This is a genomic window from Sphingobium sp. 22B, from assembly GCF_001580035.1.
GTDB classification, from domain to species: domain Bacteria; phylum Pseudomonadota; class Alphaproteobacteria; order Sphingomonadales; family Sphingomonadaceae; genus Sphingobium; species Sphingobium fuliginis.
Genome location: NZ_LTAB01000019.1, coordinates 56,387 through 106,002, shown reverse-complemented (window position 1 = coordinate 106,002; position 49,616 = coordinate 56,387). Strand labels below are relative to the sequence as shown.

Annotated in this window: 42 protein-coding genes and 2 pseudogenes (1 of these 44 cut by a window edge); 17 read left to right on the top strand and 27 right to left on the bottom strand. The window is 65.3% G+C overall.

The features are described 5' to 3' along the window. On the top strand, positions 1-347 hold a 347-nt coding region (locus tag A0J57_RS26950; RefSeq protein ID WP_235600894.1), incomplete at its 5' end, for a hypothetical protein. A 10-nt stretch (positions 348-357) separates the two neighbouring features. Here A0J57_RS26950 and A0J57_RS17235 read toward each other — a convergent pair. The 6 genes from A0J57_RS17235 to A0J57_RS17210 form a co-directional block, all read right to left on the bottom strand. Beyond that, positions 358-2,757 carry a hypothetical protein gene (locus A0J57_RS17235; RefSeq protein WP_061940854.1) on the bottom strand — a complete coding sequence of 800 codons (2,400 nt, stop codon included), beginning with the start codon at positions 2,755-2,757 and terminating at the stop codon, positions 358-360. A gap of 125 nt (positions 2,758-2,882) precedes the next feature. After that, entirely contained in the window at positions 2,883-3,593 is a 711-nt protein-coding gene (locus tag A0J57_RS17230) for an HAD family phosphatase (RefSeq protein WP_268873892.1), read from the bottom strand. A gap of 108 nt (positions 3,594-3,701) precedes the next feature. Then, entirely contained in the window at positions 3,702-4,523 is an 822-nt protein-coding gene (locus A0J57_RS17225) for a DUF3618 domain-containing protein (protein WP_061940847.1), read from the bottom strand. Further along, the gene (locus A0J57_RS17220; RefSeq protein ID WP_061940844.1) at positions 4,520-4,966 is read right to left on the bottom strand and encodes a phage holin family protein; all 447 of its coding nucleotides are present in this window, start codon (positions 4,964-4,966) and stop codon (positions 4,520-4,522) included. Before A0J57_RS17220 ends, A0J57_RS17225 begins: the two co-directional genes overlap by 4 nt. Further along, positions 4,963-5,454 carry a hypothetical protein gene (locus A0J57_RS17215; RefSeq protein ID WP_061940840.1) on the bottom strand — a complete coding sequence of 164 codons (492 nt, stop codon included), beginning with the start codon at positions 5,452-5,454 and terminating at the stop codon, positions 4,963-4,965. The genes A0J57_RS17220 and A0J57_RS17215 overlap by 4 nt, the downstream gene beginning before the upstream one ends. Before the next feature lie 142 nt (positions 5,455-5,596). After that, a complete protein-coding gene (locus A0J57_RS17210; protein ID WP_061940838.1) occupies positions 5,597-6,580 on the bottom strand; it encodes a YihY/virulence factor BrkB family protein in 984 nt (327 codons plus the stop codon). Between the two features lie 68 nt (positions 6,581-6,648). On the opposite strand from A0J57_RS17210, the gene A0J57_RS26045 reads away from it, so the two are divergent. Then, positions 6,649-6,918, top strand: coding sequence for a hypothetical protein (locus A0J57_RS26045; RefSeq protein ID WP_153023171.1), 270 nt, complete (start codon positions 6,649-6,651; stop codon positions 6,916-6,918). A gap of 33 nt (positions 6,919-6,951) precedes the next feature. Here A0J57_RS26045 and A0J57_RS17200 read toward each other — a convergent pair whose 3' ends face one another. After that, a complete protein-coding gene (locus tag A0J57_RS17200) occupies positions 6,952-7,842 on the bottom strand; it encodes an EamA family transporter (RefSeq protein WP_061940831.1) in 891 nt (296 codons plus the stop codon). 113 nt (positions 7,843-7,955) lie between these two features. Here A0J57_RS17200 and A0J57_RS17195 point away from each other — a divergent pair, with 113 nt between their 5' ends. Then, positions 7,956-8,432, top strand: coding sequence for an Lrp/AsnC family transcriptional regulator (locus A0J57_RS17195; RefSeq protein WP_025546835.1), 477 nt, complete (start codon positions 7,956-7,958; stop codon positions 8,430-8,432). Here the strand turns inward: A0J57_RS17195 and mtnA are convergent. From mtnA to A0J57_RS17170, 5 genes are read right to left on the bottom strand one after another with little or no spacing between them, the layout of a single operon-like run. Beyond that, positions 8,419-9,483 carry an S-methyl-5-thioribose-1-phosphate isomerase gene (gene mtnA, locus A0J57_RS17190; RefSeq protein ID WP_061940828.1) on the bottom strand — a complete coding sequence of 355 codons (1,065 nt, stop codon included), beginning with the start codon at positions 9,481-9,483 and terminating at the stop codon, positions 8,419-8,421. The two genes, A0J57_RS17195 and mtnA, sit on opposite strands and share 14 nt — an antisense overlap. Next, on the bottom strand, positions 9,480-10,721 hold the full coding sequence (mtnK, locus tag A0J57_RS17185) for an S-methyl-5-thioribose kinase (protein ID WP_101756479.1): 1,242 nt from the start codon (positions 10,719-10,721) through the stop codon (positions 9,480-9,482). The genes mtnA and mtnK overlap by 4 nt, the downstream gene beginning before the upstream one ends. Beyond that, positions 10,718-11,401, bottom strand: coding sequence for an acireductone synthase (mtnC, locus tag A0J57_RS17180; RefSeq protein ID WP_061940822.1), 684 nt, complete (start codon positions 11,399-11,401; stop codon positions 10,718-10,720). Before mtnC ends, mtnK begins: the two co-directional genes overlap by 4 nt. Beyond that, positions 11,398-11,949: an acireductone dioxygenase gene (locus A0J57_RS17175; protein ID WP_061940819.1), complete on the bottom strand. Its 552-nt coding sequence runs from the start codon at positions 11,947-11,949 to the stop codon at positions 11,398-11,400. The genes mtnC and A0J57_RS17175 overlap by 4 nt, the downstream gene beginning before the upstream one ends. Next, positions 11,946-12,572, bottom strand: a complete 627-nt coding sequence (locus A0J57_RS17170) for a methylthioribulose 1-phosphate dehydratase (protein ID WP_328587042.1) — start codon at positions 12,570-12,572, stop codon at positions 11,946-11,948. The genes A0J57_RS17175 and A0J57_RS17170 overlap by 4 nt, the downstream gene beginning before the upstream one ends. 1,496 nt (positions 12,573-14,068) lie before the next feature. Here A0J57_RS17170 and A0J57_RS17165 point away from each other — a divergent pair. Further along, positions 14,069-16,888: a TonB-dependent receptor gene (locus A0J57_RS17165; RefSeq protein WP_061937631.1), complete on the top strand. Its 2,820-nt coding sequence runs from the start codon at positions 14,069-14,071 to the stop codon at positions 16,886-16,888. 4 nt (positions 16,889-16,892) lie between these two features. On the opposite strand, the pseudogene A0J57_RS17160 reads toward A0J57_RS17165, so the two are convergent. The 5 genes and pseudogenes from A0J57_RS17160 to A0J57_RS17140 all read right to left on the bottom strand — a co-directional run. After that, positions 16,893-17,389: pseudogene (locus A0J57_RS17160) on the bottom strand (integrase core domain-containing protein); the annotation flags it as partial. A gap of 384 nt (positions 17,390-17,773) precedes the next feature. Then, positions 17,774-18,490, bottom strand: coding sequence for a GntR family transcriptional regulator (locus tag A0J57_RS17155; protein ID WP_061937625.1), 717 nt, complete (start codon positions 18,488-18,490; stop codon positions 17,774-17,776). Between the two features lie 101 nt (positions 18,491-18,591). After that, positions 18,592-19,563, bottom strand: coding sequence for an ornithine cyclodeaminase family protein (locus tag A0J57_RS17150; RefSeq protein WP_061937622.1), 972 nt, complete (start codon positions 19,561-19,563; stop codon positions 18,592-18,594). Between the two features lie 2 nt (positions 19,564-19,565). After that, positions 19,566-20,822 carry an FAD-binding oxidoreductase gene (locus A0J57_RS17145; RefSeq protein WP_061937620.1) on the bottom strand — a complete coding sequence of 419 codons (1,257 nt, stop codon included), beginning with the start codon at positions 20,820-20,822 and terminating at the stop codon, positions 19,566-19,568. Continuing rightward, positions 20,819-23,074, bottom strand: a complete 2,256-nt coding sequence (locus A0J57_RS17140) for a molybdopterin-dependent oxidoreductase (protein WP_061937617.1) — start codon at positions 23,072-23,074, stop codon at positions 20,819-20,821. Before A0J57_RS17140 ends, A0J57_RS17145 begins: the two co-directional genes overlap by 4 nt. A 306-nt stretch (positions 23,075-23,380) precedes the next feature. Between A0J57_RS17140 and A0J57_RS17135 the strand changes: the two genes are divergently transcribed. The 11 genes from A0J57_RS17135 to A0J57_RS17085 all read left to right on the top strand — a co-directional run bounded on the left by A0J57_RS17135 (position 23,381) and on the right by A0J57_RS17085 (position 38,987). Continuing rightward, positions 23,381-26,950, top strand: coding sequence for an ABC transporter ATP-binding protein (locus A0J57_RS17135; RefSeq protein ID WP_061937613.1), 3,570 nt, complete (start codon positions 23,381-23,383; stop codon positions 26,948-26,950). 96 nt (positions 26,951-27,046) lie between these two features. Further along, positions 27,047-28,741, top strand: coding sequence for a thiamine pyrophosphate-binding protein (locus A0J57_RS17130; RefSeq protein ID WP_061937610.1), 1,695 nt, complete (start codon positions 27,047-27,049; stop codon positions 28,739-28,741). Between the two features lie 180 nt (positions 28,742-28,921). Next, complete coding sequence (locus tag A0J57_RS17125; protein ID WP_061937607.1) at positions 28,922-31,342, top strand: TonB-dependent siderophore receptor; 2,421 nt, start codon at positions 28,922-28,924, stop codon at positions 31,340-31,342. Positions 31,343-31,360: 18 nt separating this feature from the next. Next, positions 31,361-32,728: an LLM class flavin-dependent oxidoreductase gene (locus A0J57_RS17120; protein ID WP_061937604.1), complete on the top strand. Its 1,368-nt coding sequence runs from the start codon at positions 31,361-31,363 to the stop codon at positions 32,726-32,728. Between the two features lie 5 nt (positions 32,729-32,733). Continuing rightward, entirely contained in the window at positions 32,734-33,462 is a 729-nt protein-coding gene (locus tag A0J57_RS17115; RefSeq protein WP_061937601.1) for a DUF4198 domain-containing protein, read from the top strand. A gap of 31 nt (positions 33,463-33,493) precedes the next feature. Beyond that, a complete protein-coding gene (locus tag A0J57_RS17110; protein WP_061937598.1) occupies positions 33,494-34,228 on the top strand; it encodes a DUF4198 domain-containing protein in 735 nt (244 codons plus the stop codon). A gap of 2 nt (positions 34,229-34,230) precedes the next feature. Further along, the gene (locus A0J57_RS17105; protein WP_061937595.1) at positions 34,231-35,343 is read left to right on the top strand and encodes an extracellular solute-binding protein; all 1,113 of its coding nucleotides are present in this window, start codon (positions 34,231-34,233) and stop codon (positions 35,341-35,343) included. After that, positions 35,340-36,431: an ABC transporter ATP-binding protein gene (locus A0J57_RS17100; RefSeq protein ID WP_061937591.1), complete on the top strand. Its 1,092-nt coding sequence runs from the start codon at positions 35,340-35,342 to the stop codon at positions 36,429-36,431. The genes A0J57_RS17105 and A0J57_RS17100 overlap by 4 nt, the downstream gene beginning before the upstream one ends. Further along, positions 36,428-37,345 carry an ABC transporter permease gene (locus A0J57_RS17095; protein ID WP_061937588.1) on the top strand — a complete coding sequence of 306 codons (918 nt, stop codon included), beginning with the start codon at positions 36,428-36,430 and terminating at the stop codon, positions 37,343-37,345. The genes A0J57_RS17100 and A0J57_RS17095 overlap by 4 nt, the downstream gene beginning before the upstream one ends. Next, positions 37,342-38,142 (top strand): ABC transporter permease, encoded by an 801-nt coding sequence (locus A0J57_RS17090; RefSeq protein ID WP_061937585.1) that lies wholly within the window; start codon positions 37,342-37,344, stop codon positions 38,140-38,142. The genes A0J57_RS17095 and A0J57_RS17090 overlap by 4 nt, the downstream gene beginning before the upstream one ends. After that, positions 38,139-38,987 carry a sulfurtransferase gene (locus tag A0J57_RS17085; RefSeq protein ID WP_061937582.1) on the top strand — a complete coding sequence of 283 codons (849 nt, stop codon included), beginning with the start codon at positions 38,139-38,141 and terminating at the stop codon, positions 38,985-38,987. Before A0J57_RS17090 ends, A0J57_RS17085 begins: the two co-directional genes overlap by 4 nt. Before the next feature lie 84 nt (positions 38,988-39,071). Here A0J57_RS17085 and A0J57_RS17080 read toward each other — a convergent pair whose 3' ends face one another. The 5 genes from A0J57_RS17080 to A0J57_RS26655 all read right to left on the bottom strand — a co-directional run bounded on the left by A0J57_RS17080 (position 39,072) and on the right by A0J57_RS26655 (position 44,039). After that, the gene (locus tag A0J57_RS17080) at positions 39,072-39,854 is read right to left on the bottom strand and encodes a sulfite exporter TauE/SafE family protein (protein WP_061937580.1); all 783 of its coding nucleotides are present in this window, start codon (positions 39,852-39,854) and stop codon (positions 39,072-39,074) included. Positions 39,855-39,856: 2 nt separating this feature from the next. Further along, complete coding sequence (locus A0J57_RS17075) at positions 39,857-40,774, bottom strand: MBL fold metallo-hydrolase (protein ID WP_061937578.1); 918 nt, start codon at positions 40,772-40,774, stop codon at positions 39,857-39,859. A 171-nt stretch (positions 40,775-40,945) separates the two neighbouring features. Further along, positions 40,946-41,686, bottom strand: coding sequence for an amino acid ABC transporter ATP-binding protein (locus A0J57_RS17070; RefSeq protein WP_237764079.1), 741 nt, complete (start codon positions 41,684-41,686; stop codon positions 40,946-40,948). Then, entirely contained in the window at positions 41,683-42,432 is a 750-nt protein-coding gene (locus A0J57_RS17065; RefSeq protein ID WP_061937570.1) for an amino acid ABC transporter permease, read from the bottom strand. The genes A0J57_RS17070 and A0J57_RS17065 overlap by 4 nt, the downstream gene beginning before the upstream one ends. After that, positions 42,429-44,039 carry an ABC transporter substrate-binding protein/permease gene (locus A0J57_RS26655; protein WP_082718706.1) on the bottom strand — a complete coding sequence of 537 codons (1,611 nt, stop codon included), beginning with the start codon at positions 44,037-44,039 and terminating at the stop codon, positions 42,429-42,431. The genes A0J57_RS17065 and A0J57_RS26655 overlap by 4 nt, the downstream gene beginning before the upstream one ends. 62 nt (positions 44,040-44,101) lie before the next feature. On the opposite strand from A0J57_RS26655, the gene A0J57_RS17055 reads away from it, so the two are divergent. Continuing rightward, positions 44,102-45,421, top strand: coding sequence for an LLM class flavin-dependent oxidoreductase (locus tag A0J57_RS17055; protein ID WP_061937566.1), 1,320 nt, complete (start codon positions 44,102-44,104; stop codon positions 45,419-45,421). Between the two features lie 4 nt (positions 45,422-45,425). On the opposite strand, the gene A0J57_RS17050 is transcribed toward A0J57_RS17055, so the two are convergent. The 4 genes and pseudogenes from A0J57_RS17050 to A0J57_RS17035 all read right to left on the bottom strand — a co-directional run bounded on the left by A0J57_RS17050 (position 45,426) and on the right by A0J57_RS17035 (position 48,103). Then, entirely contained in the window at positions 45,426-46,589 is a 1,164-nt protein-coding gene (locus A0J57_RS17050) for a M20 aminoacylase family protein (protein ID WP_061937643.1), read from the bottom strand. Positions 46,590-46,618: 29 nt separating this feature from the next. Next, positions 46,619-46,912, bottom strand: a complete 294-nt coding sequence (locus tag A0J57_RS17045) for an antibiotic biosynthesis monooxygenase (protein ID WP_061937563.1) — start codon at positions 46,910-46,912, stop codon at positions 46,619-46,621. A gap of 311 nt (positions 46,913-47,223) precedes the next feature. Further along, positions 47,224-47,400: pseudogene (locus A0J57_RS25410) on the bottom strand (transposase); the annotation flags it as partial. A gap of 337 nt (positions 47,401-47,737) precedes the next feature. Further along, complete coding sequence (locus A0J57_RS17035) at positions 47,738-48,103, bottom strand: DUF5335 domain-containing protein (RefSeq protein ID WP_061937553.1); 366 nt, start codon at positions 48,101-48,103, stop codon at positions 47,738-47,740. A gap of 198 nt (positions 48,104-48,301) precedes the next feature. Between A0J57_RS17035 and A0J57_RS17030 the strand changes: the two genes are divergently transcribed. Then, complete coding sequence (locus A0J57_RS17030; protein WP_061937550.1) at positions 48,302-48,988, top strand: helix-turn-helix domain-containing protein; 687 nt, start codon at positions 48,302-48,304, stop codon at positions 48,986-48,988. 9 nt (positions 48,989-48,997) lie between these two features. Here A0J57_RS17030 and A0J57_RS17025 read toward each other — a convergent pair whose 3' ends face one another. Beyond that, positions 48,998-49,616, bottom strand: the 3' end of a protein-coding gene (locus A0J57_RS17025) for a LuxR C-terminal-related transcriptional regulator (RefSeq protein ID WP_061937546.1). The gene runs 737 nt beyond the window's last position; 619 of the gene's 1,356 nt are visible here — the last part of the coding sequence; the start codon falls outside the window, past its right edge; it ends in the stop codon at positions 48,998-49,000.

Sequence of the window (49,616 nt, the reverse complement as noted above, 5' to 3'; positions counted from 1 at the left end):
TTGTGAGGATGGCTATTTTAACCGAGCACCCTGCGCCTAGAAGCCGCAGGAACCCGGAGCCGCCGCCCACATGTCCCTTCATCAATCAACAATGTCAAAGAGCTTCACCGAACATCAGAAGCGGACAACCAGCGATCCTCGAACTTTCATTCGAGGATTTGGCCATCCTTGATATTGGCGACCGTTCGCAGCGAAAACCGGAGGTCATCACCGCGTCGGTGGAGTGGCATCTAGGCGCGTCGAATGAGTCGGTCAACAGGAAAAATAGGATTTTGGAAAATTTCCTGCAAAACCAGGGGAGACGCGGGTTTGGACTTGCCCGGGCCTCTCACGGACGCAAGCGCTGAACGCGGCTGATCAACTGAGATCGAGTATGACTGCCTGGTCCCTTGCGTCGCGCAGGCGGATGTAGAGTTTGCCGTCCCTTGGCGCCGGGACGGACAGGCTGGAGCCGGTGAAGCCCTGCGTGACCATCGTCGGCTTTTCAAAGCCGGGCGCGCCATCCACGGCCTCGATCAGGAACAGATCGCGGCCCTTGATCGTGCAATCCTGCGCCTCGCAACTGACGCCATCGATATGCGGCAGGCGGGCGAGCGTCACGAGCGGCTGCCAGTCGCTGGAGCCATCGCCGCGCAACAGGCGGAAGCGCAGCGGACCCGACGCGGGCGCCAGCGCCGCCGGGTCCAGGGTCGCCACCATCACATCCGGGCCGGACAGCCGAAGTCCGCTGGCGCTTCCCAGCCTGACGGATTTCGCTCCATCCGCCGAAGCGACCTCCAGCGCATCGTCCGGTCGGAAAGACGCCCCCTGTTCCGCCCGGACCGAGAAGACCAGCCGCCCGTCGTCGGGCAGCAGATCCTCCCCGGAAAGCTGGAGGCTGCGGCCTGCGCTCGTACCTTGCGAAACGCTCCTGCTGAGCAGGGCCAGCCGGGGGCGCGCTTCCTCGACAGTGGCGGCCAGATCGACGGAGCGGCCGTCCTTCAACCGTACCCGCGCCGTCGCCCGGTCGCCAGCCTTCAGAGCAGCGCCCTCGCCCTTCGCCAAAAGACGCAACCGGTCCACGGACCCGTCGCGCACCAGTTCACCGGGCGCCAGCACCATCCCGGACAGCTCAACCGCGGCGACCTGATCCAGCCGCTGGCCGGAAAGGACCGCGCTGTTGTCCCCCGCATGCAGGCTGAGCGCGTCCAGCCTGCTGGCCTGGGCATAGGCCTTGAGCGACAGGACGGAAGGCGTGGCGACGCCCTGATATTTGACCTCTATCCTGATGTCTCCGGGCTTGCGGTCGGCCAGTGGAAGGGTCAGGAGCAGGGCGTCCGTCCCCTGCACCTTCCACGGCAGGGACTGGGGCGCGCCGTCCCCCTGCCGCAAGGTCACGCCTTCGACACAGGCAGGCGCTTCGCCGGTCAGGGTCAGGCCATTGTCGCGACCGACCACCAGCGTCGGTTCCTCGCCTGCCACTTTCCACCGCGCGTCGCCGGGCAGTTGCAGCGAGAAGTCCGGTCCCTCGAACCGCTCGAAACCCCAATAGCCGGAAAGATGCCCCTTCACCGTACCCTTGAAGACGGCAGGAAGCGGGTCATTGCCCTTGACCACATAGCCGCCCCGGTCCGCCCGCGCTTCCACGGGCAGGTCTATCGTCTCGCCGCTGGCGGCCGTCAGCTTCACCGTCATGTTGCGCGCATAGGCGGTCGAGTAGATGAGCGGCGCGCCCTCGACAGGAAGCACCACGCCGGGACGCGCCGCGCAGATCGGGCCGCTGGCCGCGCTGCGCAGGCGGGGCGGGCTGTCGGCCTCGATCGCGGGCATGCCGACGACCAGCACCGACTTGGGCTTCTGGAACGAGGGCGCCTTGTTGAGCAGCAGCGCGGCGGCATCGTCCCGCCGGACGCTGAGCGTCGGCAGATAGTCTAACTCCGGATTGCTGAACGCGCCGAAAATCTTCGCCAGATCGCGCACCACGCCGATATAGGGGCTGTAAAAGCCATAGCCCGCCTCCCGCGTGGAACTGAGTTGCAGCGCCAGATCGGTGGGCGCGCCGGTCAGGGTCTCTGCAATGGAACTGCTGTGCACGTCAGCCAGCACCAGTTGTTCGCGATTTTCCAGCAGGCAATTGGCCTGAAGCTCGACCACCTTGGACAGGCATTCGTCATTCAGCTTCATCGACAGGCTGCGCGCCAAGGCAGGGGCGACCGAACGCAGATATTCGGGATGGGTGTTTTCCTGCGCCCGGATCGCCGCCATGAAGGCATCCAGCCGCGACCGATCGAGCGAGGCCTGATTGAGTTCCTGCGTCGCGCGGATGAACTCCCCCGGCTTGCCGCGCACCGCATCTTCGATCGTGCCTTCCGCGCCGCCCGTATCCGGCACCAGGAACAGCGTCATCTGCCGCGCGCCCTTCGGCACGGTCAGGCTGAGGCTGTTGTCCTTCGCCTTCTTCTTCCAGGTTTCGGCGGACTTGATCCAATCCTTGGGCGGCGGATTGGTGGCGCCCCGCAGGAAGGTGGAGAGCAGCAGGAATCTTGCGCCCTGGTCCTCCGGCAGGTCGGCCCCGATCGACAGCCTGTCGCCTTCGGCCAGGCTGGGCACCTGCGCAATGGGCAGCACGTCCTTGCCCCGCATGACCGTGATGCGCAGACCCGGCCCGCCAAGCTCGAACGGTGCGGGATCGGCCGCCCGCACCGATGCGGCCGAAAGCGCGATGCCGGCGGCACCGCAAGCCCAGGGCAGGATCTTCCATCGGCTAGGCAGCGGCATAAGGTCCCGGTATCTTCCTGTCAGCGATCCAGATTCCGCTGTCCCACATCGGCTCCCCAATTCCAAGAGCGCGGGCGAAGCAACCGGCTTTGCGACGAAGGGTCAGGATCGCGGGACGAGCAGGGTCAGCCCTTCGCCGAGGGCAGGATCATGGCGGCAAGGTCGTGCAGGCTGGGGAGCACCGCCGCGACCAATGCCCGTTCCGCGTCGGTGGGCGGGAGCAGGTCAGGCACCATCACGGTCGCGATGCCGGCCGCCGCCGCCGAACGCACCCCGGCATAGCTGTCCTCCACCGCCACCGCATCGGCAACCGCCACGCCCAGGCGCTTCGCCGCCAGCAGATAGGGTTCGGGATGCGGCTTGGGCCGTTCCACATCGTTGCGCGTCACAATCACGTCGAAATAGTCGAGCAAGCCCGCCTTTTCGAGGCGATGGCAGGCATGGGGCGCCTCCGTCGAGGTCGCGACGGCCATGGGAATGCCTGCCGCGGCAAGCCTGGCCAAAGTTGGTTCGACGCCCGGCCGCTTGGGAATGGCGGCCTCCAACGCCGCCTCGAACAGCAGGTCGCTGTCGGCGTAGAACTGCTCCAGCGGAAAGTCCGCGCCGAAATGCTCCGCCAGCATCACTCGGTTCGCATCGCGGTGAATGCCAACCATGGCAAGCTGCAACGCCTCGGAAAAAGGCCAGCCCAGCGCGGCAGCCGCCTCCGCCATGGTGCGCCGATGCTCCGCCTCGGTATCGAGCAGCGTGCCGTCCATGTCGAAAATCACCGCCCGCACCGGATCGGGCAGGCGGCGGTTGAGGATGGCGGGTTCAGCGCTGGCGAAGGTCGACACTTTCATCGCGCCAATGTGGAGATCAAGCGGCTGTTTTGCGAGTGCATAAACCGCGCGGCCAGATGCAGATCATGCGCATGTGGCGGCGCGGCCTCACCCCCGTCCCGGTCAGGAGGGTTGCGGGGGCGCCGAATGTCCACCCTGCTGGAGCGTTGAATCCGCCTTCTCGACAAGCTCGTCCTTCTTTTCGCGCAGCGTTTCGGCCAAAGCGTCCTTCTGTTCGGCCGCCATGCCGCGCGCCTTCTCGCCCAGCGCGCCCAGCCTTTCCTGTTCCGTCCGGCTGAGCGGCAGCACCGATCCCAGCGCCGCGCCCACCGCAGCGGCGATCAGGCCGCCGACGAAGGGATTGTCGTCATAAAGGCTGCGGGCCCTTTCGGTGGCCTGCGCGGCCGCATGTCCGGCGGCGTCGCGCGCCTGCCCCGAACCCTGCGCCCAGGCATGGCGTTTTTCCCGGAATTTGTCGGTCAGGTCGTCGAGCCGCTGGCGGAAGCTGCTCTCATCCTCATCGTGCCGGCGTTCGAGCATCAGATAGTTGGCGCGTGCCGCGTCGCGGCGGCGCTGATAGGCGACCGCATCTTCCCCATCGCGAATCTCGATGCCGGACATATGGGCCACATAATCGCGATGGTGCGGATCGACATGGCGGTTGCCCGTGCCGGAGCCGAAGCTGGGGAATGGGGAGTCCTTGTCGCTGATCAGCCAGATCGTGCCGGCGGCGATCAGCCCAAGCGCAATGGGGTTGCGCCGCGCGCCGTCCAGCAGCGTCCGGGCGTCGACATGATGTTCATCCGCCTTGTCCAGCAGGGCGTTGAACAGGTTGCGCGGCGTCAACCGGTCTCCGATCCTGTCGATCGTGCGGCTCATATCCTCCTGCGTGCGGCGGATGTCGCGCTCGATGGCGTCGGGATCTCGGTCAAGCGTGTCGGTCATGGTCTGTGCTCCGGATTGAGGTCGCCGCGCAGGGCGGAGGGTGTGCGTTCCAGCACGTGCTGCGTGCGTTCGGGCGCGAGTTCGGCGGCGCGAACCTTGGCCAGCGCCCCGCGATAGAGGATGAAGGCGACGATCAGGGCGACGATGCCGACGATCAGCGTAGCAAAGCCCAGATGGTCGATGGCGTCGGCCAGCAGATAGGCAAGGCCCATCAGCAATACGCCAAGCCCGGCGATGCCGACCACGGCCGCGACCGCGACCGAGCCGACGGCCAGTTTCACGCTGGTGGCGGATTCCCGCACTTCGGCCTTCAACAACGCGATCTGCTGTTCGGCCAGATGCGTCCCCTGCCCCATGAGCGCGCGGAGGAGCGAGGCTATGTCCTCGTCCCTGCCGCCGCCGGCTCCGGCGACGCTGGCGCGGTCCGGTTGCGGGTCGCTCATATCACCCCTCCCGTTCCGGAAGGCGACACGGGCGTCGTGACGGTCGTATAGGGCTGCGGCTGGGGCGCCGGCGGTGCCATGGCGGCACCTGCGGCGCTGCCGTCCGCCTCCGCCCGGAAGATGCGGCTGGCGGCAAATCCCGCCGCCGCGCAGGCGGTCAGGAAGGTCACGGGATTGTCGCGGGCGAGGTGGCGGATGCTGCCGGCCAGTTCCCGGGAGTCCTTCTGCTCGATGGTTTCGGCAAGGCGCCGCATCTGCTGCGCGCCCTGTTCCAGCGTCGATCTGATCCAGGACGGCATCGCGCCCTCGCCCATTTCGCCCGCTGCCCGGTCGAGCGCGGCGGAGACCGATTTGGCCTGATCGACCAGCGGGCTCTTGCGCGCGTCCACCTCTTCATGGAGGCGGTCGGTCGCGGCACTGGTCAGGTTTTCGGCATCGTTGCGCAGTTCGCTGCGCAAGTCGTTCCGATCATCGGATGGCGTCTGCATAAATTCATCTCCTGGGCTGTACGGGATGAACATTATGAAACTGGCGCGGTTCCGTGCCTTTTCCCTGATTTGCGGTGAATTGATATTTGGACGGACCTTCGAAAGATCATGAATATCGATGATCCTGCAACGAAGATTTGGACTAACCCAATTTGGTAACTTGGGTTGGTCCATCTTCGCCCGCCCGCGTTCCCTGCGCGACATGATCCGCCACCCAGGCGTTCCTCTGCCCCAGCGGGCGTTCGTCGCCTTCGGTCGTGTCGCGCGCCGTCTGGTGCTCTAGTTCCGAATTGAGTTCCGCGCCGAAGATCAGGATGTAGCTGGACAGATAGAGCCAGGTCAGCAAAATGATGACGGTCGCCAGCGATCCATAGGTGGCCCCGTAATTGCCGAAATTCGCCACATATATTCCAAAGCCGAGCGTCAGCAGCACCCATGCCGCCGCGAAGAACAGGGAACCGGGGGTCAGCCACATCCAGCGAGCGCGGTCGCGCGATGGACCGAAGCGGTAGAGCGTCGCCGCCGCCGCCGCCGCCGCCAGCGCGAGGAGGAGGTGGGACATGAGCCTGGACAGCATGGCAAGGACCGGCGAGGACGGCAGCCAGGCCTCGACATAGGCAAGGACGGTCATGGACAGCAGGGCGAATACGGCCATCGCGACCGCCCCGGCCGTGATGAGAAGCGCCAGCAGGTTCACCTTTACCAGGCCTCGCTTCTCCTCCTCTTCATAGGCGATGTTGAGCGCCGTCACGATCGCCGCCGCGCCATTGCGCGCGCTGAACAGCGCCAGCGCCAGCGCCACCAGCACGCCCAGCCCCTTCTTCCCGCCGGAGGTCTGGACGACATACATCAATTGTTCGCCGATGAAGCGGGCGATGTCCGTGGGCATGACCCGCGTCATCGCCGCCATGTTTTGCGTCACCGTCTGCGGATCGGCAACCAGCCCATAGGTCAGCACGATGGCGCCGAGCAGGGGCAGCAACGCCAGGAAGGCATAGAATGACACGCCCGCAGCGACCAGCCCGACATTGTCCGCCGCGCTTTCCTTCCATGTGCGCATGAGCACGTCCTTCCACGCGCCTGCGGGCATCCGCCAGGGCGAGGTCGCGTCCCGTCCCCTGCTCATGATCCGGTTCCTGCCGATCCGGTCGCGGGCATGGCGGCGGCTTTGCTGATGATGTGCATGGATGTGGAATGGACCGCACCCGGCATTGGTTCCCTGTTCGGCCCGCCATCCCGCCGGGCCGGCAGACTGCGGATCGCAACGGGATGCGGCAGCGGCCTCCATCCGCGCGCTGCGATCGCCATCGCCTGCAAATCTTCGCCATCGTCGACGCTGCCCACGATCTCCGCATGCGTCTGGCCGGGCAGACGCTCACTGTGCCCGATGGCGGTGCGCCGCCGCTACAGGATCGGCTTGCCGCCGGTGACGGCAATCGTCGCCCCGGCCCTTGCGTCACATAGGTCAGCCGCCCTTCCGGTTGCGCCGCCGGGCGATCAGGGCTGCTCCATCGCCTCCCCCGCCCGGGCGGTGACCGCCGTGCCGATGGACGCGCAGATGATGAGGCCGATCGCGAACCATTGGGACAGCGTCAGCACCTCGCCCAGCAGGATCAGCGCCATGACCGCGCCGACGGCCGGCTCCGCGCTCATCAGGATGCCGAATGTGTTGGACGGCAATCTGGGCAGGGCGACCATCTCCAGGGAATAGGGGATGGCGCTGGACACGATGCCCACCGCCACGCCAAGCAGCAGCGCCTGCGGCGTCAGCAGCGCGGCACCGGCATGGACCAATCCCACCGGCGCAATGAGCAGGGTGGCGACGATCATGCCGCCGGCGGACGCGGCCGCTCCGTGCATGCGGCCTGCACGCCGGCCGATCAGGATATAGCCCGCCCAGCACGCGCCGGCGAGGAGCGCCAGCGCAATGCCGCGCCAGTCGAGCTGGGACGCCGCGCCCCAGAGCGGCAGCAGGCTGGCCAGGCCCAGCACAGCAAGGCCGATCCAGAGAAAATCGAGCTTCCGCCGGGAGGTGAGCAGGGCGACCGTCAGGGGGCCGGTGAACTCTATCGCAATCGCCAGCCCCAGCGGAATATAGGCCAGCGCATTGTAGAAGGAGAGGTTCATGACGCCCAGCACCACGCCATAGGCCAGCAGCGGCCGCCAGCCCGCCCGCCAGTCCAGCCGCCACGGCCGGAACACCAGCGACAGGATCACGGCGCCGACGATGAGGCGCAGCGTCGTCGCTCCCTCCGGCCCGACGAGCGGGAACAGCCGCTTGGCCAGCGACGCGCCGGAAGTGACCGACAAAAGGGAGAGGGAGAGCGCTCCGAAGGCGACAGGATCCACGCGCGTGGAAAGGGGGCGGGGCGCGGCAACGCTGGACATGCAACACTCGAATATGGATGGACGGACGCGGCATAGCTAGCGCAACGCATGCGATAAGTGCGTTCGATTTTGTCGCTTTTCCGATAAAATTTATCGCCTATCCTTTGAGGGCGATGAAAAACGATCTCCTCGATTCCTTCGACCGGAAACTGGTCGAACTGTTGCAGGCCGATGCGCAGCGACCGGTCTCCGCCCTCGCCGAAACCGTCGGCCTGTCGCCGCCCGCCTGCTACCGCCGCATTCGGCGCCTGCGCGCGATCGGGGTGATCGAGCGCGAGATCGCCATCGTCAGGCCGAGGAATCTGGGCTGGCCCCTCTCCATGATCGTCCTCGTCTCGCTGGAACGCGAAAGCGCGCACACGATGAACGAGATGATGGAGATATTCCGTGACGAGCCCGAGATATTGGAGGCCTGGAACGTCACCGGGGATCATGACTTCGCGCTGCGCATCGTGGCGCGTGACATGGGGGGCTATGACGATCTGGCGCAGCGCCTGTTCGCCGCCAATGACCGCATCCGCACGTTCAAGACGCTGGTCGTCATTCGCGAGGTCAAGCCGCTCAGCCCGGTACCGGTCAACGGAGCGTGAGAAGGCCCGCCGCGTCCCTGATCAAGCCCTTTTCCGTGACATAGCCTGTGACCAGGCCGGCTGGCGTAATGTCGAAAGCCGGGTTGAAGGCGGGCGATGCGGTGATGCCGACGCGGGTCTGCGCGCCATGATCATCGGGGCCGGGGATGAAGCGTATCTCGTCGGAGGCACGCTGCTCGATCGGCACGGCCGCGCCGTCCGGCGTCGCGGGGTCGAAACTGCTGGAGGGAAGCGCGACGTGGAAGGCTATGCCATGCGCCTGCGCCGCCAGCGCCTTCAAATAGGTGCCGATCTTGTTGCAGACATCGCCATTGGCGGTCACCCGGTCGGTGCCGACGATGACCATGTCCACCCTGCCCTGCTGCATCAGCAAGCCGCCGGCATTGTCGACCACGACGCTGTGCGGGACGCCGTGGCCCGCCAGTTCGAAAGCGGTCAGCGCGCCCTGGTTCCGGGGTCGCGTCTCATCCACCCAGACATGGACGGGCAGGCCCTCGTCATGCGCGAGATAGATGGGCGCGGTCGCCGTGCCCCAGTCCACCGTCGCCAGCCAGCCGGCATTGCAATGGGTGAGGATATTGACCGGTTCCCCGCCCTTGCGCGCGGCGATTTCCCGGATGAGGGGCAGGCCGGCTTCGCCTATCGCCCGGTTCGCCGCGACATCCTCGTCGCAGAGGCGGGCGGCCTGTGCATAGGCCAGCGCCGCCCGTTCGTCGGCCGGGCGTTCCGCGACGGCGGCCCGCACCCTCTCCAGCGCCCAGCGCAGGTTGACCGCCGTCGGGCGCGCCGAGGCGAGATGGGCGAAGCTGCGCTCCAGCGACGCGGTGCTCGGGTCTTCGCGCAAGGCCAGCGCCAGCCCATAGGCGGCGACGGCGCCGATCAGCGGCGCGCCCCGCGTGGCCATGTCGGCTATGGCGTCGAACGCCTGTCCGGGCGTTTTCAGGACCAGCCGCTCCAACGCCCAGGGCAGGCGCCGCTGGTCGAAGATGCCGACGCTCCATCCATCCGGCTCCAGCCATATGGAGCGCGTGGCCCTGCCCTCCAGCCTCATGCGGGCGCCCTGTCCAGCCGGATTGCATGCGACACGGCGGCGATGCCGGGAAAGGCGGCGCGATCGACCAGCAGCCTGCGCGCGATCTGGAGCGCCCGGCGCTCGCAATCGGCGCGCAGGGCTTCATCCGCGATGCTTTCGAAATCAGCGACATGGGCAAGGCCGAGGATGCGCCGGATCATCTCGCAACCGGCAAAGCCCAGCGCGTCGGTCCAGATGCCGGCGAGCACATCCTCCATCGCCGCCGCGCGCAGATCGGCATCGCCCTTGGCAAGCGCATGCAGCGCGCCATGTTCCGCCTGGGGGTCGAGGGCGTTCCCATGCCCGGTGAAGCGCTTTGCAAAGCCCTTCCACAATGTTTCGGACTGGTCCAGCAGCCAGGGGTCGGGCCGCTCCGCCGGACGTTGGCCGGGCTGGGCCAGATAGGCCATCCAGAGATTGGCGAGCACCATGCCGACATCGAAGCCGATCGGCCCGTAAAAGGCGAATTCGGGATCGATCACCTGCGTATCGTCCGCCGTCACCATCACCGATCCGGTGTGGAGATCGCCATGCAGCAACGCCTCCGGCGCGGCGAGGAAGCGCGCCTTCATCCGCTGCGCGGCAAGGCGGAGGGGCACGTCCGTCCGGAAGGCGGCGACGATGTCCTCCAGCCCCCGGGTATGACGGTTCATAGGCGCGTCGAAATAGGGTTCGTCGAAGATCAGGTCCTCTGTGATCCGGCACATGGCCGTATTGCCCAGATAGGCGGCGATGCGCGCCTTCTTGTCCACCACCGGCACGGCGAGGTCGGAGGTGAAGAACAGCGTATCGGCCAGGAATTCGGCCAGATGGCTGGCAAGCAGCGGGTAGCGTTCCCCTTCGACAAGCGCGCCGCGCAGGGTGCGGTGGGGTTTGAGCAACGCCATCACCGTGAGCGCCATGGCATCGTCATGATGCAGCAGCGCGGGGACGCGCGCAGGCGCATGGGCGGCCTGATCGGCCAGGGCGAGACGCTCATAATAGGCGCGCGACAGCGGCAGCGGCCAGCTTTCGCCCACCATGCGCACATAGGGCAGCGCCTGCTTGGCGGCGACGCCCCCCGACGGCCCGGTCACCAGGAAGACGAGATTGAGATTGCCGTCCCCGACCTCCGCCACCGTCCAATCGCCCGGCCTGCCGCCCAGACGCTCGGCAATGGGGGCTATATCGGCCAGAAAGGGGCCGACGCTGCGTTCGTCCAGGGCGGTGTAGCTCATCGGCGATCCTCCTGCCATCCGATGGCGTCGAAGCTGTCGGCTATGGGAAAGCGGCTGTCTGCCGGTGCCCCGTCGCGCGCCAGCAGGGTCACGGCAAGGCCCGCCTCCGTCGCCGCCGCCAGTTCCTCCGGCGTGTCGGAGAGGAACAATATCTCGGCGGGCGGGCGGTCCAGCGCATCGGCAATGGCGCGATAGGAGCGCGCTTCCCGCTTGCCGCCGACCGCCGTATCGAAATAGCCCGCGAACAGCGGCGTCAGGTCGCCATGATCGCTATGCCCGAAGAGCAGCTTCTGCGCCGCCACGGACCCCGACGAATAGACATGCAGGGCAATGCCCGCGTCATGCCAGCGGCGCAGCCCTTCGGCCGCGTCGGGATAGACATGGCCGGTGAAATGCCCCTGCGCATAGCCGTCCGCCCAGATCATGCCCTGCAATTGCTTGAGCAGCCCGATCTTGCGGTCGGCATCATGCCATTGGCGCAGAAGGGCGACGCAGGCCTGCCGGTCCAGGTCCGTGCCCGCTTCCGCGCGCACGGCATCGAATATCGCCGCCGCCGCGTCCGGATGATCGGTGAGGAAGCGCTCAAGCCGCGCCCGGGAATAGGGGAAAAGCACGTCATGGACGAAGGCGATGCTGGACGTGGTGCCCTCTATGTCGGTGACGATTGCGCCCGGCGTCATGCCGCCCCCTGATAGAGGGGGAGGGCGCGGGCGATCTCATCGCCCGTGAACCGCGCGACCCAGCCTTCCGGCGTCGTGAACAGGCGGATGGCCGTGAAACGCGGCCGCTCCCCGGTGTCGAACCAGTGCGGCGTCCCTGCGGGCAGGACGATCAGGTCCCCCGCCGTGCATTCCAGCGCATGGACCGTGCCGCCGAAGCGAATGTAGAACAGGCCCGCTCCTTCGACGAAGAAGCGGACTTCATCATCGTCATGCACATGTTCCGCCAGGAATTTGGCACGCATGGCTTCGCGGTCGGGATGGTCCGGGGTCATCTTGACGATGTCGCAGGACCGGTAGCCGCCCCGCGCCTTCAGCCGCTCTATGTCCTCCGCATAGGCGGCCATGATCTCGGCATCCGCCGCGTCGGGCGAGAGCGGAGCGCCCGCCTCCCACCGCTCAAGCCGCACGCCCGTCGGCTCCAGGATGGCGGCGATCGCGCCGTGATCGTCCAACCGGCCCCGCGCTCCATGCGGCGGGCTGTCGTCATATTGGATCAGCCTGGTCATCGGCCCCCTCCCCTCAGCTTCATCTCTTCCCAGGCGCAGGCCAGCAGGAATTCGCACCCCTCCACCATCGCCTCGGCCGCGTCCAGCGTCAGCCCCCAGGCGTAAAGCCCGTGGCCGCGAATGTAGAAAGCCGGCACCAGCCGCTCCTGCGCCAGCAATATCGGCCGCAGCAGGGCGGCGAGCGCGGGCATGTCCTGGCTGTTGTCCACCAGTGGCAGGGTGACGCTCGCCTCATGGGTAGCGACGCCCGGAAAAATCTTGAGCAACTCATATCCGGCCAGCTCGATCCCGTCCCGGCCGGCCAGCGCGCGGCTGAGGACCGTGCCGGCGACGGAGTGGGTGTGGAGCACCGCCCCGGCAGCGGGATCGACGGCATATATCAGGCAGTGCAGCAACGTCTCGGCAGAGGATCGGCCCGCGTCGATGGCCGTGCCGTCCGCCGCCACGCGCATGAACTGCGCGGCATCGAGGCGCCCCTTATGCGCGCCCGACCGGGTGATGAGGATCGTCCCGTCGGCCAGCCGGGCGGAATAATTGCCGGCGGTCGCGGGCGCCAGGCCGCGGGCATCCAGGCGGCGACCGACCTTGGCAAGCGCATCCGCTGGATCAGGTAAATCAGGCACGGTGGCGGGCATATCCAGCTCTGGAGAAAAGCGCGGTTCGGCGCGGCGCCGGTCATCCCTGTCGGACGTCCCGGCTGGACAAGGGCGGTGATCCTTCGATATCCAGCTCTGGAGAAAAGCGCGGTTCGGCGCGGCGCCGGTCATCCCTGTCGGACGTCCCGGCTGGACAAGGGCGGTGATCCTTCGATGACAAAGAACCATGGCGACCTTAGCGGGCGGAACGGAGGGCCGCAATCGGTCCTTTCGCGGCCCGGAGCGCACGCAGCACGAAACGATCGGCGGCCGCGCGGCCATTTTCCCGTTCCGCCGGGCTCCGGCGACCGTGAAAACAGGCTTGCTCAACGCTTTATGAAATTATCTTGAGTGTCCTGCCGCCTCCAGCGTCTAAGGAGAATGGGCCGGCGACCGTGAAAACAGGCTTGCTCAACGCTTTATGAAATTATCTTGAGTGTCCTGCCGCCTCCAGCGTCTAAGGAGAATGGGCGGAGGCCAGCTTCTATAGGGATACGGAATGGAATATCGCACATTGGGACGCACCGGGATCGAGGTCAGCCTGATCTGCCTCGGCACCATGACCAACAAGGCAGTGACAAAGACCCACACGTGACGCATCACCTCGGGTTACGAACCTCAATGCGCCACAGGCGCAGCCACCTGAACGTTCCATGATTGCCGTTGTCATACGCGAACAACACGCAGCCACGGGGAAAGACCCAGGCCGATCGGGTTGAAAGACGACCTTGCGTCCATCGAGGGCGAAGAAGAGCGAAGCTGCCCGTCCGCCGTCGGGCAGATAAAATCATGCGCCGTATGTCGTATCAGGGTCGCTTGACCGCTTCCAGCGCGCTAACCATTTTCCAGTTGAACAATCCTGAGCAAGTGGTGCCTGTTGCAACACCCAAAATCCACGAAAACTGCGGATATCTGCTATTGGGGCGCAGCGTTTAGCTGCGGTCTGACCGATTTAGGTGAGAATCGGGATAATGGCTCTATGCACAGCGTGAAGAAAGCAGCCATCAGTCGCCGCTAAACCTCGATCAAATAACTCGCCTCATCGAAATCCACCATTAGGAGCTGCGACAGAAGCTGTCCACAAATAACAAAGCCATCAAAATAGTCTTTGAGATAAAGATATTCGGATTGATGGTGTGCCTAACCTGAAGGCAATATGCCGGATCAGTCTCTATACTCCAAGCCACTACGGCCACCGTATCCTTGACGCCGATGCTTCAGCGAGCGCATACGAAAGCGGGACTCTTTTACGCTCCAGAAGGGTTGTTACAATCTGTAGCTTTTCGATCAGATCTTCATGACGATCATGAGCAAACTGGCGGCCTGTTCAATCGTAGAAAAGACGCGACGAACAGTTTGTTGCCAAGTAGCAACATATTACAAAAAACCGACATAGGTTGTGCGCCGCAACAGAAGTGCGATTGCCAGCCGGCAGCAGAGCAGCAACACTCCACTCCAGGGAACGACGATCAAGGGGTAAAATCATGCGATTGAAAAATACCTTGTATTGCGGCGTCATGCTTTCGGTTCTTGGAGCGACTGCGCCGGCATTAGCGCAGTCCGCTGTTCCGCAGGCCGATGACGGCAACGCCATTATCGTCACCGGATCGCGCATTCGCCGGGATCCCACCGAACAAGACAAACCCATCGTCACGGTGGATCAGGAATCCATCGCGCGGACCGGCCTGACCTCGATCGCCGACGTGCTGCAACGCATCCCGAGCGCCGCAGGCGGCCTCAATACCAAGACCAACAATGCGGGGAATATCGGTGGGCCGCCCGACGGCACCGGCGTGAGTTCGGGTTCAGCCGAAATTGACCTGCGCTATCTGGGTGCCAAGCGGACACTCGTGCTGGTCGACGGTATGCGCTACGTCAACGGATCGGCGGCTGGTGGCATTCCGGCCTCCGTTGATCTCAACACCATTCCGCAGAGCATGATTGAGCGGGTGGAAGTGCTGCAGTCGGGTGCTTCCCCGCTCTATGGCTCGGACGCGGTCGCGGGCGTGGTGAACATCATCACCCGCCAGTCGCAAAAGGGCCTCGACATGTCGGCCCAGTTCGGCACCTATCGTCAGGGCGACGGGCACACCTACGACATCAACGCCAGCTACGGCATCCAGTCCGATCGCGTCTCGATCGTCTTTGGCGGCAATTATGTGAAGCAGGAAGGCGTCAGCACCGCCGACCGCTCGATCTCGCAATGGCCCGCCGCCGGCGGTAGCAGTTGCGCGGATGGCGGTTGTTCGAGCGCCACGCCCAACGGCCGCTACGACGTGCTGGGACAAAGCCTGACGTTGAGCAATCCGATCATAGGCCGCACGCCGGTGCTGAGCGACTATCGCCCCTATGTGTCCGCAACGGACTCTTTCAACTTCGCGCCTTATAATTATCTGCTGACGCCCTCAAAGCGTTATGGCGCCTTTCTGAACGGCAAGTTTGAATTTTCCGACGCTGTCAGCCTGCGGACAAGGCTGGTCTATCAGCACCGCGAGTCGACCACGCAAGCAGCGTTTCTTCCGCTGTTCATCGGGCCCGATGCGGGTAACGGCAACCTGCTGGACACGATCTCGGTCGATGCCAGCAACCCCTATAATCCATTTGGTGTCACGCTCTCGGCCGATCCGGGATCGGCTAACTATTCGACGATCCGCCGCCGCTTCGTAGAGGGCGGACCGCGCATCTTCAGCCAGGAAGTCGATACGCTCACAATGGCGGCCACGCTGGAAGGCACGTTCGATGTCGGCGATCATAAATGGTATTGGGACGTCAATGGCAGCTATGGCACCAATAATGCGCACCAAGTCTTCACCGGCAACCTCAACGCCGCCAGGCTCGCCCAGGCGCTGGGGCCAGTCGGCGCCTGTACCGGTGCCTGCGTACCGTTCAATATCTTCGGCGGCGCCGGGTCGATAACTCAGGCAATGCTCGATTATGTGACCTTCGACGAGCGCGACCGCAGCGAACAGGAATTGTGGGACGTCACTGCCAACCTGTCGGGCGACCTGTTCGACCTGCCTGGTGGCGCAGTGGGCTTCGCTGTCGGCTATGAGCATCGCGATCAGCAGGCATCCTATACTCCCGACCCGATCATCACAGCGGGCCTGGGGGCGGACGTGCCGACCAGCCCTGCACGCGGCGGCTTCAATGTCGATGAATTCTATGGCGAACTGCGCATCCCCATCCTGTCCGACACGCCCTTTTTCCAGAAGTTGGAACTGGACGGCGCGGTGCGCCATTCCAACTATTCCAGCTTCGGCAGCAACACCACCTACACGGTTTCGGGCCTGTGGAAGCCGACCCGTGATCTGCTGCTGCGCGGCGGTTATGCCGAAAGCCTTCGCGCGCCCAGCATTGGTGAACTCTATGCCGGCCGTTCGCGCACTGACGCGACGATCAACGATCCCTGCACGAATGTGCCGGGCAGCCCATGGCAGACCAACGCGACCGTCCGGGCGAATTGCATTGCCAATGGCGTCCCTGCCAGCGGCAGCTATGCCGAACCGCAGGGCGGTCAGTTGGGCGTTTTCTCGCAGGGCTTTACGGGTCTGAAGCCGGAAACATCCAAGACTTGGACCGCAGGCGGCGTCTATAGCCCGGCCTGGGCACGCGACAGCTTCGCCAGCACGTTCAGCATCGAGGTCAATTACTACACGATCAAGCTGAAGAATGCGATCGACTCGGTGCCCGCCACGCTCACGCTCCAGCGTTGCGCGTTCGAGGCCGATCCGATCAGCTGTGCCGCGATCACCCGTACCGGCAGCGGTGCGGTCGCGGGCATCGACGGCGTGCTCCAGAACCTCAACGCGATCGAAACCGATGGGATCGACGGCACTCTGAACTACCGCTCGAAGATGATCGGCAACGGCTCCATCGGTCTCAACATCAACGCCGCTTATTTGCTGAAGTACAACATCAAGCCCCCAGCGGATCTGGGCGCGCCGACGATCAAGTGCGCCGGTACGGAGCGGTGCGGGGCGAGCGATCAGGCCTATCCGCATTTCAAGGCGAACGCCACGCTGGACTACTCGACCGAAAGCTATGGATTGTCCTTCACCGGCCGCTATCTCAGCAAGGTCACTGAAAGCGACGGCCATGTCATGAAGGCGACCTTCTACGGGGACATCCAGGCCTATTTCTCGCCCGACTGGCTGGATCATCGCACCCGCCTGACAATCGGCGTCAACAATGTGTTCGATAAGGATCCGCCGCTTTGCGGAACATGCGACGGCGCGAATTTCGACACGACCAGCTACGACGTGCCGGGGCAGTTCGGCTATCTGCGCTTGTCCTACAAGATGTAACAATTCAAACGCTTGAAAACGAACGGGCGCGTCCGCCGGGCGCGCCCTCAGGCGCGATCAACCTACCATAGGTGTTCAATCCCGGCATCTGGTGGATCGGGTTGATTATGATTCGATCGGGCTGTGAAGTCGAGATTTTGGCGATGTATTCGTAGGGTGTGAGGTCGCTGAGGGTCTTGAGCCTGCGACCGAAATGTAGGCATCGATGAAATCGGCAAGGTGTGCGCGTAGCTGCTCGTGGCTGCCATAGTGGAAGCGTTTGACGGTCGCGTCCTTGATGGTGCGGTTCATCCGCTCGACCTGGGTTAGTCCATGGATGGTTCGGCTTGGTGAGGCGATGCTCGATACCGTTCGCCTGTCGGCCTTATCAACGAGTTGGGTGACGGCAGACTTGCTGGTGCGGTCGATGGCGACGAACAAATAGAGTTTGCCTCCGGCGGTCCGCACCTCGGCGATGTCCATGTGGAAGTAGCCGATAGGGTAGCGCTTGAAGCGTTGTCGCAGGGCCTTGACGCGACCGCGTCCTTGCCGTCTGCGCGTGCTGAGCTGGTCGAGCAGATCAAGGCCATGGACCGCCGCCTCGCGGTCATCATCCATGCCATGCTGCGTGATGGCACTTTGTTCCAAGCGTGAGATAGGACAAAATCCGTTTGCCAGCGGTGCAGCGTCAAAGCTGACCGAGGGCGGTGTTCCGAGAGGGAACGCAGGGACGAACGATCTGCGAAGGTGGTCAGATGGGCCAAAAAAGCCCGCGTCGAGTCAATGCGACGTTCGCCTCTGTTAGACCCGATACAGCACTACCAGGCTCCGACTCGGCCAGTGCGGACAGATCCATGAAACCCTCAAAGGCTCACACCGCCTAGCTCTGCAATTACGATCCTGACCCTAGGCGACCCGTTCCTGCATCGGCGGCCCCGCATAGATGCGGCCGTAGACTTCGCGGATCGCGCTGTCAATCTGGTCGAAGCGGCGGCTGATATGCGCTTCCAGGATGCCGGAACAGGCCGCGAGATCGCGGTTGCGCAGCGCCGACAGGATCGCGCCATGTTCGTCCTGCGTCGCGGCCCGGCCGCCGCGGGTCAGGTCGATCCAGCGCACCGAGCGGATCTTGCGGTTCACCCCGCGCAGGATATTCACCATCTCCTGATTGCCCGACAGGCCAAGCAACCGCTCGTGGAACGTCTCGTCCAGCGCAAGCTGGGTGGAAGCGCTCGCGTCGGCTGCCTTGCGCGATTCCGCCATGAATGCCTCAAACGCGTCGATTTCCGCGTCGGTCACGCGCTCGATCGCGAGCTTGATGCCGGCGAATTCCAGTACGGAGCGAACCTGATAGAGCTGGAAAATCTCCTCCGCCGTTATCGGGCGGCGAAAGAAGCCCTTGGCCGGACGGCTGGTCAAAATCCCCTCGGTGACAAGGCGGTTGAGCGCCTCGCGCAGGGGCGTGCGGCTGACGCCCAGTTGGCGCGACAATTCGCTTTCGTTGATCCGTTCGCCCGGCTTGATCTCGAAGCTCAATACAAGGTCGAGCAACTGCGCATAGGTGCGCGTGACCGCGCTTTCCCCCATGCCGTCCACAACCGCCTCATCCGATGACCTAGTCATTGCATTTGTCTCCGATGATCCGGTCACCACCTGCACGATCCTCTTTCACGATTTCCACCAACAGTAGGCATGTCGCCGCGATGCTGCAAATAGTACTCCGGTCAAAGCGGTAATATCCGGCCGACACCCTGATCCATCGCCGCGCGATAGACCAGCATCGCGATAGCGAAATCGGCGATCGGCGTGCCGGCGAAGAGAAAAGCGGTGGTCGCGCCGGGGTCGAGGACTGGCGGCGCGTTGCCGCCAAGGTCGGCGATCTCGCCGGCATAGGCGACCGCGCCCATCTGTTCGACGGTGGCGCCGCGCGCCGTACTCGATACGATATCGTCGGTATAGATGGCCGCGAACGCCTCCAACCCCTGCATGATCCAAGGCTTGCCCAGATCGGGCATGCTGGCAAAGGCCCCTGCCTTCATTCGGCGAGCATCGAGGAAGGGAGTGAGCGACGGGTCGGCGGCGACCGCCGAGATGATGATGTCGCCTTCCGCTAGCACGGCGTCGGCCGTGGCAGGCTCGATGGTCAGGCCAGGCTCGCTCCAGCTTTCGGCAAAGGCTTGCGCCGTGTCGCCGATGCTCGACACCATTATGCGTTCGATCGGGAAGATTTCCCGCATCGCCCGCATATGTGCTGCGGCCTGCATGCCCGCGCCGACCAGCCCCAGTGTACGCGATGTCGGCGCTGCCAGCCGCCGGGCCGCCAGCAGGCTGAGCGCGGCGGTGCGGATCACGGTGGTCGCCGCCGCGCCGATGATCGCCACCGGCGCGCCGGTCTGCGCGTCGTTCAGCGTCGTAGTGCCGAGGAAAGCGGGGATGCCCTGCCTAGGATTATAAGGCGCGCCGCCCAGCCATTTGATGCCCGACACACCCTGCTGCATCAGCACCGGCATGACGAAGAAGGTCGCCATATCCTGCCCGCCGATCACCGCCTTGGGGTGAATATACAGGTCGCCCGCCGCCCGCGCCGCCGTCAGCGCCACGATCTGGTCGGCGACCGCCGCCGCTGGCGGCATGACCGACAGCACATCGGCCTCCGACAGGTAGAGCAATTCCTTGCCAATGACGGGAGCGACCATGGTCAGAACCGATCCACACGATAGGGGGTCATATCGATGGCCGGCGTCGCGCCACACATCATCTCCGCCGCGATCCGCCCGCTCGTCGCCCCCGCCGTCAGCCCGATATGCCCGTGCCCGAACGCATGGAAGGCATTGCCCATCCGGCTTGCTCGCCCGAGCACAGGCAGGGAATCCGGCATGGACGGCCGGAACCCCATCCAGCGCGACAGCCGCTCCTCAGGATAGCTTTCCGCCAACGCCGGAAACAGCGCCTTCGCCCGTCCGAGCAGCATGTCGGCCCGACGCCAGTCCGGCGGCGCGTCCAGCCCCGCCAGTTCCACCGTCCCGGCCAGCCGCAAGCCCCCCGCCATGGGCGTCGCCACGAACTTGCCAGCCGTGTCGAGGATGGAAATGCGCGGCATCGCCTCGGGATCGCGGATCATCAGATGATAGCCCCTCTCCGTATCGAGCGGCACCCGGTCCCCCAGCATCGCCGCCAGTTTGCGCGAATGCGCGCCTGCCGCCAGCAACACCGCCGACGCCGGCAGCACGCCCGCATCGGTCCGCACCGCCGTCACCATCCCGCCCGCGCGCTCAAAGCCCAGCGCCGCCGCCCGCGTAATCACGCCGCCCTCGCGCACGAACTGCTCCGCCATCCGCGCCACCAGGGCGGCGGGATCGGGCGTATGGCCATTCTCCGCAATGAAGATGCCCTTGGCATAGGTATCGGCGATAGCGGGATCGAAGTCCCGCAAGGTCGCCCCGTCCCATTCCTCCACCACCGTCCCGGTGATGTCGCGCAGGTGCCAGCCCAGCGCGTCGGCGCGAAACGCCTCCTCGCTGCGATAGACGACCAGATGCCCTTCCGCCTTCACCAGATAGCCCGCCCCCGCCGACCGGGCGAGCGCTGTCACATCCTCCAGCGCCGGCAGTATCAGCGCGCGTAGCGCCCGCGCTTGATATTCCACCTTGTCCCGCGTGCCGGCGCGCAGGAACCGCACCAGCCAGGGCGCCAGCCGGGGCAGATAGCGCCAGCGAATCTTGAGCGGCCCCTGCGGATCAAGCAGCCAGCGCGGCACATTCTTTGCCACGCCCGGCATCGACACGGGCACAGTGGACGACAGGTTGAAACAGCCCGCATTGCCCGAGGAAGCCCCAGATCCCGGCGCATGGGGATCGACCAGCGTCACGCCACGCCCCGCGCGGCGCAGATAGAGCGCCGCACTGACCCCGACGATGCCGGCGCCGACCACGATAACGGGCGGCTCTTCCTTCATTTATCCTCCATAGGCCAGAGCATGGCCTGTACCAGACAGCTTCCGGGCGCTGGCCCCTGCGACAGGCGCGAACTGCCGATATCGGCGGTCAGCACATTGGGATTGCCCGCTTGGTCGATCGGCCCGCCCTCGTCATCGACAGGATTCCAGGTCGCCCCCGTCGCCAGCACGCACACGCCTGGCATCACCGCATCGGACAGCACGGCGCCAGCCAGCACCCGCCCACGATCATTATACAGCATCACCAGATCGCCGTCGTTTATCCCGCGCGCCGCCGCATCTTCCCGGTTCAGCGTCACCGGCTCGCGCCCCGCCACCCGCGCATTGCGGCTCGGCCCGGCAGCCTCCAGCTGGTTGTGCAGCCGGTGCGCCGGCTGGGGTGAGAGCAGGTGCAACGGAAAGCGCTCCGCCAGCGGCGAACCAAGCCATTCCTCCGGCGCGCGCCAGACGGGATGGCCGGGGCACTCGTCATAGCCGAAGCTCGCGATCACATCGCTCTGCACCTCGATGCGCCCCGAAGGCGTTGAGAGCGGGGACGCGACGGGATCGGCGACGAAGTCGCCCAACAGCGCCCAGCTTGCGGGCGCATCCTGCCCTTCATCAAGCGCGGCGAAGCCCCGGTCCCAGAAGGCATCGAACGGCGGCAGATCGGGATAGCGGTCCCTATAGCCATCATAGAGGCGTGCGATCCACCCCGGTTCGTCCAGCCCTTCGGTAAAGGCGTCCGCCACGCCGAAGCGCGCGGCAAGATCGGTGAAGATCGCATGATCATCGCGCACGAGGGGCGGCGGTGGCGACACCTGCCGGCTGGCGATGATCCAATTGTCGCGCGAACAGACGGCGACATCGTTGCGCTCGAACGGGAAAGTGGCAGGCAGCACAATATCGGCCAGTCGCGCCGTCGCGGTCCACACCGGCTCATGCACGATCACCGTCTCCGGCCGTTCCCACGCGCGGCGCAGGCGGTTCAGATCCTGATGATGATGGTAAGGATTGCCCCCCGCCCACCAGATCAGGCGGATATCAGGCAGGTCAAGCGTGCGGCCGTTATAGGCAAGCATACCGCCGGGCCGCTCCAGCAATTCAGTAATCCGCCCAACCGGGATATAATGCGACACCGGGTTGCGCCCCTGCGACACCGCAGGGCCCTTCAGATAGCGCACCGGCTGCCCCACCGATCCCACTGCCGTCAGCCCGAACGCAAAGCCGCAACCCGGCTTCCCCACATGGCCCGCGAAGCAGGCGAGGCCCAGCGCGGCCTGATAGGGCAGCTCGCCAAAACGCGCCCGCTGGAGCGACCAGGCGACGTTGATGAGGCTGGGCTGCGCGGCAAGATCATAAGCGAGTTCGCGGATCAGCGCCGCCGGCACGCCCGACAGTCTCTCGGCCCATTCCGGCGTCTTGACGACCCCGTCTTCGCGCCCCGTCAGATGATCGGCGAAGCGGTCATAGCCGCTGGTGCAGCGATCCATGAAGGCGAGGTCCGCCCGCCCGTCCTTTAGCAGCACATAGGCCATGGCCAGCATCACCGCCGTGTCGCTGTTAGGCCGGATCGGCACATATTCCACGTCCGGCGCGGGCGCGTCGTCGCGCGAGCCGCTGAACACCACCATCCGCATGCCATTGGCCAGCGCCCGGTCGCACCACTCGCGCGATCGGTGCGCGCCGCTGCCCCCGGCTTGCACTTGCGCGTTGGACATGCGCAACCCGCCAAAGGCGAGCATCAGCCGGCAATGCCCCGCGATCCCGTCCCAGGACGGCGCACACTCGCCCGCATCATCATATTCCGGGCCGATCAGATGCGGGATCAGCGGCCCCGCCGTCCCGTAACTATAACTATGCACCGACCCGGTGAACCCGCCGATCAGATTGAGAAAGCGCTTCAACTGGCTCTGAGCATGGTGGAACCGCCCGGCGCTGGCCCAGCCATAGGAGCCGGCATAGATGGATGCATTGCCATGCACCGCCCGGACCTGCTCCAGCCGCCCGGCAACAAGATCCAGCGCCGTCCCCCAATCCACCGGCACGAATGGCTCGCGCCCGCGCAAATGGCCCGACGGCTGATCGGGCTGCGCCAGAAAAGAAACGCGCACCATCGGTTGCAGGATGCGCGCTTCGCTGTCCGCCATGTCGAGATAGGCCGCGCCCGTGGGTGAGGGATCGGGGTCGTGGCGAAAGGCGCGCAGGCGCGGCGCCACGCCTTCCTGGCGCTCGACCTCGTAAGTCCCGAAATGCGTCGCAAAAAGGTCCATGGCCTGCTGTCGAAACGATCCCTCTGCCCCATGATTCGCGGTGCGAACCGGACGATCCTATGCGCGTCCTAACGGTATTCCGATCTGTATTCAATTATGTTAATGCTTATTGGTTCGGGATTGAAATGCGGTCCACCAACTTCATCACCCTGGGTTTGACCCGGGTCCCGCTTCTTAGCAGCGTCGCAAAGGGAAAAGGGACCCTTGGGGCAACAATAGGGTGATGTGTTTCGATCCAACAGATCCGGGCACATCGACATTCACTCCGGGGTGACGATGGTGGGATGAGCCTGACGGGGGTGCGCGATGTATTTTGAGTCACGACTATGGGCCTTCACCCGCGGCATACGCGGCCGGATCGTCTGGACCACCGGGATCGGCCTCCTTTCCGTGGCCTGCGGCATCGGCCGGCTCGCCATGCTCGGCTGGCTGCTCGCCGGACTTCTGGGGGGCAAGCCGATCGAAACGCTCGTCCGCCTGATCCTCGGCATCGTCGCCGTCATGGCCGCCCGTGCAGCGCTGGAGCAAGTCCGCGCCATGGCCGCGCACCGCACCGCCGCGATGGTGCAGGCAAAGTTGCGCCGCACCATCTTCGACAAGGTCGCCGCGCTCGGCCCCGGCTATGCCGGCATGCAACGCTCCGCCACGCTGACCCTCGCGCTCACCGAAAGCATCGACCAGCTGGAAACCTGGTTCGGCAAGTTCCTGCCGCAATTCGGCCTCGCCATCCTCACCCCGCCGCTTATCTTCCTCACCATCGCCTTCATCGATCTGCCGGTCGCCTGCACCCTGCTCGCCTTCGCCCTGCTGGCGCTGTTCGGCCCGGCGCTGTGGCACGCGCTCGACCAGAGGAACGCGCAGGGGCTGCGACAGGCCTATGGCGCCTTTGCCGCCGATTTCCTCGATTCGGTGCAGGGCCTAGCCACGCTGAAAGCGTTCGGCCAGAGCAAGGCGCGCGGCGATCGCTTGGCGATCCGCGCGCAGGAACTGTGCACCCGCACGATGCGCGTCCTCGCCACCAATGTCATGGTGCGCGGCATTACTGACAGCATGATCGCGCTGGGCGCCGCTGCCGCGCTGGCGGTGGGCTGCTGGCGCATCGCCAACGGTCAGATGGGCCTGCCCGAACTGGTCGTCATCGTGCTGCTGGGCACCGAAACCTTCCGTCCGATCCGCGAGCTGCGCAGCGCCCTGCATCAGGGCATGGTCGGCCTGTCGGCGGCACAGGGTCTCTACGTCCTGCTGGACGCCGACCCTATCGTCGCCGATGCCCCGGCCCAAGCGCTGCCCACCCTCGCCCCGACGATCGATTTCGATGCCGTGCGTTTCGCCTATCCCGGCACGAGCCGCACCATCCATGACGGGCTCGACTTCCATGTGCAGGCGGGCGAGCGGATCGGCATCGTCGGCACGTCGGGCGTGGGCAAGAGCTCGATCGTGCGCCTGCTGATGCGCTTCTACGATCCTGTCGCGGGCACGATCCGCATCGGCGGCCATGACCTCAGATCCCTCAGCTTCGCCCAGATCCGCGCACGCATCGCCGTGGTCAGTCAGGAGGCGACACCCTTCCACGGCACCATCGCGGAAAATATCCGCTTCGGCCGCGCCGACGCGAGCGATGCCGATGTGGAGGCGGCCGCCCGTGCCGCCAATATCCACGACCATATCCTCTCGCTCCCCATGGGCTATGCCACGACGGTGGGCGAGCGCGGCATCAAACTGTCGGGCGGCCAGCGCCAGCGGCTCGCCATCGCCCGCGCGCTGCTGCGCGATGCGCCGATCCTTGTGCTGGACGAAGCCCTCTCCGCCGTGGACGCGGAAAATGAGCTGGTCATCCAGCGCGCGCTCGACCGGCTGATGGTCGGCCGCACCACTTTGGTGCTGGCGCATCGCCTCTCCAGCGTCATCGGCTGCGACCGCATCCTCGTCATCCATGAAGGCCGGGTCGCCGAACAGGGCAGCCACGCCGCGCTGCTGGCGCAGGACGGCCTCTATGCCCGGTTGATGCGCGAACAGGCGGAGGAGGCCGCCCTCGCCGCTCCGGTCCACGAAGCGCCCGCAGCCGGCACCGCCGCGCCGGTGGTGCAGGGCACCGCCCTCACCCGGGCCCCGACCGAAGGCGTCATCGCCGCCAAAGGCCTTGGCTGGCGCGCCCTTTCCGCCACGCTGCTCCGCATGGTCGCGCCGTTCAAGCTGTGGCTGACCGGCACGATCCTGTCGGGCATCGCCCGCGTCTTCGCATTTGCCGGCGTCGGTGCGCTCAGCGCATTGGTGATCCGCGCGATGCGCAATGGCGAAGACCCGACTCCACTCCTTATCGCGCTGGGCATCGTCGCGTTGGCGTCGGGCGCGCTGCACTGGCTTGAATCCTGGCTCGCGCATGACATGGCCTATCGCCTGCTCGCGCAGATGCGCATCGCCATGTACCGCAAGCTCGACGCGCTCGCCCCCGCCTATCTGGTCCGCCGCCGCGCCGGCGACCTGATGGCGCTGGCCACCGCCGACATCGAGCTGGTCGAATATTTCTTCGCCCACACCGTCGCCCCTGGCTTCGTCGCGCTGCTGGTGCCCGCCGTGGTGATCGGCGTGCTGGCGACCGAAAGCCTTTGGGTTGCGCTCACCCTGCTCCCCTTCATCCTCGCCGTCGGCCTCAGCCCGTTCCTGATGCGCGAACGTATCGACACGCTGGGATCACGCGTGCGCGAAGCGACAGGGGAACTGGCCGCCTATGCCGTCGAATGCGTGCAGGGCCTCGGCGAAATCGCGATGTTCGGGCGCGAGGGCGAGCGCGGCGATCGGATCGAGGCGCTGACCCGCGCCCATGCCGCCGCCCGCCTCCCCTATTTCGCCAGCCTGACGCGCCAGCAGGGCTTTCAGGAACTGGTGCAGGGCCTGGGCGGCCTCGCCGTCGCGGTCGCGGGCGGGGTGATGGCGGGCAAAGGGGCGATCGATCCCGGCCTGCTCCCGCTGCTGACCCTACTCGCCATGGCCGCCTTCCTCCCCATCTCCGAAATCGCGCAGATCGGGCGGCAGTTGTCCGACACGCTGGGCGCCGCACGCCGCATCTATGCGCTGGAGAATGAGCCCGTGCCGGTGACGGATGGTCCGCTCTCGCCCGCCATGCGCGCCGCACCCACACTGGCGCTGGAGCAGGTCGGCTTTACCTATCCCGGCGCGCGCGGGCGACAGCTGGACGATGTGTCGCTCACCCTCTCGGCCGGTGAGACTCTGGCGATCGTCGGCCCATCGGGCGCGGGCAAGACCACCATGGCGCAGCTGCTGCTGCGCTTCTGGGATCCGGACAGCGGCACCATCCGACTTGACGGCACCGACCTGCGCGATTTCCAGCTCGACGCGCTGCGCAGCCACAGCGCCCTCGTCTCGCAGGACACCTATCTCTTCAACGACACGCTGGAGGCGAACATCCGCCTCGCCCGACCCGATGCCAGCGACGAGGCCGTCCGTGCCGCCGTCCAAGACGCAGCGCTCGACGATCTGGTCGCCAGCCTGCCGGCCGGCCTTGCCACCATGGTCGGCGAACGCGGCGCCTCGCTCTCTGGCGGCCAGCGCCAGCGAGTCGCCATCGCCCGTGCGCTCTTGAAGAACGCGCCCTTCCTGATTCTGGACGAGGCGACCTCGCATCTCGACGGCCCCAGCGAGCGCCGCATCCGCCAGGCGGTCGGCGCGCTGCGCCAGCGGCGCACGACGATCATCATCGCTCACCGCCTGTCCACCGTGCGCGACGCGGACCGAATCGCGGTGATGGAGCGCGGCCGCATAGTCGAATGCGGCGACCATGCCGCACTGCTCGCCAAAGGCGGCCTCTATGCACGGCTGGTCGGACGGCAAATGGCGGCGGTTAGCGCGGCAATCTGACAGTTTTTTTGCTGATTTGTTCCGGCCCTGTTGACAGCAGGAGGAATTTGAACACTACTCTGTATACAGATTTGGGTTCAGGGGAATGACCGCATTATGACATCCACCGTCACAGGTGCTGAAGCAGCAGTTCAGATGCTCCAGCAGCATGGCGTCAAGCACATCTTCGGACTGTGCGGCGACACCAGCCTGCCCTTCTACGACGCCCTCTACCGGCTTGACCACGGCATGGAACATATCCTGACCCGCGACGAGCGCAGCGCCTCCTATATGGCCGATGCCTATGCCCGCGTGACCGGCAAGGTCGGCATCTGCGAAGGCCCCAGCGGCGGCGGCGCCACCTATATTCTGCCCGGCGTGATCGAGGCGAACGAATCGTCCAGCGCCGTGCTTTCCATCACTTCCGACGTGCCGGTCACGGCGCGCGGCCGCTATCCGCTGACCGAACTGGACCAGAAGGCGCTGTTCGCCCCGCTGACCAAGTGGAACGCCGTGGTCGACCATGTCACGCTGATCCCGCACATCTTCCGCACCGCCTTTCGCGCGATGACCACCGGCCGCCCCGGTGCCGCGCATATCGGCCTGCCTTACGATCTTCAGAAGCAGACGCTCGACGCCGCGCAGATCTGGGCGCAGCCGCAGCATCGCAGCTTTCCCGCCTTCCGCACCGGCCCCGACCCGGACATGGTGGCCGCCGCCGCTGACGTCATCCTTGCCGCCAGGCGTCCAGCCTTCATCTGCGGCGGCGGCGCCATCATCTCGGGTGCGACAGCAGAGTTGGTGGCGCTCGCCGAACTTCTCGACGCGCCCGTCGCCTCGACCATCAGCGGCCATGGCGTCATCTCCGACGATCACCCCCTCGCGGTCGGCGTGGTCGGCGCCAATGGCGGCACCGACCAGACCCGGGAAGCGATCGCGGATGCCGACACGGTGATCTTCATCGGCTGCCGCGCCGGCTCCACCACCACCGAACATGGCACAGCGCCCAAGCGCAACATTCCGATCGTCCATATCGACGTCGATCCAATGGTCGTGGGCGCCAACTATCAGATCGAAGCCGGTATCGTCGGCGACGCGCTGCTGTGCCTGCGCGCACTCGGCGCGGAAATCAGCCGGCGGCTGGAGGGCAAGGGCCGCAACACCGACGCCGCCGCCCGCCTGTCCGGCCTGCGCGCCGCCAAGCGCGCCGCCTTCGAGCGGCTCGCCCACTCCACCGACGCGCCAATCCGCCCGGAGCGCGTTCTGGCCGCGCTACAGAAGGCGCTGCCTGCCGACAGCATCGTCGTCGCCGATCCCGGCACGCCCTGCCCCTATGTGTCGGGCCATTTCAATTTCAACAGCACCGGCCGCCGCTTCATCACCAACCGCGCCCATGGCGCGCTCGGCTTCTCGCTCCCGGCGTCCGTGGGCGCCTGGTACGGCTCACCCTCGTCGAAGGTCATCGCGCTGATGGGCGACGGCAGCTTCGGCTTTGCGGTCGGCGAGATGGAGACTATGGTGCGCAAGGGCGTGCCGATCACCATGATCGTCTTCTCCAACTCCTCCTTCGGCTGGATCAAGGCGAGCCAGAAGGACGGCTATGGCGAACGCTATTTCTCGGTCGATTTCAACCGGTCGCACCACGCCCGCATCGCCGAGGCGTTCGGCGTGAAGGCGTGGCAGGTCAGTGATCCGGCGGATCTGGACGCGGTTCTGCGCGCGGCGATCGCGCATGACGGGCCCACGCTGATCGATGTGATCTCGCAACCGCTGGAAGAGTCCGCCGTCCCCGTCAGCACCTGGATGGGGTGACGGCCAAGAAAATCTTCTACAGCATTAAGAACAGTTCTGCATACAGTTTTGTCGATTGGTTTAGTAGAGATATAGAGCGGTGCGAAGCCGCCTATCGCCTGCCCGAACGGGGGCCGGGTCGCACAAGCAGATGAATGCGCCCGCCCCTAAACATATGACGAAACAAAAGGGGACGTTCCAATGGCTACACTGCGTACCAGATTCCTCGCGAGCACCGGCATCGCGATCATGCTTGCCTGCGGGGCCACCTCCGCCTTCGCACAGGACAATCCTCTCGCCGATCAGGCAGCGGACAGTCCCGGCGGCGACATCATCGTCACCGGTACGCGGCGCCAGGGCGTCAGCGAACTCACCAGCACCACCCCGGTCGACGTGGTGAGCGAGGAAGCGCTCAAGTCCGTAGGCGCCACCAATCTGGGCCAGGCGCTGCAGATCCTGGCGCCTTCGGTCAATTTCCCGATGAACCGCGCCAACACGCTCGCCACCTCCACAAAGCAGGTATCGCTGCGCGGCCTGTCGCCGGACGAGACGCTGGTGCTGGTCAGCGGCAAGCGCTGGTATCCTTCTGCCGGCGTCAACACGGGCGACAGCTTCGGTCGCGGATCGCAGGCGACGGACCTTGCCGCCCTGCCCCTGATTGGCATATCCCGCATCGAGGTGCTGCGCGACGGCGCATCGGCGCAATATGGCTCCGATGCGGTGGCCGGCGTCGTCAACGTGGTGCTGCGCACGGGCGAGAAAGGCGGCGAGATCAAGGCGGAGAACGGCATCCAGGCGGAGTCGGGCGACGGCTTTTCCCGCTATGTCGGCGGCTGGTGGGGCTTGGGCGTGGGTCCGGGCGTCCTGACGCTGAGCGGGGAATGGCAGAAGACCGACTTCGTGCCGCTCAACCGGGGCACGGACACGCGCCAATATTACACGCCCACGACGCCCGAGAAGGAAGCCAGCGCCCCGCTGCGCAACTGGCAGACGGGCCTTGGCGAAAGCGAATCCATCGCGCTGGCCGCAACGTTGGACATGCCGCTGTCGGACAAGGTTAAGCTCTATGGCATCGCCAACTATGCCAAGCGGAAGACGGCGGGCTATTCGCCCACCCGCCTGCCCAACAGTAGCGCGAACGTGCTGGCGGTGACGCCCGACGGCTATCAGATCAAGGGCTGGGGCAAGCCGCGCGACTATGCCGGCGTGCTGGGCGTGAACTACAAGGGCGACAAGGACACGCTGGACGCGTCGATCTCCTACGGCCGCAGCGACGTCATCCTGGAAGTCGACAATAGCGAGAACCCGTCCTACGGCATCAACACGCCGCGCGACTTCTATCTCGGCAAACTCAGCAACCGCCAGACCAACCTGCAGCTCGACTATACCCGCGAGCTGGACGTGGGTCTGGCCAGTACGCTGACCTTCTCAGCCGGCGCGGCCTATCGCTGGGATTCTTACCGCCAGTTCTCCGGACAGGAGGAAGCGTACAGCTTCGGCGGCGTGACCGGCGTGCCGATCGGCGTGACCGGCGGCGGTTTCATCGTGCCTGACGCGTCCGATTATGACACCAACCGGCGCAGCTATGGCGGCTATGTCGGGCTGGAAGGCGATCTGTTCAGCGGCTTCACCATCGGCCTTGCCAGCCGGGTCGAGCATTTCAGCGACTTCGGCACCGCCGTCACCGGCAAGGCGTCGGCCCGCTATGCCTTCTCCCCGGCGATCGCGGTGCGTGCATCGGTCAACAACGCCTTCAAGGCGCCGTCGATCGGGCAACTGTCGCTCTACGCGTCGACGCCGCAGCAGATCACGCCGACCGCCGCCAACCCGACCGGCCGCGTGGAAACGCTGCTGCTGCCGTCGGGATCGGCCATCGCCTCCGCGGCCGGTGCCCAGCCGCTCGATCCGGAAAAGTCGTTGAACTTCTCGGGCGGCATCGTGCTGACGCCTGCCGAGGGCCTGTCGCTGACGATCGACGGCTATTATATCCGCATCAAGGACCGCATCGCCCTGTCGGCGATCCTGTCGGGCACCGGCATCAACGCGCTGCTGACCGAGGCGGGCTATCCCACGGTCTATGGCGCGCAATATTTCGTCAACATGGGTCAGACGTCGACCCGCGGCGTGGACGCGGTCGCCAACTACTCCATCCCGCTGAGCGGCGGCAGCCTCGATCTAATGGCGTCGGCCACCTACAACAAGAACAAGATCGACAAGATCACCGCCGGCTCTTTCGGCGGCACGCCGCTCATCAATTATTTCAGCGTGGCTTCGCTCTTCTACAACGCCACGCCGAAATATCGTCTGATGGGCCAGGAAACGCTGAACCTGGGCAACTTCAAGCTGCAGGCGACGCAGAGCTATTATGGTCGCTATGGCGGTGCGAACAACCAGGCGCCGGGCACCGAATTCTGGTTCGACCGGCTCTTCACCGCCGACTTCCTGGCCAGCTTCGAGACCGGCGACAAGTTCACCTTCTCGCTCGGCGTGCGCAATGCGTTCGGCGCGAAGCCCGAGATGGTGCCCAATTCGGGCAATGGCGGCCGGCTGTCCAACTCCAGCCTTGCCATCATCAATCCGGGCGGCGCCTATGCCTATGTGGGCGTCTCCAAGCTGTTCTAGAAAAAGAGGAGGGATAAAGTGGCGCGCAACCCTGACGACCGGCTGAAACTGGCCATCCTGATCAACGCTTCGGGCAACCATGTTGCCGGCTGGCGTCACCCGGAGTCCGGCACCGAGAAGACGGGTAGCCTGTCGCATTATCTGCGGGTCGCGCAGAAGGCGGAGGAGGGGAAGTTCGACATCATCTTCTTCGCCGACTCCTCCGCTCTTTACGACGGCACGCCAGAACATCAGGCCCGGGTGGTCAAGGGGCTGGAGGCGACCGAACCCAAACGCCACCTGGAACCCTTCACGCTGCTGTCGGCCATCGCCACCCAGACCAGCCATGTCGGCCTGGTCGGCAGCGCCACCACCACCTATGAGGAGCCCTTCCACGTCGCGCGCATCCTGGCCACGCTCGATCATCTGAGCGAGGGGCGCGCGGGGTGGAACCTCATCACGTCGGCCAACCCGGCCGAAGCCCAGAATTTCAGCCGCGACAAGCATGTTGCCCATGCCGACCGCTACGACCGGGCGGAAGAGTTCGTCGATATCGTGCGCGGCCTGTGGGATACGATCGATGATGGCGCCTTCGTGCGCGATCGCGAGACCGGCCAATATGCCGACCTGTCGAAGATCCGCACGCTCGACCATGTTGGCAAGCATTTTTCGGTGCGCGGTCCGCTCAACGTCGCGCGCCCACCGCAGGGCCATCCCCTGATCGCGCAGGCCGGGTCATCGGAGCCGGGCATGAAGCTCGCCGCGCGGACCGCCGACATGGTGTTCACCGCGCAGCGCAACCTCGACAACGCGAAAAAATTCTACGCAGACATCAAGGCGCGCGCCGCGGCCGAGGGGCGCGATCCGGCGCAGGTTCTGGTCGTGCCTGGCCTCGTGCCCTTCGTCGGGCGGACAAAGGAGGATGCGCAGGCCTTCCACCGCGAATTGCAGGCGCTCATCAAGCCGGAAGTGGGCCTGGCGCTGCTGACCGAACTGCTGGGCGAGTTCGACCTGTCGGCCTATCCGCTCGACGGTCCCCTGCCGCCGATCGACGCCGTTCCCGAAGGCTCCAAGAGCCGGTTCGAGCTGGTGACGAAACTGGCTCGCGCGAACAATTATTCGATCCGCCAGACATACGAGAATATTGCCAGTGCCAGCGGCCACGGCCTCGTCATCGGATCACCGGAAGAGATTGCCGACCACATGGAACTCTGGTTCCGGGAAGAGGCCTGCGACGGCTTCAACCTGCTGCCGCCCGTGACGCCCAAAGCCTTCGACGATTTCGTCGATCTTGTGGTGCCCGAACTCCAACGGCGCGGCATCGTTCAATGCGATTACAGTCCCGCGCCGACCCTGCGCGAGCGGCTTGGCCTTCCCCGTCCCGACAGTTCACTAGCCAAGGAGTGAGGAATATGCGTCGTCTGCCCGTCCTTGCCGTGCTTGCCCTTCTGACCGCCGGTGCCGCGCAGCGGGCGATCGCCCATGGCATGTATGTGGCCCCGCGCCACGGCACGCTGGGCATCGTGGTGGGCTTCTCGACCGACGACGACGCCTATCCCGTCCATAAGGTCGCGAGCTCCGTCTCCTATGATGCGGGTGGCAAGGCGACGCCGGCGACGCTCCTCCTCCATAGCGACCATGCGACCATTTCTGCTCCCGCCAGCACCGCCGCGCTGGTGACGACCGTCGACTATGGCTTCTACGCCCGCCCCGCCGGCGGCAAGTGGAAGGAAATGCGCAAGAGCGTGATGCCGGGTGCAGGCGAAGGGCTGCATGCGATCAAATATAATGTCCGCATCATGGGACTGGGCCAGCAGGGCAAGAGCCATGATCTGGGCTTGGAGATCGTTCCGCTGGCCGACCCCATGATCATGAAGTTGGGAGACAAGCTACCACTGCAGGTGCTGCTCAACGGCAAGCCGCTCAAGGGCGTGCGGCTGACCGAGAATTTCCTGGGCGATGACACGATCCTGACCGCACCGACCGATGCGGACGGCAAGACGGTGACCACCCTGCGCGCGTCGAAACTAAACGTCATCAGCATCGAATATGACGCCCATGTCAGCGGCGAACCGGACGTCGACTTCTACCGCTATTTCGTCACGCTCGATTTCGACCTTCCCCACACCGAACCGGAATGAGCCTCTCGGGCCGCGCCAATAAGAGAAGATCATGACATATCGTCCGTTGCTCCCTCTGCTATGGCTGGCTGTGCTGTTGCCCACGCAACTGCACGCCAGCAGCGCCTTCTTCGTCGCGGAGCGGGTCAGCAGGCCCACCGTGGTGATGGCCGAAGTCTCGACGGACGAGGCCTATGACCCGACGGTGCTCAAGAGGGTGCAGGGCTATGACAGTGCCGACAAGCCCGTCGCCGTGCCGCACAGCGTGCTGACCGACCATGTCGTGCTCGATCCGCCGGAACAGGCCGCGACGATCATCCTCGTCGCCGACTTCGGCTACCACGCCCGCCCCGCCAATACGCAGAAATGGCAGAATGGCCGCAAGTCGCAGCTGCCCGGCACATCGGTCGGCCTCCATGCGATCAAGGAAAGCGTCAACCTGATGGCGCCGGCGCCCGCCACCCTGCATCCGCATGGCCTCCGGATCGAGATCGTGCCGCTGGTCGATCCCTTCACCCTGAAGCGCGGAGACCGGCTGCCCGTGCAACTGCTGCTGCGGGGTAAGCCCCTGGCGGGCGTGAAACTGCAGGAAAATTTCCTCTCCACCATGGCGGATCAGTCCAACCCCACGGATGCACAGGGACGGACGGAGGTACTGTTGCACGCCGACCAGTTCAATGTGATCCAGCTCACCTATGAAGAGGCGGTGAAGGGCGATCCCGACGTCGATTTCATGCGCTATAACACCGCCCTGACCTTCAACCTGGCCAATGCAGAGGGACAGTGATCATGACCAAGAAACTCCTGCGCCTCTCTCCCCTTCTTGCCGCGACCAGCCTGTTGGCGGCGTGCGGCGGCGGCCCGGCCACATCCGACAAGCTCTGCTACCCCGCCACCAAAGAGCGCCCGCTGGAAGGCACGCTGGTGCTCAACACGTCGGGCGGCACCTTCTGGGAAGCCTTTGCCAAGGCGCATATCGCCAATTTCGAGCGCGACTGCGGCGTGAAGGTGCAGACCATCGTCACCACCCATAACTTCCCGCAACTACGCGCCTATGTGCAGTCGAACAACGTCCCCTATGACGTCTCCTACACCGGCTCTCCCTGGGAGTTCGAGCAAGGCATCAAGGAGGGGCTGTTCCATCCCCTGCCCGCCGATTTCTGGAAGCCTGCGCAGAACAAGCTGCTGCCCGGCTCCTTCAACGAATATGGCACCTGGCTCAGCACCTATTCCGAAGTGCTGGTCTGGTCGAAAAAGGCATTGAAGAGCGAGCCGCAGGGCTGGGCCGACCTGTGGGACACGGCCAAGTTCCCCGGCCCGCGCACCTTCTACGACCATCCCTACATGCTGGTCATCGCGCTGCTGGCGGATGGCGTGGCACCAGCCGACATCTATCCGATCAACGATATGAAGGTGAAGCGCGCCTTCGCCAAGCTCGACCAGATCCGCCCGCAGGTCCGCAACTATTGGGCGACCGGCGACGAGCCGATCCAGGGCATCAACCGAGGCGACTTCACCATCGGCGTGGCGCAGAGCGGCCGCGTCATATCCGGCCTCGCCGCTGGCTTTCCGATCGGCATCAGCTGGAAACAGAATGTCCTGTCCAACGCCTGGCTCTTCATCCCGAAGGGCGCAGGCCACACGGTCGCGGCCGAGGCGTTCTTGAACTACGTCAACAATCCGGAGCATCAGGCGATCTTCGCCACCGCAACCGGCTATGGGGCGGGCGCGAAGGAAACCACCAATTATGTGGCGGAAAAGGATCGCGGCAACCTCACCACCGCACCGCAGAATCTGGAACAGGCCGTGCCGATCGACAATGACTGGTGGCAGGCGAACGGCGCGCGGATGCAGACGCTATGGCGCGAATGGGTCGCGACGGGCAAGACCAACATCAAATGACCGACACGCAGACCCCAGCCATCGCGTACCGCGATGTCTCCAAATATTACAGCGGCTTCACCGCGCTCGACACCGTGTCGCTAACCGTCTCGGACGGCGAGTTCGTGACCCTGCTCGGCCCTTCGGGATCGGGCAAGTCAACGCTGCTCAGCCTCGCTGTCGGCAGCATCGATGCCGACAGCGGCATCGTGGAGATACGCGGCCGCGACGTCCGCCGGATGAAACCGCACGAGCGCAATATCGGCATGGTTTTCCAGCGCTATTCGCTCTTCCCCAACAAGACGGTCGCGGAAAATATCGCCTACCCGCTGGTGATCCGGAAGGTAGCGAAGGACGAGATCGCCAGCCGCGTCTCCGCCAGCCTCGCCACCATGAACCTGATGCAACAGGCGAACCGCTACCCCAGCGAAATCTCCGGCGGTCAGGCACAGCGCGTCGCCGTCGCCCGCGCGCTGGTCTTCTCGCCCGACCTGCTGCTGATGGACGAACCGCTCGGCGCGCTTGACAAGAGCCTGCGCGCCGGCCTGCAGGAGGAAATCCGCCGGCTCCAGCGCGCCAGCGGGGTCCCCACCCTCTACGTCACCCACGATCAGGACGAGGCCATGTACCTTTCCGACCGGATTGCGCTGTGCAACCATGGCAGGATCGTGGTGCTGGGCGCCCCCCGCGAACTCTATGAAGAACCCGGGTCGCAATGGGAGGCCTGCTTCTTGGGCGAGGCGAACATCCTGCCGGTATCCAGCTGGACCCGCACCGCCGACGATGTACAGGTCGCCCTGTCCATCGGCACGCCCGTCACCGCAAAGGCCAAGCCAACCCTCGACGCTAACGGCGCTTCTGTGCTGATGATCCGCCCGGAATATGTCCATGTCGGCGAGAGCATTACCCCAACCATGTCGCGGGTCAGCGCCACCATCACCGACATCGTCTTCCTTGGCCCCCGCCAGCGCGTGTCACTGGAGATGGCGGACGGTACGCCCCTGGTCGCCGACCTGCGCCCGTGGGAGCGTCCCGGCGTGCCGGGCGACACGGTCAGTTGCGGCTGGAACGACCATCACAGCCGGCTGGTCGAGGCAGGCGGCGCATGAGCGAGGAGCACCCCGCCCCCCTGCCCGACCTGCCCCGCCTGCGCGCCTGGCTGACGGTCGGGCGCGGTCTGCCGCGCCGGGGCTCCAGCGGCGTGCTGCTGCTCGTCCCCGCTCTGCTGGTGGTCTCCGCCTTCGTGATCCTGCCGGTCGTCTACAGCCTCTATCTCTCCTTCCACACACCTACCGGCTTCGGGCTCGACGCCTACGCCAATTTCTTCGCCTATGAACAATATGCGATCGCGCTGTGGAACACCGCCCTCTTCTCCGCCGTGTCCGCCCTCGCCGCCGTGCTGATCGCGCTGCCGGCCTGCCTCTATGTCGCCACGCAAAAGGGCTGGATCTTCCAGCTGTTCCTGGGCGCCCTCGGTGTCGCGCTCGCCATTTCCGGCCTGATCCGTACCGTCTCCTGGCAATTGCTGCTCAGCCGCTCGGGCGTGGTCGATGCCGCCGCGCAGGCGCTGGGCCTCGCCGATGCGCCGCTCGACCTGCTCTATTCCAAGACCGCCGTGCTGATCGGCATGACCCAGATCATGCTGCCCATCGCCGCCATGTCGCTGCTGAACGGCCTGCGCGGCATCGACCATGAACTGATCCGCGCCGCCGCCTCTCTGGGCGCCTCTCCGCTGCGTGCTGTCGGGGATGTGTGGTGGCCACAGATGCGCAAGCCCATCGCCAACGCGCTGCTGCTGGTTTTCACCCTCACCACCGGCTTGTTTCTCATCCCCGCGCTACTGGGCGGCCCGTCCGACACGGTGCTGGGCAAGCTGATCCTGTCCGACATGACCTATGATTTCCAGACCGGCGCGGCGCGCGCCTCCGTCTCCGGGATCATCACCATGTGGATGGTGCTGGCCGTGACGCTGCTCTGCCTGCTCATCGGCGGCAAGCCCTTCCATCGCAGGAGCCGCCCATGAAGCGCACGCTCAAGGTCGCGGGCGCGGCCTATACGCTGCTCGTCATCCTCTTCCTGCTGCTGCCCGCCATCGCCGTGCTGCCCGCCAGCATCGGCAAGTCGGAATTCATCGAATTTCCTCCCAGCGACCTGACGCTGGACTGGTACCATCAGGTCGCCAACGACAGTGGCTGGATCGATTCCGCGATGCTCTCACTACGCATCGCCATCCTGACCGCCGTCGTGACGACCGCGCTGGCGCTGCTGTTCGGCATCGTCCAGATGCGCAAGGGCGCCGTGCCGCGCTGGGCGATCCTGACCGTGTTGCTGCCGCTCTGGACCCCGCATGTCGTGCTGGCGTCGGGCGTGTTCGCCGCATTCCTGCCCACGGGCCTGGTCGGTGGAGAGACGCTGCTGGTACTCGCCAACACGGCGATGGCCCTACCCCTGTCCGCCACGCTGATCCTCGCCTCCTTCGCGACGATCGACCCGACGCTCTGGACCGCCGCCGCCTCGCTCGGCGCGAAGCCCACCACGATCCTGCGGACCGTCGTGCTGCCGTTGGTGGCGCTGGGCGTCGCCATGTCGGCCATCCTCGCCTTCCAGTCCGCTTGGGACGAAACCACCTTCGCGCTGTTCATCGGGCCGGTGCTGACCCCGGTTCTTTCAGCACGCATGTATGCCTATGTGTCGCAGACGGTGACGCCGGCCATAGCCGCTGTCTCCGCCATCGTCACCGCCGTGACTCTGATCTGCGCGATCGTCTTCGCCTTTCTTCAGGCGCGCCAGCGCCGCCGCAGGAGCCTTGCCACCCAATGACCTACACGACCCTCATCTCCGCGACCGATCTCGCCCCGCTCGTCGCAGCAGGCGATGTCGTCCTGTTCGACTGCGAGTTCGATCTGGCCGCACCCGCCGCCGGCCACGCCACCTATCTGGAGGAGCACCTGCCCGGCGCCCGTTACCTGCACCTGGACGCCGACCTGTCGAGCGCGCCCAGCGGCACCAATGGCCGCCACCCCCTGCCCGACCCCGCGGTCTTTCAGGACAAGATGCGCGCCGCCGGCGTGATGGCCGGGCAGCAGGTCGTCGCCTATGACAGCGCCGGCGGCCCTTATGCCGCACGCGCCTGGTGGTTGCTGCGCTGGCTGGGACATAAGGCAGTCGCCGTGCTGGACGGCGGCAAGGCGGCGTGGCTCGCCACCGGCCAGGCCCTCGAAAGCGGCGAACCCGCCGCCGCCACGCCCGGCAACTTCACTGCCACCGCGACCGATCCCGCCGCGACCGTCAGCGCCGACGATGTCCTCGCCAATATCGGCGGGGACCGCCTCGTAATCGATGCTCGCACCGCCGAGCGCTGGCGCGGCGAGCCCAGCCCGCTCGACCCGGTCAGCGGCCACATCCCCGGCGCGGGCAATCGCTGGTTCAAGGACAACCTTGCCGCCGATGGCAGCTTCAAGAGCGCCGATGCCCTCGCCGCCGACTGGCGCGCGGTGATGGGCGAGAAGGCCCCCGAGGCCCTGATCCTGCAATGCGGCTCCGGTGTCACCGCCTGCCACAACGCGCTGGCGCTGGAAGTCGCCGGTCTTCCCGGCGCCGTCCTCTACCCCGGCTCCTGGAGCGAATGGATCAGCGACCCCACCCGCCCGGTGGAAAAGGCCTGAAAACTCCCCTCCCGCTTGCGGGAGGGGTCGGGAGAGGGCTTGTCTTCCCTGTATAGCCCCTCCCCTTCAGGAGTAAGACAGCCATCACACCGCCTTCACCAGCATATACACCGCCACACAGGCTACCACCCCGGCAAACAGCCCATGCAACGCTTCGCCACCGCGCCGGGCCAGCCCCCGCGCCGCCATCGCGCCTAAGCCGCCGCCGATCACGCCGCCCCCCAGCAGCGCACTCGCCAGCCACCAGTCCACCCAGCCGGACAGCGCATAATTCGCCGCCGTGGTGAGCCCGAACGCCGTCACCCCCACCAGCGACGACCCGATCGCATAGAGCAAGGGCATTCCCGTCGCCGCCACCAGCCCCGGCACGATCAGGAAGCCCCCGCCAATCCCGAAAAAGCCCGATATCACGCCCACGCCCCCGCCTACCGACAGCAGGCGCGGCAATTTCTGCCGCGCGTCGATGTCGACGGGGGCGGCGGGCTGCGCGGCGCGTCCGCCCCGCAGCATCAGCGCCGCGACCAGCAGCATGAGGAGCGCGAACAATAAGATCAGATGTTGCCCGTCCACCGCCTTGCCGATGCTCGATCCCAACGCCGCGCCGCTCACCCCCGCGCCCGCGAACCATAGCGCGCAGGGCCAGTGGACATGCCCCGCCCGCGCATGCGGCAGCAGGTTGAGCCCCGCATTGGCCGCCACCGCGCAGGCACTGGTGCCGATCGCCAGATGCGGGTTGGCGACCCCCACGGCATGAATCATCAGCGGCACCGCCAGGATCGACCCGCCCCCCCCGATCAGTCCCAGCGAAAAGCCCACGATCACGCCGGACCCCACCCCCACCCCATATTGGAGGAGGTCCAGCGCCACCGTCAGAGCCGGTCGATCGGCAGCTTGAGGTAGCGTACCCCCTCCGCATCGGCTGGCGGCAACTGCCCCCCGCGCAGATTGACCTGCACCGACGGGATCATCAACCTCGGCAGCGATAGCGTTGCATCCCGCGCCTGCCGCATCGCGACGAAGGCCGCTTCCCCGATGCAGCCACCGACATGGACATTGTCCCGCCGCTGCGCCCCCACGCTGGTTTCCCAATGATGTTCGGCGCGTCCTGGCGCCAGATAGTCATGCCCCACGAACATGCGCGTCTCGTCCGGTAGCGCCAGCAGCCGCCGGATCGACCGATAGAGAAGATGCGCGTTCCCACCCGGGAAATCGGCTCGCGCCGTTCCATAATCAGGCATGAACAACGTATCGCCCACGAACAGCGCATCGCCGATCAGATAGGCGAGGTCGGCGGGCGTATGGCCGGGCCCATGCAACGCCAGCCCCTGCAACCCGCCGATGACAAAGCTGTCGCCATCCTCGAACAGATGGTCGAACCACGCGCGTGCGTCGGCGCGGCCGAACAGCGGCGCGAAAAAGCCGTCTACCGCCCCCACTGCGCTCCCAATCGCGCAGCGCCCGCCCAGCCGTTCGCGCAGATAGGCGGCGGCTGACAGATGATCGGCATGGACATGGGTTTCCAGCTGCCAGGCGACGCTCAGCCCCTCCGCCTCGACATGGGCGACGATCGCATCGGCCCCCGTGCGGCAGGTGCGGCCGGACACCGGATCGAAGCCCAGCACGGAGTCGATAATCGCCGCGACCTTCGTAACCGGATCCTGCACGACATAGCTGACCGAATTGGTCGGCGCATCGAAGAAGGCCGTCACTGCAGGCTTGGGCGCAGCCCCCCGGCCTGTCGCCCCGATGATCGTACGCGCCCGCTCCAGCGCCTTATGCCACGCCATGCCAGACCGTCTCCATATCTGTATACAGATATGTACGCAATGAGTCGGGGCGCGTCAATCGGTAGCGTCAGATAGGTCTATGCTCCCACATCCGCTCATTTCGTGCGAAGTCGAGAAAACACATAGCGCTGCACTAGCGGTTTCTCGACTTCGCTCGAAACGAACAAGGGCTTATAGCACGCGATCCAGGAACTGCCGCGTCCGCGCATCCTGCGGACCGTCGAACAGCTGCGCCGGCGGCCCATGCTCCACGATGCGCCCGCCATCGGTGAAGTAGATCGTGTCGGCGATCTCCCGCGCGAACCGCATCTCATGCGTCACCAGCAGGCAGGTCATGCCCCCCGCCGCCACGTCGCGGATGGTGCTCAGCACCTCCTTCACCGTCTCCGGGTCCAGCGCCGCCGTCACCTCGTCGAACAGCATCACCTCAGGCCGCATCGCCAGACTGCGGGCGATCGCGACGCGCTGCTGCTGGCCGCCGGACAGCTCGCCGGGATAAGCGCCCTCCTTCCCCTCCAGCCGCACCCGCGCCAGCAGGTCGCGCGCCCGCGCCTCCACCTCTGCCCGATCCTCCTTCAGCACCTCGACCGGCGCCAGCGCGATATTCTGCATGACCGTCAGATGCGGGAAAAGATTATAGCTCTGGAAGATCATCCCCACCCGCCGCCGCAGCGCCAGCACGTCCAGCCCGCCCGGCGCGGTCACGTCGATCCCGCAGACCTCGATATTTCCTGCCTCCACTGGCGTCAGCGCGTTCAGCGTCCGCAGCAAGGTCGACTTGCCCGACCCCGAAGGGCCGATCAGCGCCACGATTTCCGACCGGCGCACCGACATCGACACATCCTGCAACACGACATGGTCGCCATAGGCCTTGCGCACATGGGACACGGTGATCTGGACGGGCTGCGTCACGCGGGGATTCTCCACTGGCGTTCCAGGCGGCGCGACAGCCGCGAGATCGGATAGATGAAAAGGAAGAAGATCAGGAAGGTAAGCCCATAGGCCGGTAGCAGCAGGTCGGGGCTCGTCTCGCTGGCAAGCCGGTCGGCCAGGTTGCTCATCATCTCGCGTACACTGAGCGTGGAGGCGAGCGAGGTGGCCATCATTACCGCGCAATAGATGTTCATCCAGGGCGGTACCATCGACCGCAAGGTCTGCGGCAGGATGACGAGCCGCAGCGTGCGCCGATGATCGATCCCCAGCGCGGCGGCCGCATCCCACTGCCCGCGATCGACCGACTGGATCGCACCCCGCACCATCTCCGCCACATAGCCCGCCGCCGGAAGTGCGATGCCCACGCACGCCTTGGCGAAATCGGACAGGCGGATGAATTGGCCGCCCAGCGACAGCTCATAGGGGATGAGGTACATGATGAAGAACATCATCACCAGCCAGGGCGCGTTGCGCAGGAAACCGGTCACCGCCCGCCCGACACCGCGCACGGGTCCGGCCGGCGCGATCAGCGCGGCCCCCAGCAGCACGCCGATCAGGCTGGCCAGCGCCATCGCGAAGATGCTCATCGCGATGTTGACGAGGAACCCCTCCAGCAGCGCCGGGGTCCAGCCGATGACCMCCCCCGCCGTTTCGGGATCATAGCGCAGCGACCACCAGAGCAGCGTCCCCGCGACGATCAACAGTATACCGATCAGGCTCTTCACAGCAGCGCTCCCGGCAGCGCCAGGCGCTTCTCCAGCCGCCGCACCGCCCAGCCGACCGACCCAACCAGCGCCATGTAGGTCAGGAACAGCATCAGCATCGTTTCGGGCACATTGGCGCTTTCGGTCCAGATGCGGTTGCTGGCGTAGAGCAGTTCGGGCACCGCGATGGCATAGGCGGTGCTGGTCGACTTGATCGCCTGCGCCAGTGCATTGCCGATCGTGGGCAAGGCACGGCGGATGGCGATGGGCAGGATGACGTAGCGGAAGACACGCCACCGATCCATGCCCAGTGCCTCCGCCGCCTCGACCAGCCGCGCGGGCACGCTCTCGATCGCGGCGCGCAGCGCCTCCACCTGAAACGCGCCGGCATGCAGTCCCAGCGCGATGACCGCCCAGGGCACATTGCCCAGCAACCTCACCTGCCCGCCCGCGTCATCCGACACCATCGGCAGCAGCGACCCGATGCCGAAATAGAAGAAATAGATCTGCGCCAGCACCGGCGTATTGCGGAACAGCTCGACATAGCCGGCCACGATCGAGCGCGGCGCGGATGCCCGCATCTGCGTCACGCCCGCACCCATCACGCCAATGACGACCGACAGGATCAGGCTGCCCACCGCCAGCAGCAGCGTATAACCCAGCCCTGACAGAAACCGTCCCCGGTCGAACCCGGAAAAGAGCACAGAGAAATTGATGCCGCGGTCGAGCAGCCATTCGCCCACCCCCGCGCCTATCGGCGCCGGATCGCCTTCGCCCGGTGCGGGCGGCACTGCCGCGAGGCGCTGGCCAGCATATCTCGCATGTTCCGCCGCCGCGAGCGGATTAGGCGCGATGGCGTATTTTTTCTCCAACGCCACGATCGTGCCGTCCCGGTGCCAGTCGCGGATGATCTCGTCATAGATGGCCGCCATGGTAGCATCGCCGCGGTTGAAGGCGATGCCCATGCGGAAATAGGCGTCGGGCGGAAATTTCGCCTCGAACCCGTTCCATTTGCCCGACCGCTGCATCCGCTCCCAGGGCGGCACGCCTGTGATCTGGCCCAGGCATCGCCCGTCCGCCACCGCCTTCTGCACCTCGGCCGGGTTGTAGAAGGTCACATATTCGACGCCATATTTCTTCTCGAACACCGGCATCCAGGCGGAACCCAGCGCACCGCACACCTTGCGCCCGCGCAGGTCCTCCCAGCGCGACACGGTGAGCGATTTGGGCGCTACGAACACCGCACCGATCGCATAGAATTTCTCTTCACTATATTGCAGCGCCCCGGCCCGGCTGCCGCTTTCCATCAGGAACATGAAGTCGCAGCGGCCCTCACGGATGAACTGCACCCGGCTGGCCGGCGTCTCACGTACGGACACGAGATCGAGATCGAGGCCCAGCTTCTTGCCGATCGCATCGCGCACCTTGCCGGCCAGGTCGTGATAGAGGCCCTTCGCCTGCCCGTCCCGGTCGATATAGCCGAAGGGCGGTCCGTCCAGCCCCTCGCACACCGCGACCTGCCCTCGCCGCTCGATTGCCGCCAGCCCATCGGGCTTGCGCGGCGCACACGCCGTCAGCGTGACCATGCCGATCATCAGAAAAACTATCGCAGCGACCAGCCGACGCATCTTGCCCCTTTCTGTATACAGGTTAGTATTCCAAGGAGTGAGGCGTCAATCAAGAGAAGATCATGAAGGCTGCAAAACAACTCAAGCTTGGCCTGTCGCTGCGCGGCGGCGGCTATCATGCGGCGGCTTGGCGGCATCCGGACGTGCCGCTGGATGCGGAGCGGTCGGTCGCCCATTATGTCCGCGTGGCGCAGACGGCCGAGCGCGGCAAGTTCGACATGATCTTCCTGGCGGACGCGCTGGGCGTGCGCAAATCGGGCAATGATTTCAACCAGCTCAGCCTGTCGGGCACGCCCTTCCGCTTCGAGCCGGTGACGATCCTCTCCGCGCTCGCAATGGTAACGCAGCGCATCGGCCTCGTCGCTACCGCCTCCACCAGCTATCATGAACCCTATCATGTCGCACGGCTGTTCGGCTCGCTCGACCTCATCTGCGGCGGCCGCGCGGGGTGGAACGTCGTCACCTCGATCGCGGCGGCCGAAGCGCAGAATTTCAGCCGCGACGCCCATTTCGGCGTGGAGGACCGCTACGCCCGCGCGCGGGAGTTCGTCGAAGTCGTCTTCGGCCTGTGGAACAGCTGGGATGAAAAACCCTTCACCAACGATCGCTCAGCCGAACGCTTCTTCGATCCCGGCAAGCTGCACCGGCTCGACCACAAGGGCGACTATTATGCGGTGCGCGGTCCCCTGAACCTGCCGCCTTTGCCGCAGCGCCGCCCGGTCATCTCGCAGGCGGGCGCGTCCGACGCCGGACAGGATCTCGCCGCCGCCACCGCCGACATCGTCTTCAGCGCGCAGCAGACGATCGAGGGTGCGCAAGCCTTCTACAGGTCGGTCAAGGACCGCACCGTCAGCCATGGCCGGTCGCCCGAAGCCGTCAAGCTGATGCCCGGCCTGCTCCCCATCGTCGGCCGCACACAGGCGGAGGCGGAAGACAAGCATGGCGCGCTCCAGGCGTTGATCGATCCGAAGCTTGGTCTCTCTCTGATCGAGGCGATGGTCGGCGACCTGTCCGGCTACCCGGTGGATGGCCCTGTGCCGGTCAAGGAACTGCTCGCCGACCAGACCACTGCACCCAGCATCGCCAAGGCGCTGCAACAGATGTCGCAGGACAAGGGCTTCACTATTCGCCAGCTCTGGGAATCGGTGGCGCTCGGGCGTGGCCACGGCATCGTCGTCGGCACCCCCGAGACCATCGCCGACCATATGCAGTACTGGATGGAGGCGGAGGCAGCGGACGGCTTCAATATCGTGCCCTCCCACCTGCCCGTGGCGATCGACGATTTCGTCGATCTGGTAGTGCCCGAATTGCAACGGCGCGGCCTGTTCCGCACGGACTATGAGGGCGAGACCTTCCGCGACCATCTGGGCGCGCCGCTATAGCGCGTCAGGCGGGCAGCGCCGTCTCCACCAGCCGCACCCAATAGCTGGCACCGACCGGCAGGATCGCATCATTGAAGTCATAATGCGGGCTGTGCAGCACGCGGCCGCCATCAGACGGGCCATTGCCGATGAACAGATAGGCGCCGGGCTTCGCCTCCAGCATGAAGGCGAAATCCTCGGCGCCCATGGTCGGCACGGGATTGCGGTCAACCCGCTCCTCGCCGACCAGGGCGGCAGCGACATCGGCGGCGAAGCGGGCCTGTGACGCGTCGTTGACGGTCGGCGGATAGCGGCGATCATAGCGGAACTGCACCCGGCAATTGCCCGCCTGCGCCACGCCGCGCGCAATCTCGCCCATGCGACGCTCGATCAGGTCGCGGGTTGCCGGCAGGAAGGATCGCGCCGTGCCGCGCAGCACGACATCGCCCGGAATGACGTTCAGCGCATCGCCGGCATGGACCTGCGTCACGCTCACGACACCGGAATCGACGGGGTGGAGATTGCGGCTCACGATCGTCTGCAAGGCCAGCACGATCTGGGCCGACACGATGACGGGATCGGTACAGGTGTCGGGCATGGCGGCATGGCCACCCGCACCCTCGACGATCATTTCCCAACTGTCGGATGAGGCCATCATCGGCCCGGGACGGACGCCGAAATGGCCGGCCGGCATGCCCGGCCAATTGTGCATGCCGAACACCCGGTCCACGGGAAAGAGATCGAACAGGCCCTCCTCGATCATCCGCCGGCCGCCCGCCTCGCCTTCCTCGGCAGGCTGGAAGATGAAATGCACCGTTCCCCGGAAGCGGCCATGTTCCGCCAGATGACGCGCAGCCCCCAATAGCATCGTCACATGCCCGTCATGACCGCAGGCGTGCATTTGTCCCTGAACCCGGGACGCATGACCGAAATCATTGGCTTCGGTTACCCGCAAGGCGTCCATGTCGGCCCGCAGCCCCACTACGCCGCCTGCCCCGCGGCGCAAGGTGCCCACGACACCCGTCCCGCCAAGACCCCGATGCACGTCGATCCCGAATTCCGTCAGCTTGGCGGCAACGAAATCGGACGTCCTATGCTCCTGGAAAGCGATCTCGGGCTCGGCGTGCAGCGTGCGGCGCCAGCCGGTCAGATCGGGCTGCTTCTCGGCAATTTGCTCGATGATGTGCATGGCCGGCATCCCCGGAAAGCGTGGTCCCGTCAGATTGCAACCGCTTGAAAATGCTGCATCGACAGCGCCGCCGCCAGAAAGGGTGTGACGAGCGCCCGCCATTCGGGAAAAGCGTCGGAATTGCGGAAGTCGTCCATATGGTGCGCGATGGTCTCCCATTTGATGAGGAGGCGGTAGGTGCCCGCATTCTCGACCGACTTGACTAGCGCAAAATCCATGCAGCCGGGCGCGTCGACAAAGAGCAATTTGGCCCGCGCCATCGCGCCTTCGAACTCGGCCGCGCGCGACGCATCGACAATGATCTCAACCGACTCCTGCACCATGCCGACACTCCATCAGGCGTTTCAACCTTGCCGATACCTCAGGACAGCTGCCCACGCAATTATTGAACTCAGATTTGTATTCAGTTTAGCATGCCCGGGCAGGACTATAGCGGACCTTTTATATTAGGAAATTAGATAGTGTATAAAGAGGGAGGCCCACAGGTCCGCTGTCATTCTAGGCCGAAACCCAATGGGCGCAGTGCCTTCCAGATGCCGGTAACCGTTAAGGGAAGCGCCGCTGGCGATGGTATCTCGACAAGATGTAAGTGAAGGGGAATGGCATGATGCAGGAGATTGGTCGCTCGAGGCTGTTATTGACCAGCGGCGGCGGCGGCTTGCTTCATCATGATGCAAGCGAAAGGAAGGACGTGGAGTCCGGCGAGTGTCTGGGCGTAACGCTCATAGTCATTGAAAAGGCGACGGAAGCGGGTTGCCCATGCGAAGGAACGTTCGACAACCCAGCGGCGAGGCAGGAGAACGAAGCACCGCTTTGCCTCGGGCATCCCGGCGTAATGCGGTGGGCGGCTGCGGCATCGGCCACCCGCGCAGCGGTATAGCCCTGATCGACATAGGCGAGGTCGACATTGTCGCCGATGACGGCCTGCACGGTCCGCGCGAGCCGTTCAAGCACCATTATCGTGATGGCGATTGCCAGCACGCCATCGGTGAACGCCATCAGCCGTTCCGTCTTCATGGCAAGCACCCACACGAAATTGAAGGGGAACGCAGGGCCTCACTCTCGATATGATGCCTCACAAGATACCCTGGACCAACGAGGCAGGAAGCTCACGTCCGACGCGGGTCCAGCCTTGCGGAGAACCGAGATCATCGGCCGCCCGCCTGCGATGCAGTGGTCTCCGGCGCGGGAAGACCCAACGGATCCTTGAGCTTGACGATGTGCTGGCGTCCATCGCCGTCGTTGATCGCGATGGCGACAATGCCCCCGGCATTATGATCAACGAAGATTGAGCGGGGTGACCGGATCAGATGATCGAGTGCGTCAAGCGCGATCTCGATCAAGTCACCCTTCTCATCGTAGGTGATCCCGATCAGCGGGGTCCATTCTGCTTCGATCTGGTCGCCCAGGTCGAGCGCAGCGACTTCGATTTCGGCCTGCTTGCCGATGAGAGTCTTGGTGAGAGTGTCGAGGAACGCGCTCCACGTCGCCCGGTCTATCTGTTCCGCGGCCATCAGTCTTACTCCAAATGATTACGCGGATGTGCCCGTCCGGAAGGCGACGCGCATTGACACCCGTCAACGGGAGTGGACCGGCTGCCGCCAAGGCTAAACCGGCCAGTTAGGGAGATTCCCTAGAGTGCAACCCACGTATGGCGCTCGCCTCGTGATGCGTGCGAAGGCGAGAGTGCGGGGGGAAAGTGGAGGAGCGTCATGCAAGAGACCCCCCAATGCGCCGAGCTGTTCAGAACTCTTTTAAATCCCGGAATGCCGGATGCCGAGGTGGACGCCGGCACAGCCATGATGGCGGCCGCGCGCGAGACACGCTGGCGCCAGAACCAGTCGTGCGACCCGATAATAGCGTGCGGCACGGTGGCATGCGTGCTTGCCGGCGCCGTCCGCAAATTTGCGATTCGGCCCAGTGGCCAAAGACAGATCATCGATCTGGCCGTTGCTGGAGACTTCCTCGGATTTGGGCCGGCCGATCCAGCTTTCTTCCTCGAAGCCGCGTCGAACGACACGCGAATCGCTTGCTTCACACGCGATCAGATCGAGCAGCTGGGAGTTCGCTTCGCGGCTGTTTCCATGCTCATGCAGAATGGCGCCGCCGACGCAATTCGGCGGCTTGAGCATCATTTGCTTGTCCAGGGGCGGGTCACTGCAAGAGAGAAGGTAGGTGCTTACCTCGCGGAAATGGCCCGCCGCGTGAAACCGGCTCCGAGCAGGGCGATCACACTACCGATTACGCGTTACGATATCGCCGATCATCTGGGCATCGCCGTCGAGACGGTGAGCCGCACGATGACGGTGCTTCGCCGCCACGGTTCCATCACGCTGACTACGCCGCGGGACATCGAGATCCGTGATCCATCCATGCTTTCCGAGAGTGAATTGTTATGAGTCGAGCGTTCACTCGACCGCAAGTTCGGCGAGCACGGCGAGGCGAATGGCGTGAGCCACATTCGGGGTTCCGAGGCGATGGAGCATGCGGGTCTGGTGAAGTTCGACGGTCCGCGCGCTGATGCCGAGTCCATGCGCAATTTTCTTGTGCGGTTCGCCCGCGACAAGCCCATCAAGCACCTCGCGCTCGCGCGGGGACAGTTCGGCAATTTTCCGCGCCGCCTCCATAACCCTGCTGTAGGATCCCGGAGAAGATTCCTTTTGCCGACTTTCGAGCGCGGCAAATAACCCGCGAGAGAGATCCGATTGGAGAAGCTTGAGGCGGTCGCTGACCCGCGTACGCGCTTTCGCCTCTGCCTCAAGGGTCGAGCTCACTTCCTGAAGCTCGCTGTTGCGTATCTCGATGACGAGCCCAAGACCTTGCTCGACCATTTTTCGCTCGGTGATGTCGAGTGCGACACCAAGGAACGATACAGGTTTTCCGTCCTTGAACCGGGTAGCGCCGTGCGTGGCGACCCACCGTTCGACCCCGTCCGCCCCCACAACGCGATACTCGACATCGTACGAGCCATCGCCTGCGGGGTCGTAGGCGCGCTCGACAGCCGCCTCGACCCGATCGCGATCGTCG

What these genes read in the sequence shown, in the direction of transcription:
- A0J57_RS17235 (WP_061940854.1), bottom strand. Translation starts at nt 2,757, where the DNA reads ATGCCGCTGCCTAGCCGATGGAAGATCCTGCCCTGGGCTTGCGGTGCC.
- A0J57_RS17225 (WP_061940847.1), bottom strand. Translation starts at nt 4,523, where the DNA reads ATGACCGACACGCTTGACCGAGATCCCGACGCCATCGAGCGCGACATC.
- A0J57_RS17220 (WP_061940844.1), bottom strand. Translation starts at nt 4,966, where the DNA reads ATGAGCGACCCGCAACCGGACCGCGCCAGCGTCGCCGGAGCCGGCGGC.
- A0J57_RS17215 (WP_061940840.1), bottom strand. Translation starts at nt 5,454, where the DNA reads ATGCAGACGCCATCCGATGATCGGAACGACTTGCGCAGCGAACTGCGC.
- A0J57_RS17210 (WP_061940838.1), bottom strand. Translation starts at nt 6,580, where the DNA reads ATGAGCAGGGGACGGGACGCGACCTCGCCCTGGCGGATGCCCGCAGGC.
- A0J57_RS26045 (WP_153023171.1), top strand. Translation starts at nt 6,649, where the DNA reads ATGGACCGCACCCGGCATTGGTTCCCTGTTCGGCCCGCCATCCCGCCG.
- A0J57_RS17200 (WP_061940831.1), bottom strand. Translation starts at nt 7,842, where the DNA reads ATGTCCAGCGTTGCCGCGCCCCGCCCCCTTTCCACGCGCGTGGATCCT.
- A0J57_RS17195 (WP_025546835.1), top strand. Translation starts at nt 7,956, where the DNA reads ATGAAAAACGATCTCCTCGATTCCTTCGACCGGAAACTGGTCGAACTG.
- mtnA (WP_061940828.1), bottom strand. Translation starts at nt 9,483, where the DNA reads ATGAGGCTGGAGGGCAGGGCCACGCGCTCCATATGGCTGGAGCCGGAT.
- mtnK (WP_101756479.1), bottom strand. Translation starts at nt 10,721, where the DNA reads ATGAGCTACACCGCCCTGGACGAACGCAGCGTCGGCCCCTTTCTGGCC.
- mtnC (WP_061940822.1), bottom strand. Translation starts at nt 11,401, where the DNA reads ATGACGCCGGGCGCAATCGTCACCGACATAGAGGGCACCACGTCCAGC.
- A0J57_RS17175 (WP_061940819.1), bottom strand. Translation starts at nt 11,949, where the DNA reads ATGACCAGGCTGATCCAATATGACGACAGCCCGCCGCATGGAGCGCGG.
- A0J57_RS17165 (WP_061937631.1), top strand. Translation starts at nt 14,069, where the DNA reads ATGCGATTGAAAAATACCTTGTATTGCGGCGTCATGCTTTCGGTTCTT.
- A0J57_RS17155 (WP_061937625.1), bottom strand. Translation starts at nt 18,490, where the DNA reads ATGACTAGGTCATCGGATGAGGCGGTTGTGGACGGCATGGGGGAAAGC.
- A0J57_RS17150 (WP_061937622.1), bottom strand. Translation starts at nt 19,563, where the DNA reads ATGGTCGCTCCCGTCATTGGCAAGGAATTGCTCTACCTGTCGGAGGCC.
- A0J57_RS17145 (WP_061937620.1), bottom strand. Translation starts at nt 20,822, where the DNA reads ATGAAGGAAGAGCCGCCCGTTATCGTGGTCGGCGCCGGCATCGTCGGG.
- A0J57_RS17140 (WP_061937617.1), bottom strand. Translation starts at nt 23,074, where the DNA reads ATGGACCTTTTTGCGACGCATTTCGGGACTTACGAGGTCGAGCGCCAG.
- A0J57_RS17135 (WP_061937613.1), top strand. Translation starts at nt 23,381, where the DNA reads ATGTATTTTGAGTCACGACTATGGGCCTTCACCCGCGGCATACGCGGC.
- A0J57_RS17130 (WP_061937610.1), top strand. Translation starts at nt 27,047, where the DNA reads ATGACATCCACCGTCACAGGTGCTGAAGCAGCAGTTCAGATGCTCCAG.
- A0J57_RS17125 (WP_061937607.1), top strand. Translation starts at nt 28,922, where the DNA reads ATGGCTACACTGCGTACCAGATTCCTCGCGAGCACCGGCATCGCGATC.
- A0J57_RS17115 (WP_061937601.1), top strand. Translation starts at nt 32,734, where the DNA reads ATGCGTCGTCTGCCCGTCCTTGCCGTGCTTGCCCTTCTGACCGCCGGT.
- A0J57_RS17110 (WP_061937598.1), top strand. Translation starts at nt 33,494, where the DNA reads ATGACATATCGTCCGTTGCTCCCTCTGCTATGGCTGGCTGTGCTGTTG.
- A0J57_RS17105 (WP_061937595.1), top strand. Translation starts at nt 34,231, where the DNA reads ATGACCAAGAAACTCCTGCGCCTCTCTCCCCTTCTTGCCGCGACCAGC.
- A0J57_RS17100 (WP_061937591.1), top strand. Translation starts at nt 35,340, where the DNA reads ATGACCGACACGCAGACCCCAGCCATCGCGTACCGCGATGTCTCCAAA.
- A0J57_RS17095 (WP_061937588.1), top strand. Translation starts at nt 36,428, where the DNA reads ATGAGCGAGGAGCACCCCGCCCCCCTGCCCGACCTGCCCCGCCTGCGC.
- A0J57_RS17090 (WP_061937585.1), top strand. Translation starts at nt 37,342, where the DNA reads ATGAAGCGCACGCTCAAGGTCGCGGGCGCGGCCTATACGCTGCTCGTC.
- A0J57_RS17085 (WP_061937582.1), top strand. Translation starts at nt 38,139, where the DNA reads ATGACCTACACGACCCTCATCTCCGCGACCGATCTCGCCCCGCTCGTC.
- A0J57_RS17075 (WP_061937578.1), bottom strand. Translation starts at nt 40,774, where the DNA reads ATGGCGTGGCATAAGGCGCTGGAGCGGGCGCGTACGATCATCGGGGCG.
- A0J57_RS26655 (WP_082718706.1), bottom strand. Translation starts at nt 44,039, where the DNA reads ATGCGTCGGCTGGTCGCTGCGATAGTTTTTCTGATGATCGGCATGGTC.
- A0J57_RS17055 (WP_061937566.1), top strand. Translation starts at nt 44,102, where the DNA reads ATGAAGGCTGCAAAACAACTCAAGCTTGGCCTGTCGCTGCGCGGCGGC.
- A0J57_RS17050 (WP_061937643.1), bottom strand. Translation starts at nt 46,589, where the DNA reads ATGCACATCATCGAGCAAATTGCCGAGAAGCAGCCCGATCTGACCGGC.
- A0J57_RS17045 (WP_061937563.1), bottom strand. Translation starts at nt 46,912, where the DNA reads ATGGTGCAGGAGTCGGTTGAGATCATTGTCGATGCGTCGCGCGCGGCC.
- A0J57_RS17035 (WP_061937553.1), bottom strand. Translation starts at nt 48,103, where the DNA reads ATGGCCGCGGAACAGATAGACCGGGCGACGTGGAGCGCGTTCCTCGAC.
- A0J57_RS17030 (WP_061937550.1), top strand. Translation starts at nt 48,302, where the DNA reads ATGCAAGAGACCCCCCAATGCGCCGAGCTGTTCAGAACTCTTTTAAAT.